53 protein-coding genes and 1 pseudogene (1 of these 54 running past the window's edge) are annotated in these 55565 nt (G+C 71.8%); 25 read left to right on the plus strand and 29 right to left on the minus strand.

Annotation, left to right across the window (positions count from 1 at the left end; genetic code table 11):
• Window positions 1-90 precede the first annotated feature (90 nt).
• Both ACFYZQ_RS31860 and ACFYZQ_RS31865 read right to left on the minus strand, forming a co-directional pair.
• Window positions 91-1503 (minus strand): amino acid permease, encoded by a 1413-nt coding sequence (locus ACFYZQ_RS31860; protein ID WP_389155268.1) that lies wholly within the window; start codon window positions 1501-1503, stop codon window positions 91-93.
• Window positions 1504-1631: 128 nt separating this feature from the next.
• Window positions 1632-2093 (minus strand): universal stress protein, encoded by a 462-nt coding sequence (locus ACFYZQ_RS31865; RefSeq protein WP_389155270.1) that lies wholly within the window; start codon window positions 2091-2093, stop codon window positions 1632-1634.
• 165 nt (window positions 2094-2258) lie between these two features.
• Between ACFYZQ_RS31865 and ACFYZQ_RS31870 the strand changes: the two genes are divergently transcribed.
• Complete coding sequence (locus tag ACFYZQ_RS31870; RefSeq protein ID WP_389155273.1) at window positions 2259-3101, plus strand: polysaccharide deacetylase family protein; 843 nt, start codon at window positions 2259-2261, stop codon at window positions 3099-3101.
• 16 nt (window positions 3102-3117) lie between these two features.
• Here ACFYZQ_RS31870 and ACFYZQ_RS31875 read toward each other — a convergent pair whose 3' ends face one another.
• The gene (locus ACFYZQ_RS31875; protein ID WP_389155275.1) at window positions 3118-3789 is read right to left on the minus strand and encodes a class F sortase; all 672 of its coding nucleotides are present in this window, start codon (window positions 3787-3789) and stop codon (window positions 3118-3120) included.
• A 334-nt stretch (window positions 3790-4123) separates the two neighbouring features.
• On the opposite strand from ACFYZQ_RS31875, the gene ACFYZQ_RS31880 reads away from it, so the two are divergent.
• Window positions 4124-5185, plus strand: coding sequence for a hypothetical protein (locus ACFYZQ_RS31880; RefSeq protein WP_389155278.1), 1062 nt, complete (start codon window positions 4124-4126; stop codon window positions 5183-5185).
• 102 nt (window positions 5186-5287) lie between these two features.
• Here the strand turns inward: ACFYZQ_RS31880 and ACFYZQ_RS31885 are convergent, their stop codons facing one another.
• Both ACFYZQ_RS31885 and ACFYZQ_RS31890 read right to left on the minus strand, forming a co-directional pair.
• Window positions 5288-6052, minus strand: a complete 765-nt coding sequence (locus ACFYZQ_RS31885; protein ID WP_389155281.1) for a DUF4239 domain-containing protein — start codon at window positions 6050-6052, stop codon at window positions 5288-5290.
• Between the two features lie 24 nt (window positions 6053-6076).
• On the minus strand, window positions 6077-6205 hold the full coding sequence (locus ACFYZQ_RS31890; RefSeq protein ID WP_388789458.1) for a hypothetical protein: 129 nt from the start codon (window positions 6203-6205) through the stop codon (window positions 6077-6079).
• 822 nt (window positions 6206-7027) lie between these two features.
• Here ACFYZQ_RS31890 and ACFYZQ_RS31895 point away from each other — a divergent pair.
• The 3 genes from ACFYZQ_RS31895 to ACFYZQ_RS31905 all read left to right on the plus strand — a co-directional run bounded on the left by ACFYZQ_RS31895 (window position 7028) and on the right by ACFYZQ_RS31905 (window position 11216).
• The gene (locus ACFYZQ_RS31895) at window positions 7028-8029 is read left to right on the plus strand and encodes an SCO0930 family lipoprotein (RefSeq protein WP_389155284.1); all 1002 of its coding nucleotides are present in this window, start codon (window positions 7028-7030) and stop codon (window positions 8027-8029) included.
• Window positions 8030-8262: 233 nt separating this feature from the next.
• On the plus strand, window positions 8263-9075 hold the full coding sequence (locus ACFYZQ_RS31900; RefSeq protein WP_389155287.1) for an SAM-dependent methyltransferase: 813 nt from the start codon (window positions 8263-8265) through the stop codon (window positions 9073-9075).
• Complete coding sequence (locus tag ACFYZQ_RS31905) at window positions 9072-11216, plus strand: putative bifunctional diguanylate cyclase/phosphodiesterase (RefSeq protein ID WP_389155289.1); 2145 nt, start codon at window positions 9072-9074, stop codon at window positions 11214-11216. Before ACFYZQ_RS31900 ends, ACFYZQ_RS31905 begins: the two co-directional genes overlap by 4 nt.
• Window positions 11217-11372: 156 nt before the next feature.
• Here the strand turns inward: ACFYZQ_RS31905 and ACFYZQ_RS31910 are convergent, their stop codons facing one another.
• On the minus strand, window positions 11373-12257 hold the full coding sequence (locus ACFYZQ_RS31910; protein ID WP_389155292.1) for a LysR family transcriptional regulator: 885 nt from the start codon (window positions 12255-12257) through the stop codon (window positions 11373-11375).
• A gap of 121 nt (window positions 12258-12378) precedes the next feature.
• Here ACFYZQ_RS31910 and ACFYZQ_RS31915 point away from each other — a divergent pair, with 121 nt between their 5' ends.
• From ACFYZQ_RS31915 to ACFYZQ_RS31935, 5 genes are all read left to right on the plus strand, one after another.
• Window positions 12379-13050 carry a succinate dehydrogenase gene (locus ACFYZQ_RS31915; RefSeq protein WP_389155667.1) on the plus strand — a complete coding sequence of 224 codons (672 nt, stop codon included), beginning with the start codon at window positions 12379-12381 and terminating at the stop codon, window positions 13048-13050.
• Window position 13051: 1 nt separating this feature from the next.
• Entirely contained in the window at window positions 13052-14992 is a 1941-nt protein-coding gene (locus tag ACFYZQ_RS31920; protein ID WP_389155295.1) for a fumarate reductase/succinate dehydrogenase flavoprotein subunit, read from the plus strand.
• Window positions 14989-15738 carry a succinate dehydrogenase/fumarate reductase iron-sulfur subunit gene (locus ACFYZQ_RS31925; protein ID WP_389155298.1) on the plus strand — a complete coding sequence of 250 codons (750 nt, stop codon included), beginning with the start codon at window positions 14989-14991 and terminating at the stop codon, window positions 15736-15738. Before ACFYZQ_RS31920 ends, ACFYZQ_RS31925 begins: the two co-directional genes overlap by 4 nt.
• Window positions 15739-15896: 158 nt before the next feature.
• A complete protein-coding gene (locus ACFYZQ_RS31930; protein ID WP_389155301.1) occupies window positions 15897-16667 on the plus strand; it encodes a GNAT family N-acetyltransferase in 771 nt (256 codons plus the stop codon).
• Window positions 16667-17491 (plus strand): lysophospholipid acyltransferase family protein, encoded by an 825-nt coding sequence (locus ACFYZQ_RS31935; protein ID WP_389155304.1) that lies wholly within the window; start codon window positions 16667-16669, stop codon window positions 17489-17491. The genes ACFYZQ_RS31930 and ACFYZQ_RS31935 overlap by 1 nt, the downstream gene beginning before the upstream one ends.
• A gap of 3 nt (window positions 17492-17494) precedes the next feature.
• On the opposite strand, the gene ACFYZQ_RS31940 is transcribed toward ACFYZQ_RS31935, so the two are convergent.
• Together ACFYZQ_RS31940 and ACFYZQ_RS31945 are read right to left on the minus strand one after the other, a co-directional pair.
• Window positions 17495-19834 (minus strand): ATP-binding cassette domain-containing protein, encoded by a 2340-nt coding sequence (locus tag ACFYZQ_RS31940; protein WP_389155307.1) that lies wholly within the window; start codon window positions 19832-19834, stop codon window positions 17495-17497.
• Window positions 19835-19839: 5 nt separating this feature from the next.
• The gene (locus ACFYZQ_RS31945; protein ID WP_389155310.1) at window positions 19840-20832 is read right to left on the minus strand and encodes an LLM class flavin-dependent oxidoreductase; all 993 of its coding nucleotides are present in this window, start codon (window positions 20830-20832) and stop codon (window positions 19840-19842) included.
• Between the two features lie 344 nt (window positions 20833-21176).
• Here ACFYZQ_RS31945 and ACFYZQ_RS31950 point away from each other — a divergent pair, with 344 nt between their 5' ends.
• Complete coding sequence (locus tag ACFYZQ_RS31950) at window positions 21177-22889, plus strand: hydrogenase maturation protein (RefSeq protein ID WP_389155313.1); 1713 nt, start codon at window positions 21177-21179, stop codon at window positions 22887-22889.
• Entirely contained in the window at window positions 22886-23401 is a 516-nt protein-coding gene (locus ACFYZQ_RS31955; RefSeq protein WP_389155315.1) for a hydrogenase maturation protease, read from the plus strand. Before ACFYZQ_RS31950 ends, ACFYZQ_RS31955 begins: the two co-directional genes overlap by 4 nt.
• Before the next feature lie 8 nt (window positions 23402-23409).
• Here ACFYZQ_RS31955 and ACFYZQ_RS31960 read toward each other — a convergent pair whose 3' ends face one another.
• From ACFYZQ_RS31960 to ACFYZQ_RS32000, 9 genes are all read right to left on the minus strand, one after another.
• Window positions 23410-23568 (minus strand): hypothetical protein, encoded by a 159-nt coding sequence (locus ACFYZQ_RS31960; protein WP_389155318.1) that lies wholly within the window; start codon window positions 23566-23568, stop codon window positions 23410-23412.
• 18 nt (window positions 23569-23586) lie between these two features.
• Window positions 23587-23793, minus strand: coding sequence for a hypothetical protein (locus ACFYZQ_RS31965; protein ID WP_389155320.1), 207 nt, complete (start codon window positions 23791-23793; stop codon window positions 23587-23589).
• 12 nt (window positions 23794-23805) lie between these two features.
• Window positions 23806-24420, minus strand: coding sequence for a DUF5947 family protein (locus tag ACFYZQ_RS31970; protein WP_389155323.1), 615 nt, complete (start codon window positions 24418-24420; stop codon window positions 23806-23808).
• A complete protein-coding gene (locus tag ACFYZQ_RS31975) occupies window positions 24417-24962 on the minus strand; it encodes a NifU family protein (RefSeq protein WP_389155326.1) in 546 nt (181 codons plus the stop codon). Before ACFYZQ_RS31975 ends, ACFYZQ_RS31970 begins: the two co-directional genes overlap by 4 nt.
• Window positions 24955-26751, minus strand: coding sequence for a nickel-dependent hydrogenase large subunit (locus tag ACFYZQ_RS31980; RefSeq protein ID WP_389155329.1), 1797 nt, complete (start codon window positions 26749-26751; stop codon window positions 24955-24957). Before ACFYZQ_RS31980 ends, ACFYZQ_RS31975 begins: the two co-directional genes overlap by 8 nt.
• 70 nt (window positions 26752-26821) lie before the next feature.
• A complete protein-coding gene (locus tag ACFYZQ_RS31985; RefSeq protein ID WP_388789399.1) occupies window positions 26822-27913 on the minus strand; it encodes a hydrogenase expression protein HypE in 1092 nt (363 codons plus the stop codon).
• Window positions 27910-28455 (minus strand): hemerythrin domain-containing protein, encoded by a 546-nt coding sequence (locus ACFYZQ_RS31990; RefSeq protein WP_389155331.1) that lies wholly within the window; start codon window positions 28453-28455, stop codon window positions 27910-27912. The genes ACFYZQ_RS31985 and ACFYZQ_RS31990 overlap by 4 nt, the downstream gene beginning before the upstream one ends.
• Window positions 28442-30022 (minus strand): hypothetical protein, encoded by a 1581-nt coding sequence (locus tag ACFYZQ_RS31995; protein WP_389155334.1) that lies wholly within the window; start codon window positions 30020-30022, stop codon window positions 28442-28444. The genes ACFYZQ_RS31990 and ACFYZQ_RS31995 overlap by 14 nt, the downstream gene beginning before the upstream one ends.
• 166 nt (window positions 30023-30188) lie before the next feature.
• Complete coding sequence (locus tag ACFYZQ_RS32000) at window positions 30189-30602, minus strand: (2Fe-2S) ferredoxin domain-containing protein (protein ID WP_389155337.1); 414 nt, start codon at window positions 30600-30602, stop codon at window positions 30189-30191.
• Between the two features lie 101 nt (window positions 30603-30703).
• Between ACFYZQ_RS32000 and ACFYZQ_RS32005 the strand changes: the two genes are divergently transcribed.
• Window positions 30704-31195, plus strand: coding sequence for a hypothetical protein (locus ACFYZQ_RS32005; RefSeq protein WP_389155340.1), 492 nt, complete (start codon window positions 30704-30706; stop codon window positions 31193-31195).
• Window positions 31196-31257: 62 nt separating this feature from the next.
• Here ACFYZQ_RS32005 and ACFYZQ_RS32010 read toward each other — a convergent pair whose 3' ends face one another.
• From ACFYZQ_RS32010 to egtA, 5 genes are all read right to left on the minus strand, one after another.
• Window positions 31258-31473, minus strand: coding sequence for a dodecin (locus ACFYZQ_RS32010; protein ID WP_389155343.1), 216 nt, complete (start codon window positions 31471-31473; stop codon window positions 31258-31260).
• 108 nt (window positions 31474-31581) lie between these two features.
• Entirely contained in the window at window positions 31582-32544 is a 963-nt protein-coding gene (gene egtD, locus ACFYZQ_RS32015; RefSeq protein WP_389155345.1) for an L-histidine N(alpha)-methyltransferase, read from the minus strand.
• Complete coding sequence (gene egtC / locus ACFYZQ_RS32020; protein WP_389155348.1) at window positions 32541-33320, minus strand: ergothioneine biosynthesis protein EgtC; 780 nt, start codon at window positions 33318-33320, stop codon at window positions 32541-32543. Before egtC ends, egtD begins: the two co-directional genes overlap by 4 nt.
• Complete coding sequence (egtB, locus tag ACFYZQ_RS32025) at window positions 33320-34636, minus strand: ergothioneine biosynthesis protein EgtB (protein ID WP_389155351.1); 1317 nt, start codon at window positions 34634-34636, stop codon at window positions 33320-33322. The genes egtC and egtB overlap by 1 nt, the downstream gene beginning before the upstream one ends.
• Complete coding sequence (gene egtA, locus ACFYZQ_RS32030) at window positions 34633-35958, minus strand: ergothioneine biosynthesis glutamate--cysteine ligase EgtA (RefSeq protein ID WP_389155353.1); 1326 nt, start codon at window positions 35956-35958, stop codon at window positions 34633-34635. The genes egtB and egtA overlap by 4 nt, the downstream gene beginning before the upstream one ends.
• Before the next feature lie 255 nt (window positions 35959-36213).
• Here egtA and ACFYZQ_RS32035 point away from each other — a divergent pair, with 255 nt between their 5' ends.
• Complete coding sequence (locus ACFYZQ_RS32035; RefSeq protein ID WP_389155356.1) at window positions 36214-37038, plus strand: TIGR02452 family protein; 825 nt, start codon at window positions 36214-36216, stop codon at window positions 37036-37038.
• On the opposite strand, the gene ACFYZQ_RS32040 is transcribed toward ACFYZQ_RS32035, so the two are convergent.
• Together ACFYZQ_RS32040 and ACFYZQ_RS32045 are read right to left on the minus strand one after the other, a co-directional pair.
• Window positions 37023-37469 carry a type II toxin-antitoxin system PemK/MazF family toxin gene (locus ACFYZQ_RS32040; protein WP_389155358.1) on the minus strand — a complete coding sequence of 149 codons (447 nt, stop codon included), beginning with the start codon at window positions 37467-37469 and terminating at the stop codon, window positions 37023-37025. The two genes, ACFYZQ_RS32035 and ACFYZQ_RS32040, sit on opposite strands and share 16 nt — an antisense overlap.
• Window positions 37470-37479: 10 nt before the next feature.
• A complete protein-coding gene (locus ACFYZQ_RS32045; protein WP_389155361.1) occupies window positions 37480-38283 on the minus strand; it encodes an alpha/beta fold hydrolase in 804 nt (267 codons plus the stop codon).
• Window positions 38284-38344: 61 nt separating this feature from the next.
• On the opposite strand from ACFYZQ_RS32045, the gene ACFYZQ_RS32050 reads away from it, so the two are divergent.
• A complete protein-coding gene (locus ACFYZQ_RS32050; RefSeq protein WP_389155364.1) occupies window positions 38345-38767 on the plus strand; it encodes a MarR family winged helix-turn-helix transcriptional regulator in 423 nt (140 codons plus the stop codon).
• Between the two features lie 31 nt (window positions 38768-38798).
• Here the strand turns inward: ACFYZQ_RS32050 and ACFYZQ_RS32055 are convergent, their stop codons facing one another.
• From ACFYZQ_RS32055 to ACFYZQ_RS32065, 3 genes are all read right to left on the minus strand, one after another.
• Window positions 38799-40289: a flotillin family protein gene (locus ACFYZQ_RS32055; protein ID WP_389155367.1), complete on the minus strand. Its 1491-nt coding sequence runs from the start codon at window positions 40287-40289 to the stop codon at window positions 38799-38801.
• A 132-nt stretch (window positions 40290-40421) separates the two neighbouring features.
• Window positions 40422-40640: a hypothetical protein gene (locus ACFYZQ_RS32060; protein WP_389155370.1), complete on the minus strand. Its 219-nt coding sequence runs from the start codon at window positions 40638-40640 to the stop codon at window positions 40422-40424.
• Window positions 40641-40669: 29 nt separating this feature from the next.
• Complete coding sequence (locus ACFYZQ_RS32065) at window positions 40670-42094, minus strand: amidase (RefSeq protein WP_389155372.1); 1425 nt, start codon at window positions 42092-42094, stop codon at window positions 40670-40672.
• A gap of 195 nt (window positions 42095-42289) precedes the next feature.
• Here ACFYZQ_RS32065 and ACFYZQ_RS32070 point away from each other — a divergent pair, with 195 nt between their 5' ends.
• The 6 genes and pseudogenes from ACFYZQ_RS32070 to ACFYZQ_RS32095 form a co-directional block, all read left to right on the plus strand.
• Window positions 42290-43681 carry a glycoside hydrolase family 43 protein gene (locus tag ACFYZQ_RS32070; protein ID WP_389155375.1) on the plus strand — a complete coding sequence of 464 codons (1392 nt, stop codon included), beginning with the start codon at window positions 42290-42292 and terminating at the stop codon, window positions 43679-43681.
• A gap of 212 nt (window positions 43682-43893) precedes the next feature.
• A complete protein-coding gene (locus tag ACFYZQ_RS32075) occupies window positions 43894-45735 on the plus strand; it encodes a diguanylate cyclase domain-containing protein (RefSeq protein WP_389155378.1) in 1842 nt (613 codons plus the stop codon).
• A 393-nt stretch (window positions 45736-46128) separates the two neighbouring features.
• A complete protein-coding gene (locus tag ACFYZQ_RS32080; protein WP_389155380.1) occupies window positions 46129-46875 on the plus strand; it encodes an IPT/TIG domain-containing protein in 747 nt (248 codons plus the stop codon).
• Between the two features lie 121 nt (window positions 46876-46996).
• A complete protein-coding gene (locus ACFYZQ_RS32085; RefSeq protein WP_389155383.1) occupies window positions 46997-48271 on the plus strand; it encodes an IPT/TIG domain-containing protein in 1275 nt (424 codons plus the stop codon).
• Window positions 48272-48719: 448 nt separating this feature from the next.
• Complete coding sequence (locus ACFYZQ_RS32090) at window positions 48720-49802, plus strand: right-handed parallel beta-helix repeat-containing protein (protein ID WP_389155386.1); 1083 nt, start codon at window positions 48720-48722, stop codon at window positions 49800-49802.
• 85 nt (window positions 49803-49887) lie between these two features.
• Window positions 49888-50853 (plus strand): annotated as a pseudogene (locus ACFYZQ_RS32095) (YihY/virulence factor BrkB family protein); the annotation flags it as partial.
• Window positions 50854-50973: 120 nt separating this feature from the next.
• Here ACFYZQ_RS32095 and ACFYZQ_RS32100 read toward each other — a convergent pair.
• Complete coding sequence (locus ACFYZQ_RS32100; protein WP_389155389.1) at window positions 50974-52425, minus strand: purine-cytosine permease family protein; 1452 nt, start codon at window positions 52423-52425, stop codon at window positions 50974-50976.
• A 207-nt stretch (window positions 52426-52632) separates the two neighbouring features.
• On the opposite strand from ACFYZQ_RS32100, the gene ACFYZQ_RS32105 reads away from it, so the two are divergent.
• From ACFYZQ_RS32105 to ACFYZQ_RS32120, 4 genes are all read left to right on the plus strand, one after another.
• A complete protein-coding gene (locus tag ACFYZQ_RS32105; protein WP_389155392.1) occupies window positions 52633-53328 on the plus strand; it encodes a hypothetical protein in 696 nt (231 codons plus the stop codon).
• Window positions 53325-53621, plus strand: coding sequence for a BON domain-containing protein (locus tag ACFYZQ_RS32110; RefSeq protein ID WP_388789331.1), 297 nt, complete (start codon window positions 53325-53327; stop codon window positions 53619-53621). Before ACFYZQ_RS32105 ends, ACFYZQ_RS32110 begins: the two co-directional genes overlap by 4 nt.
• Complete coding sequence (locus ACFYZQ_RS32115) at window positions 53618-54361, plus strand: metallophosphoesterase (protein ID WP_389155394.1); 744 nt, start codon at window positions 53618-53620, stop codon at window positions 54359-54361. The genes ACFYZQ_RS32110 and ACFYZQ_RS32115 overlap by 4 nt, the downstream gene beginning before the upstream one ends.
• A 132-nt stretch (window positions 54362-54493) precedes the next feature.
• Window positions 54494-55021 (plus strand): hypothetical protein, encoded by a 528-nt coding sequence (locus ACFYZQ_RS32120; RefSeq protein WP_389155397.1) that lies wholly within the window; start codon window positions 54494-54496, stop codon window positions 55019-55021.
• Between the two features lie 81 nt (window positions 55022-55102).
• On the opposite strand, the gene ACFYZQ_RS32125 is transcribed toward ACFYZQ_RS32120, so the two are convergent.
• Window positions 55103-55565, minus strand: partial view of an MFS transporter gene (locus ACFYZQ_RS32125; protein WP_389155400.1) — the final stretch only. The gene runs 851 nt beyond the window's last position; 463 of the gene's 1314 nt are visible here — the last part of the coding sequence; its start codon lies off the right edge, out of view — the gene reads right to left on this strand; it ends in the stop codon at window positions 55103-55105.

Here is a 55565-nt window from a genome sequence, read left to right on the forward strand (position 1 = left end):
CGCTACGACAAGCAACCCGGCCGCTACCGCGCAGCGATCACCCTGGCCAGCACACTCATCTGGCTCGACACATGATCGGCAAGACGTTCCCTAGCGCCGCGCGAGCTCCGACCGCTTGTACGAGTAGCCGAAGTAGATCACGCAGCCGATCAGGAACCACACGGCGAACCGCACCCATGTCTGCCACTGCAGGAACGTGATGAGCCAGAGGGAGAAGACGACTCCCAGCGCCGGAATGACCGGCATCCACGGTGTGCGGAAGCCCCGCGGCAGGTCCGGCTGCCGGTAGCGCAGCACGATCACCGCGGTGCACACCACGACGAACGCCAGCAGGATGCCGATGTTGGTCAGCTCGGCCGCCTCCGCGATCGGGATGAACCCGGCGATGGCGGCCGAGGCGGCCCCGACGATCCAGGTCACCCGGGTCGGCACGTGCCGTGTCGGGTGCGTCTTGGCGAACCACTCGGGCAGGAGTCCGTCGCGGGACATCGCGAACCAGACCCGGGTGACGCCCAGCATGAACGTGAACATCACGGTCAGGATGCCGATGATCGCGCCCACCGCGATCACGTTCGCGAGCCCGCCCAGCCCGACCGACTTGAACGCCGTGGAGAAGCCGCTCTCCGGGTCGATGTGCTTGTAGTTCTGCATGCCGGTCAGCACCAGACAGGCCGCCACGTACAGGATCATCGAGATCACCAGCGAGTAGATGATCGCCTTCGGCATGTGCTTCTGGGCGTCCTTGGACTCCTCGGCCGCCGTCGACATCGCGTCGTACCCGAAGACGGCGAAGAACACGGTCGCCGCACCGGTGAACGCCCCGCTGACCCCGAACGGGAAGAACGGGTGGTAGTTCGCGGTGTTGATGTGGAACACGCCGACCGCGATCACCAGCAGGACCACCAGGACCTTCAGGGCGACCACGAACGTCTCGAAGCGGGCGGCGCTGCGGATGCCGAGGTTGAGCAGCCAGGCGATCAGCAGGCACAGGATCGCCGCGAACAGGTCGACCCGGTGTCCGCTCCCGGTGCCGGGCGCGCCCAGCATCCAGGCGGGCAGGTTGGCGCCCAACTGCTCGACCAGGAAGCTGAAGTACCCGGAGATGCCGATCGCGACCACCGCCACGATCGCGGTGTACTCCAGCAGCAGGTCCCAGCCGATGAACCATCCCGGGAACTCACCGAGCACCGCGTAGCCGTAGGTGTAGGCCGACCCCGCCTTCGGGATCAGCCCCGCGAACTCGGCGTACGACAGTGCGGCGCACGCGCTGGCCAGCCCGGCGATGAGGAAGGAGACCAGGACCGCGGGCCCCGCCGTGCCGTTGGCGACCGTGCCGGCCAGGGTGAAGATGCCCGCACCGATGATGCCGCCCACGCCGATCGCGGTGAGCTGCCCCAGTCCGAGCGATTTCTCGAGGCGGGGACCCTCGACGTGCTCGGTCTCCTCGATGTGTTCGATGGGTTTGCGGCGGAGAATGCCCTCACCCGTGCGCAGCCTGGCCATGCGCCTCACCTCTTCGCCGATCGTAACGGCTGACCGCGGATCATGCTGCTCAGCGTCCGGGTCCGCCCCTCGTGGCGGACGGCGGGGATCGGCGGTCTCGACATGACGGCTTCCCCCTGCCGCCGGATCTACGGCACCACGGTCACCGGCCACCGTCCCGCCTTCACCAGCCGGATCGCCACCGAGCCGACGATGCGGTGGCCGGCCTGTTCCGAGGCGCCGACGACCACGGCGTCCGCCTTGAGGTCGTCCGCCGCCTTCACCAGGCCGTTGAAGGGGTCGCCGCGGAAGGTGTGGAACTCCCAGCGGATGTCGTACAGACCCTTGAGACGCTCCGCCGCGTCCCGGATCTGGGCGACCAGGCCCTCGGCGATCTCGTCGGTCGTGTCCGCCACCGGGACCCCGAGCGCCGCGCTCGCCGACATCACCGGCTGGACGTACACGACGGCGAGCAGGGCGTGCTGCCGCCGCGCGAGACCACCCGCGTAGGCGGCGGCCCGGAGGGAGGGCTCGGAGCCGTCCACGCCGACGACTATGACCTTCGGCCCGTCGGTGCCCCGTTCGAACTGGTGGGCGTGCTGTTCCGTCACGGCCGTCAGGCTATCGGAGCTCCCGACTCCGCCGACCGCCCGGACCGGACGACCGGATGCCCGGTTCCGCGTACGGCTGTGCGCGGCTACGCCGGGCGGGTGCAATCGTGCCGCCGCACCGGTGTCGTTCTGGTGTGCCAACGCCCGCCGGGCGACTGATGAGTCATGACGAAGGACCAGTTGCTCACGCGCCGCCGGGCCCTGCTCGCCGGTGCCGCCGCCGTGGGGGCCGCCGGGACGGCCGGACTGTTCATGGCCCGGACGGGTGGCGGGGAACCCGTACGCGGTGGTGCCGCGCCCGCCGGCGGCCCGCAGGCGCGCGCCGCGCTCAGACCGTCCGCCTACCGTCTGCAGCCCCTGACCGGATACGGACCCCCGCGCGCCCGCCCCAGACCGCTCGCGGTGCGCAGCGAGCCCATCCTCGAGTTCCCAGTACGCGGCCGGACCATGGTACTGACCTTCGACGACGGACCGGACCCCCGCTACACCCCGGACATCCTGGACACCCTGGCGCGCTACGGCGTCCGCGCGATGTTCTTCCTGTGCGGGGAGATGGCCGTCGACAACAAGGAGTTGCTGGCCAGGATGGCCGACGAGGGGCACCTGGTCGGCAACCACACCTGGACCCACCCGTTGCTCACCCAGCTCGGCCGGGCGGAGATCCGCGACGAGATGGAACGCACCAGCGACGTCATCGAGGACGGCTACGGCGAACGCCCCCAGTGGTTCCGCGCGCCCTACGGGGCCTGGAACCGCGCGGCCTTCCAGCTGGGAGCCGAGATGGGCATGGAGCCGCTCGCCTGGACGGTCGACAGCCTCGACTGGACGACTCCCGGCACCGACACCATCGTCGACCGCATCGAGACCGGCGCCGCCCCCGGAGTCGTCGTCCTCTCGCACGACGCCGGGGGCGACCGCTCACAGAGCGTCAAAGCGCTGCGCAGGTACCTGCCGTACCTCCTCGACTCCGGCTACCACCTCACCGTCCCGCGCCGGCGCACCGGTTGACCTCCACGGAGAACGCTCAGTGGACCTCGACGAGGCGGGCGAAGACGACGACGTTGCCGTCGTAGCCGTTCTGCTTGGAGAAGCCTCCGCCGCAGGTGATGACCCGCAGTTCCGGTGTGCCCTTCGAGGCGTAGACGCGGTCGCCGGGGAAGTCCTTCTTCGCGAAGACCTCCACGCCGTAGATCTCGAACACGGCGATCTTCCCGTCGTGGCGAACGACCTCGACCCTGTTGCCCTTCTTCAGGGCCCCGAGTCCGTAGAACACGGCGGGGCCCTGGTTGTTGTCGACGTGGCCCACGATGACGGCGGTGCCCTTTTCCCCGGGGGAGACCGCACCGGTGAACGAGCCGGCCAGGTTGGGGTTCTCCGGAGGCGGCGCGGCGACCCAGCCGTCCGAGTCCAGGCCGACCGGCACGACCGGGGCGTCGACCTGGATCGCGGGGATCCGGACCCGGTCGACCACGGAGAAGGGCAGCGGCGCGGGGGCGGCCGGGAAGGCGCCGGCGCCGACTCCGCTGTCCGCGGCCGCGGCCGACGCGGGCTGCGGCGGCCCCGTGTCGAACTCTCCCGAGCCGTTGCGGATGAGTGCCAGACCGGTCAGCAGGACGAGCGCTATCACGCCCCAGGGGGCGCGCCTCTTCCGCCGCTCCTCCTCTTCGGCCAGTGCGGCCGGGTCGGACGCAGACATTCGCCATCCCCTTTCGACACGGCCGTCACCACGTCCCTCGCGCATGGGAAAACGCTAAGTCCCCCGCGCACCTGCGGCGACGGGGCGACGGGCGAACGGGTGGCCCGAACGGATCCACCGTGCGCCATCCGAGTTGCCGTTCCCAGGAATTTTCTGATGGCCCATGACCTGCAGAATCATCCGATTGTGCGCTCTTCTCCGGGGGTGTTGTCCCACCCGGACGGACCATTCTCGACATGCGGGCGTGTTCCGGTCGTCCGAGGGTCTACACAGGAGGTGCTTTCTCGCCGATCGTCCGGGGACGGAACCCGGAGCGCCTCCCGCGGAGGATCACATGCGCAACTCTCGTGCCACGGCGGCCGTGTGCACCGCGGTCGCCGTCATCGGGCTCGCCGCCCCCGTGGCCGTCGCGGACGGCATGGGCAACGGGGGCGGACCGAGCAGCACCGACCTGGGTGGAGTGAGTGGTGTCGGTGGAGTAGGTGGAGTAGGCGGAGTAGGTGGTGTGGGAGGGGTGGGCGGCGTGGGGGGCGTGGTCGTCGTCCCAGGCCTGGGCAACAACAACTTCCCAGGGAACAACAACTTCCCAGGCAACAACCACTTCCAGGGCAACAACAACCAGGGGAACAATCACTTCCAGGGCAACAACAACCAGGGGAACAATCACTTTCACGGCAACAACAACCAGGGGAACAATCACTTCCACGGCAACAACAACTTTCCGGGCAACGGGAACTTCCCCGGCGACGGGAACTTCCCCGGCAACGGGAACTTCCCAGGTAACGGGAACTTCCCAGGTAACGGCAACGCTTTTCCGGGTAACGGAAACTTCCCCGGCAACGGCAACAATTTTCCGGGTAACGGGAACTTCCCCGGCAACGGCAACGGCAACGGCAACGGCAACAACTTCCCGGGTAACGGCAACCTTGCCGGCAACGGGAACAACTTCCCGGGCAACGGCATCGGCAACGGGGGTGGCAAGGAGAACGACAACAACAACCTGGGCATGCGCAACATCGTCGCCACGCCCGGCGTCGTCGCCCCGGGCGGCCGGCTCACCGTCACAGTCGAAGGGTGCAACGGCGGCACCGTGTCGTCGCGGGCCTTCGCCACCGCCCCGCTGACCCCGCTCGGCAACGGCCTCTCCAGAGGCATCGTGACGAGCAATCGAAACACCCGGCCCGGCACCTTCGACGTCACCGTCAACTGCAACGGCCGCACCCTGACGCGCCCGGGGGCCTTCACGGTCCTCGGCGGGGTGCTGGGCGGTGTCGGCGGCAGCAGCTCCTCCGGGGCGACACCGGCCGACGTCGCCATCGGCGGCGGACTGCTGGCCGCGGCAGCGATCGGCGGCGGCGCGGTCTGGCTGCGCCGGCGGCGCGAGAAGCGGATCTGACCCGGCGCCCCGGCGCTGTCCGCGCGGGCCGGGAGCCGGCCGGGCTGGCCGGGCTGGCCGGCACCCCGGCTCCTCGGGAGTCAGGGGAGCCGGCCCGCCCGGTCACCGCCCGACGTGCGGGAAGAGGTTCAGGAACGGCTCCGCGGACGCCGCGATGCCCCGGCTGTAGGGCGCGTCGAAGTCCCAGATCAGGAAGAGCAGAAAGGCGATCAGCGCGGAGAACAGCCCGGCCAGGACCAGCTCGCGTGGCGTACGCCTGATCTGCAGCGCGAAGACCATGCAGATGGTGACCACGGCACCGGTCAGCAGCCCGAACCAGACCACGCCCGGCATGGTCGCCCCGGTCGAGTCGGCCCGGGCGTTGCGCGCCTGGTCGGCGGCGGCCACCTGGTCGAGGAGCGGCTGATAGGCCTGTGCCTGGAAGTCCGTCTTCGGCTGGTAGTCCGTGACGTCCTCGCGGACACGCTGCAGCAGCTCGGTGCCGCGCTCGGTGACGCGGCCGTGGTCGGCCATGGTCTTCCACTCGGTGTTGACGACGTGTCCGACATAGGCGTTGACATCCGCTCGAACACGGTCACGGACATCGGGCGGGTAGACCCGGACCCGCTCGGAGATCTCGTGCAGCGCCTGGGCCTCCGCCTGCACATGGTCCTGGGCGGTGCTGCGCGCCTCCCACACTCCCGCGATGGCCAGGCCCAGGACGATGGCGTACACGACGCCGATCCACATCGTCATGTACTCGATGACGTCCGGGGTCTCGCTGGGGTCCTCGTCCTGCGGTGCCCTGCGATGCCGTACGAGGGTGATGACGATCACCACGGTGCAGGCGGCCAGCATCGCGAGGACGAGAACAAGCCATTCCGACAACGGATCCTCCAGGGTCTCGGCGCGTCAGCGCGGGCGCAGCGCGGCGACGGCGACCACCGCGGGCGCGGTGATGAGCAGTACGTAGGTGACGGGGGACGTGCCGCCGTGCGACGGGTGGTGGGGTGGCTGTGGCCGGTACCGCGGATAGCTCACCGGAGCCGGCGAGGGGCGCGGCGTGGGTTTGGGCCGCGGGGCCGGCTTCGGTGCCGGCGGTGGGGCCGGGGGTGGGGGCGGGGGCGGCGGGAGCAGGTGCGCCGGACTGGGCGCGGGCTTCGGTGGGGGCGGCGCCGGGGCGGGAGGCGGCGGCTTCGGCTTCGGAGTGGTCTTCGGCGGGGGAGGGGGCGGGGGCGGCTTGGTCGGTGTGGGTGTCGGAGCGGGCGTCGGTGTGGGAGCGGGCGTCGGTGTGGGAGCGGGCGTCGGTGTGGGAGTGGGCGTCGGTGTGGGAGTGGGAGTGGGCGGCGGGCAGGGCGGGGGAGTGGGCTCCGGGCAGACAGGCGGCGTCGGCCAGGAGTCCCCGGCGACCGCCGCGGCCTGAACGCCGTCCGGGCCCGTCGAGGCGAACGCACAGGCGTCCGCCGCCGCCGTGCCGACCGGACAGCCCACGAGGCCCCAAGTCACCGCCGCCAGAGCCAACGCCTTCGCGGCACGCGTGAGTCGGGTCGGTTCGGGTCCATGCACGACGGAGATCATGAGGCGCCGCGCGGCCCCTTACGCCGGAGAGGGGACGGATTGCCCCGAAGGGAGGAGAAACGCCGCCGGATGGTTTGGCCGCTTCAGGGGGCCGGTGCGGCCGATGCGCACGTGTGTACGGGACCCCACGGGGGAGTTGCGGACAGGAGACGGGCCGGGGACGCCACAGTCTTCCGAAAGAAATTTGTGCGCCCGTTGAACACTTCAGCCCCTCCCCTCCGTACCCAATGTCGTGCGGCGGCGCAGCAGGCGCTGCAATAACCAGGCGATTATGGGGAGTTAGCGATGAAGACCTCCTGGCGGAGCGCCTCACTGGCGGCGACAGCCGTGTCGATGCTGGCGCTGACGACGGCGTGCGGTCAGGGCAATTCCACCACCCCGTCGTCGGCGGCCCAGAACGTCGGCGCCACGGCACCTGCGACGTCGGGTGGCGTCGGTGCGACGAGCGGCGGAACCGGAACCGGCACCGGTACGGGCGCGGGCGCGGGTACCGGGGCGGGCAACGGCTACGGTGCCGACGGCCAGCAGAGCAGCGCCTCTCCGAGCCCGGCGGAGCCCGCGGGCAAGCTGACCGTGGCCAGCAACCCCGACCTCGGCAAGGTGCTGACCGACGGCGCGGGACTCACCCTCTACCGCTTCGACAAGGACACCGCCAACCCGCCGAAGTCCAACTGTGAGGGCGACTGCGCCACCACCTGGCCGCCGGTCCCCGCGGACGACGCCGAGGCCGGCTCCGGCATCGACAAGGCGCTGCTGGGCGAGGTCACCCGCCCCGACGGCACCAAGCAGCTGACCATCGGCGGCTGGCCGGCCTACCGTTACGCCAAGGACGTCAACGCCGGTGACGTCAACGGCCAGGGCGTGGGCGGCAAGTGGTTCGCACTGGCCCCCGACGGCAAGAAGGCCACCCTCTCGAGCCTGCCCGGACTGTCGGTCCGCAAGGACGCCAAGCTCGGCGACATCATCGTCGACAAGAACGGCATGACGGTCTACCGCTTCATCAAGGACAAGGCGTGGCCGAAGCCCGTCTCGAACTGCACCGGGGCCTGCCTGGAGAAGTGGCCGGCCGTTGCCGAGGTCAACGTCAACGACACCAAGGGTGTCGAGAAGAAGGGCCTGATGGGCTTCGCCCGCACCGACAACGGCCAGAAGCAGATGACGGTCGACTGCTGGCCGATCTACACCTTCTCCGGCGACAAGAAGGCCGGGGACACCAACGGTCAGGGCGTGGGCGGCACCTGGTACGCCGTGTCGCCCACCGGCAAGCTGGTCGGCGCGTCCAAGTAGAGGTCACCTCCCCAGGGTTGTCCGACAGACGCACGGCCACCCGTCCGCCCCCTCCGCACCGCACGGAGGGGGCGGACCTGTGTGGCGGGACCGTCACAGCGCGGCACCGCACCAGCACTCTCCGCAGGCTGTGACCGGGAACGGATGGTCAATTTCCGTTTCTGCTCGCTCCATTGGCGGGCGATCAGTAGCCTCAGCTCGAACACCGGATCGTCACATCCTTGGAGAGATAGATGGAACGTCCCGCCTGGGCTCCACGGAGCATCGACATCTCGGTGCCGAGCGTCGCGCGCATCTACGACTACTACCTGGGCGGTTCGTACAACTTCGAGGTCGACCGGGAAGCCGCGCGCAGGGCCCTGGAGTTCATGCCGGGACTCCCCAAGATCATGCAGGCGAACCGGGCGTTCATGCGCCGGGCCGTGCGCTTCGCCGCCGCCGAGGGCATCACCCAGTTCATCGACATCGGCTCCGGCATACCCACCTTCGGCAACGTCCACGAGGTGGCGCAGGAGGCCGTACCGGACGCGCGGGTGGTGTACGTCGACCACGATCCGGTGGCGGTGGCCCACACCGAGGCCGTGCTGGCCGGCAACGACCACGCGGACGTGGTCGCCGCCGACCTCCGCAAGCCCCAGGAGATCCTGGCCAGCCCCCAGGTCGAGTCCCTGATCGACCTGAACCGGCCAGTGGCCCTTCTCCTCGTTGCCATACTGCACTTCGTGGAAGACTCGGACGACCCCTACGATGCGGTGGCCCGGCTGAGCGCGGCGCTCGCGCCCGGCAGCCTGCTCATCCTCACCCATGCCTCGTACGAGGGAATCCCGGTTCCCGCGGAGCGGGCCGAGGGCGCGGTGGACGTGTACAAGGGCATCCGCAATCCGCTGATCATGCGCTCGCGCGAGGAGATCGCGCGGTTCTTCGGGGGGTACGAGATGGTGGAACCCGGACTGGTGCCGATGCCGCTCTGGCGGCCTCAGACACCGCCGGAGGAGGAGGACCCGTACGCCTTCTCCGGATTCGCCGGCGTGGGGCGTACGGCGTGAGCGCGGAACCGGACGGGCCGGAGGACAGACTCCGCCGGTTCGCGACGATCTGGAGCCGGGCGCTCTTCCCGGTGACCTCGACGTCGCTGACCCGGCCGGAGTTCGAGGAACGACTGCTGCCGCTCGCACGCCGGCTGAGCGAGCTGCTGCGGGCCCGCAGCTTCGACGCGGACGAGGCCCGGGCGGTCGGCGCCGCGCTGGTCGGCGCACACTGCACCGATCCCGAGGCGCTCAGCCGCACGCTGGACTGCGTGGACGCCTACCTGGTGCTGTACTGCGGTGCCGACGGTCCGCAGGACGAGCTCAGGATGCGTTCCTCCCGGCTGCAGCACGCGATGGCCGCCGGATTCGCGCGGGCCCTCAAGGAGCGGACCCTGGCCGAGCAGGAGGCCATAGCCCAGGCGGCGCTCAGGGCGCACGGCGTGGTGGCGCAGGCGCTGCACGCCAGCGAGGCCCGCTTCCGCGCGGTCTTCGAGGGCGCCGCCATAGGGATCGGCATCGCCGACCTGGAGGGCAACATCCTGCAGGTCAACGCCGCGCTGCTGCGCATGTTCGGCGGCTCCGAGCAGGCGATGCGGGGCCGCAACGTCCTGGAGTGGACCCACCCGGAGGACGCGCCCCACGTCTGGAGGCTCTACGAGGAGCTCGTGCTCGGAGAGCGCGAGCACTACCACGTGGAGAAGCCGTTCTACCGCCCCGACGGAACCGTCCTGTGGACCAACCTGACGGTCTCCCTGCTGCGCGACCCCGACGGCAACCCCCAGTACCAGCTCGCCCTCATGGAGGACACCACCGAGCGGCGGCTGCTCAACCTCCGCCTGCGCTACGAGGCCACGCACGACGCGCTGACCGGCCTGCCCAACCGCACGCTGTTCTTCGAACGCCTGGAGAAGGCGCTGAACGCAGGTGAGGGACAGCGGTTCGGGCTGTGCTACCTCGACCTGGACGGCTTCAAGACCATCAACGACAGCCTCGGTCACGCCGCCGGGGACCGGCTGCTGGTGGAGGTCGCCGACCGGCTGCAGTCCTGCGCGACCGCGCCCGGCGAGATGGTCGCCCGGCTCGGCGGAGACGAGTTCGTGGCGCTGACCACCGGGCCGGACACCGAGCGGGGCGTCGACGAGCTCGCCGAGCGGATCATGAACGCGCTGGTCACCCCGGTCAGCATCGACGGCCGCGATCTGCTGGTGCGCGGCAGCATCGGCATCGTCGAGGGCCCGGCGGGGGAGCGGACCCCGGCGGAGGTGCTGCGCAGCGCCGACATCACCATGTACCGGGCCAAGTCGGCCGGCGGCAACCGCTCCGAGCTCGCCGACCCGGAGGCCGACGCCCGCGCCATCACCCGGCACGGCCTGACCACGGCCCTGCCGACAGCCCTGGACCGGGGCGAGTTCTTCATCGAGTACCAGCCGCTGGTGCACCTCGGCGACGGCAGCGTGCGCGGCGCGGAGGCGCTGGTGCGCTGGCTGCACCCGCAGCACGGCGTGCTCGGGCCGGACCGCTTCATTCCGCTCGCCGAGCACACCGGGCTGATCGTTCCGCTCGGCCGCTGGGTCCTGGAGGAGTCCGTCCGGCAGGCCCGCGACTGGCGGGAACGCCACGGTGACGGGACGACCGCGGGGCCGCTGCGGATCAACGTCAACCTCTCGCCGTGCCAGCTGACCCACCCCGGCCTGGTGCAGGACACGGTGGACATCCTCGAGCAGGTCGGCATCGCCCCCGACGCGCTCTGCCTGGAGGTCACCGAGTCCGCCCTGATCGGTGCCGACGACGACCTGCTCAAACCGCTGCGCCGGCTGCACGAGATGGGCGTCGACATCGCCCTCGACGACTTCGGCACGGGCTACTCCAACCTCGCCAACCTCCGCCGTCTGCCGGTGAGCATCCTCAAACTGGACCGCTCCTTCACCCAGGGCATGCAGCGGTTCCCGGCCGACCCGGTCGACCTGAAGATCGTCGAGGGGATCGTGTCCCTCGCCCACAGCCTCGACCTCGCGGTCACGGTGGAGGGCGTGGAGACCGGCGCCCAGGCCGAACAACTCCGCATCCTCGGCTGCGACACCGCCCAGGGCTGGTACTACGCCCGCCCGGGCCCCCCGGAACGGCTGCACGAGCTGGCGCTGGTCGACGCGACGGGTTGATGGACGAGGGGCACTGTCCGGTGCCGGGCCGGGGGAGCGCCCCAAAGGGGCGCGGGCTGTGCCGATATGCGGCTCCGCCGCGTGGGCGCGGGAAGCGACCACGACCCGCGCCCCCCAACGGCGCCGACCCGGCAGACGCAACCGGGCAACACGCCCTCACCGCTCCAGCAGCATCCGCTGCAGCTCCCTCGCGGCCCGAGGCGGAGCCACGTCGCTACGGTGCGCCAGCGCGATCGTCCGGGCCAGCCCCGGCCGACCCAACGGAGTGACCCGCAGCCCGTGCCCGGACCTCGTCGCGACCATGCGCGGTACCACGGCGACCCCCAGCCCCGCCCGCACGAACCCCAGGACCGCGTCCATCTCCCCGCCCTCCACCGCGAAGTCCGGCTCGAACCCGGCGGAGCGGCACGCGGCCACGGTCAGCTCCCGCAGGTCGTAGCCGTGCCGGAACATCACCAACCGCTCACCCTCCAGGTCGGCGATGCGCACCTGCCGGCCGCCGCGGCCCGGTGCCGGCGCCTCCGGTGACGACACGACCACCAGGTCCTCGCGCAGCAGCTCCACCGTCGTCAGGGCGGGCGACGGTGTCGGCAGCGGGAGGACGACCAGGGCGAGGTCCAGGGCGCCGCGCGCGAGTTCCCGTACCAGGTCGTGGGAGCCGCCCTCCTCCACCAGCAGCCGGATGCCGGGGTAGCGGTCGTGGAAGGCGCGCAGCACGTCCGGGAGCAGGCCGGTGCACAGACTCGGCGTGGCGCCGAGCCGGACCCGGCCGCCGCGCAACTGCACCAGCTCCTGCACCTCGTGCCGCGCGGTGTCCGCGTCGGCCAGGATCCGCCGGGCCAGCGGCAGCAGCGCCTCGCCCGCGTCCGTCAGCGTGATGTTGCCCCGCGCCCGCTGGAACAGGTCCGCGCCGAGTTCCCGCTCCAGCGCCTTGATCTGCTGCGAGAGCGAGGGCTGTGCCACGTGGACCCGATCGGCGGCACGGGTGAAGTGCCGGGTCTCGGCGACCGCGACGAAGTACTGGAGCTGCTGGAACTGCATACGAGCCAGCATAGGCTCTGCCTATCGAAACGAGCCGGACCATGTCTTGGACCGATGGGGTCCTTCGGCCCTAGCGTCTTGAGCCATGGCTCTGGCAACGCGGACGGACCGACGGCCGTCCATGGCGCGCACCGTGTGGGACTCGACCGTCGGCAAGAAGACGGTGATGGCCGTCAGCGGCGTGATCATGCTGCTGTACCTGGTGGCCCATGTGATCGGCAACCTGAAGATCTTCTTCGGACCCGAGGAGTTCAACCACTACGCGCACTGGCTGCGCACCGTCGGCGAGCCCTTCATGCACTACGAGTGGACGCTGTGGCTGATCCGCGTCGTGCTGATCGCCGCCGTCGTCGCCCACGCCGTCTGCGCGTACCAGCTCAGCCGCCGCGACATCAGGGCGCGCCCCAGCAAGTACGTGCACGCGAGGCCCCGGGCGAGCTACGCGACGCGCACCATGCGCTGGGGCGGGATCATCCTCGGGCTGTTCATCGTCTGGCACATCCTGGACCTGACCACCGGCACCGTGCACTCCGGCGGCTTCCAGGCCGGCCACCCGTACCAGAACGTGGTGGACACCTTCTCCACCTGGTACGGCAACGTCATCTACATCGTCGCGATGCTCGCGCTCGGCCTGCACATCCGGCACGGCTTCTGGAGCGCCGCCCAGACCCTCGGCGTCGGCAGCCGCACCCGCGACCGGGCCCTGAAGACCGTCGCCGACGTCCTCGCGCTGCTGCTCACGGCCGGCTTCATCGCCGTACCCGTGGGCGTCATGACCGGAGTGGTGAGCTGACATGACCTACACCGACTACGTCACCGGCGAACCCGTCGTCGACACCAAGGCGCCGTCCGGACCGGTCGGCGAGCGCTGGGACAAGCGCCGTTTCGAGGCCAGGCTGGTCAACCCCGCGAACCGCCGCAAGCACACGGTGATCGTCGTCGGCACCGGCCTCGCGGGCGGCTCCGCCGGTGCCACGCTCGCCGAACAGGGCTACCACGTCGTCCAGTTCTGCTACCAGGACTCCCCGCGCCGTGCCCACTCGATCGCCGCGCAAGGCGGTATCAACGCGGCGAAGAACTACCGCAACGACGGCGACTCGATCCACCGCCTGTTCTACGACACCGTCAAGGGCGGCGACTTCCGGGCGCGCGAGTCCAACGTCCACCGCCTCGCGCAGATCTCGGTGGAGATCATCGACCAGTGCGTGGCACAGGGCGTGCCCTTCGCCCGCGAGTACGGCGGTCTGCTCGACACCCGCTCCTTCGGCGGCGTCCAGGTCTCACGCACCTTCTACGCCCGCGGCCAGACGGGCCAGCAGCTGCTGCTCGGCGCCTACCAGGCGCTGTCCAGGCAGATCGCCGCGGGCAACGTCGAGATGCACCCGCGCACCGAGATGCTGGACCTGATCGTCGTCGACGGGCGGGCCCGGGGCATCGTGGCCCGTGACCTGGTCATCGGAAAGATCTCCACGTACTTCGCGGACGCCGTCGTCCTCGCTACCGGCGGCTACGGCAACGTCTTCTACCTGTCGACGAACGCCATGAACTCCAACGCCACCGCGATCTGGCGGGCCCACCGGCGCGGCGCGTACTTCGCCAACCCGTGCTTCACGCAGATCCACCCCTCCTGCATCCCACGCACCGGTGACCACCAGTCCAAACTCACCCTGATGAGCGAGTCGCTGCGCAACGACGGCCGGATCTGGGTGCCCAGGGCCAAGGGCGACAACCGGCCGCCGGGCGAGATCCCCGAGGACGAGCGCGACTACTACCTGGAGCGCCTCTACCCGTCCTTCGGCAACCTGGTCCCGCGCGACATCGCCTCCCGCGCCGCGAAGAACGTCTGCGACGAGGGCAGGGGAGTGGGCCCCGGCGGACAGGGCGTCTACCTCGACTTCGCCGACGCCATCGAGCGCATGGGCCGAAAGGCGGTCGAGGCCAAGTACGGCAACCTCTTCGACATGTACCAGCGGATCACCGACGAGGATCCGTACGAGGTGCCGATGCGGATCTACCCCGCCGTGCACTACACGATGGGCGGCCTGTGGGTCGACTACGACCTGCAGACCACGATCCCCGGCCTGTTCGCGATCGGCGAGGCCAACTTCTCCGACCACGGCGCCAACCGGCTCGGCGCGTCCGCGCTGATGCAGGGTCTCGCCGACGGCTACTTCGTGCTCCCGGCGACGATCAACGACTACCTGGCCCGCAACCCGCGCCAGGAGACGGTGACCGCCGGACACCCCGTCGTGCAGGAGGCGCTGGCCGAGACCGAGGACCGCCTGCGCCTGCTCCTCGCCGTGGACGGCGACCGCACCCCCGACTCCTTCCACCGCGAACTCGGCGAACTGATGTGGGAGTTCTGCGGCATGGCCCGCACCGACGCCGGACTGCGAAAGGCCCTGGAGCGGATCCCGCAGATCCGCGAGGAGTTCTGGCGCCGGATCAAGGTGCCCGGCACCGGAGAGGAGTTCAACCAGTCGCTGGAGAAGGCCAACCGGATCGTCGACTACCTGGAGCTCGCCGAGCTGATGTGTCTCGACGCCCTGCACCGCACCGAGTCCTGCGGCGGCCACTTCCGCGAGGAGTCCCAGACCCCCGACGGCGAGGCCGCCCGCAAGGACGACGAGTTCTCCTACGCGGCCGCCTGGGAGTTCACGGGCGAAGCCCCGATCCTGCACCGAGAAGACCTGGTCTTCGAGTACGTCCACCCCACCCAGCGGAGCTACGCATGAAGCTCACCCTGCGCGTCTGGCGGCAGCGCGACGCCGACGCCGAAGGCGCCATGTCCACGTACGAGGTGGACGGCATCTCCTCCGACATGTCCTTCCTGGAGATGCTCGACACCCTCAACGAGGAGCTCATCCTCAAGGGCGAGGACCCCGTCGCCTTCGACCACGACTGCCGCGAGGGCATCTGCGGCGCCTGCTCCCTCGTCATCAACGGCGAGGCGCACGGCCCCGAACGCACCACCACCTGCCAACTGCACATGCGGTCCTTCCAGGACGGCGACACGATCGACATCGAACCGTGGCGGGCCGCGGCCTTCCCGGTGATCAAGGATCTGGTGGTGGACCGGTCGGCGTTCGACCGGATCATCCAGGCCGGCGGTTACGTCACCGCACCGACCGGTGCCGCGCCGGAGGCGCACGCCACGCCGGTGCCCAAGCCGGACGCCGACTTCGCGTTCGAACACGCGGAGTGCATCGGCTGCGGGGCGTGTGTGGCCGCGTGCCCGAACGGGGCGGCGATGCTGTTCACCTCCGCCAAGATCAACCACCTGAACGTCCTGCCGCAGGGCGCGCCCGAGCGGGAGACGCGGGTGCTCGACATGGTGGCGCAGATGGACGAGGAGGGCTTCGGCGGCTGCACCCTGGCGGGAGAGTGCGCCACCGCGTGCCCCAAGGGCATTCCCCTGATGTCCATCACCGGCATGAACAAGGAATGGCTGCGGGCCACCCGGAAGGCGGCGAAGCGGTAGCGCCGGTTCACGACGTGCGGCGTTCAACAGCCGCACATCCGCTCTCCCGGCCGCGGTCACGCGGGCGCCACCGGTGTCGGAAGAACTTGAGGAGCGGGCCGCGTCCCAGCGGTCCGCCCGCCGTCCTCGCCGACCCGGCCCGTCACCAGGAGACAGCCATGACCGGCGCCATCACGCTCGATCGCGCTCCGCAGTCCGCCGCACCCGTCCGCTACACCGTGACCCTGGCCCGTGACGAGGCCGACGTGCGTGCCGCGCAGCGGCTGCGGCATGACGTCTTCGCCGGGGAGATGGGCGCCCTGCTGGCCGGCCCTCAGCCCGGTCACGACATCGACGCCTTCGACGCCTACTGCGACCACCTGCTCGTGCACGAGACCCTGACCGGGCAGGTCGTCGGCACCTACCGGCTGCTGCCGCCGGAGCGGGCGGCCGTCGCCGGCCGGCTGTACTCCGACGGGGAGTTCGACCTCGCCCCGCTGGACGCCATCCGGCCCGGCCTGGTCGAGGTCGGCCGGTCCTGCGTGCACCCCGACCACCGCGACGGCGCGGTGATCGGCCTGATCTGGGCCGGCATCGCCCGCTACATGGTCGACCGGGGCCACGAGTGGCTGGCCGGCTGCTGCTCGATCCCGCTGACCGACGGCGGTACCCTCGCCTCCGCCACCTGGGACCGGGTGCGTGCCAAGCACATGGCTCCGGAGGAGTTCCGGGTACGGCCGCTGCTGCCGTGGGTGCCGAGCGATCAGGCCCCGGCCTCCCGCCTCGAACTCCCGGCCCTGCTGCGCGGCTACCTCCGCCTCGGCGCCTGGGTGTGCGGGGAGCCCGCGCACGACCCGGGCTTCGGGGTCGCCGATCTGTACGTGCTGCTGTCGATGCGCCGGGTCAACCCGCGCTACCTGCGGCACTTCCTCTCCCTCGTCCCCGCCTGATGAGCGTCTGGCTGCCCGGCGCGCCCTGCACCCCGGGGGCGTGCGTGGAGCGGGCGGGGTCCGCGGCGGCCGTACCGCGTGCCGTGCTGCGGCTGGCGGGGGTCACCGCCCTGCTGCTGGCCGGGATCGCGCTGGTCCCACTCGGCGGGAGGATCCCCGCCGAGTGGGTCAGGCGGTGGTGCCGGGCGGTCGTCCGGGCCGCCGGAGTGCGGCTGCGGGTCACCGGTGCCGTGGCGCCCACGGGCGGGGTGCTGCTCGTCGCCAACCACATCTCCTGGCTGGACATCCCGCTGCTGGCCGCCGTGCGCCCGGCGCGCATGCTCGCCAAGACGGAGATACGGCGCTGGCCGGTGGCGGGCCCGCTGGTGGCCCGGGCCGGCGCCCTGTTCATCGAGCGGGACCGGCTGCGCGCCCTGCCGGACACGGTCGCCCGCATCGCCCGGGCACTCCAGGCCGGGGTGGCCGTCGTGGCCTTCCCCGAGGGCAGCACCTGGTGCGGGCGCGCCCAGGGCCGCTTCCACCGGGCCGTGTTCCAGGCGGCCATCGACGCGGGCGCACCGGTCCAGCCGGTTCGCATCGGCTACCGTCTCGCCGGCGGACCGGCCACCACCACCCCGGCCTTCGTCGGCGAGGACACTCTGCTCGCCTCGGTGTGGCGGGTGGTGTCGGCACGCGGTCTGGTCGCCGAGGTGGAGGTGCGCCCGGTGATCGAACCGGGCAGCCATCCCGACCGCCGCTCACTGGCCCGTGCCGCCCAGCCACTGGCCGCCGAGCCCGCCTGGACCCACGCGGCCCTGGTACGCGGGATTGCCGAAGCCGCCTGAGAGTCAGCGGGTACGCGTCAGCTCGCGGGCCAGATACGGTGCCGTCGCGCTGCCCGCCGCCCGTGCCACCTCCGCCGGGGTGCCCGCCGCCACGATCCGCCCGCCCGCCTCGCCGCCGCCCGGACCCAGGTCGATCACCCGGTCGGCGTCCGCGACCACGCTCATGTCGTGCTCGACGACCACCACGGTGTGCCCGGCGTCGACCAGTCCGTGCAACTGGCGCATCAGCACCTCGACATCGGCCGGATGCAGCCCGGTGGTCGGCTCGTCCAGCAGGTACAGGGTGTGGCCGCGGCGGCCGCGCTGCAGTTCCCCGGCGAGCTTGATGCGCTGGGCCTCCCCGCCGGACAGCTCCGTCGCGGGCTGCCCCAGACGCAGGTAGCCGAGGCCCACGTCGAGCAGGGTACGCAGGCTGCGGTCCGCCGCCGGGACGTCCGCGAAGAACTCCGCCGCGCCCTCCACCGTCAGGTCGAGCACCTGGGCGATGTTCCGTCCCCGGTACGTGACCTGAAGCGTCTCGGGGTTGTAGCGCGCCCCGCCGCAGTCCGGGCACGGCGCGTACGTGCTCGGCAGGAAGAGCAGTTCGACGCTCACGAAGCCCTCGCCCTGGCAGGTCTCGCAGCGCCCTTCCGGCACGTTGAAGGAGAACCGGCCGACGCCGTAGCGCCGCTTCCGGGCCTCGTCGGTGGCGGCGAAGACCTTGCGCACCACGTCGAACAGACCGGTGTAGGTGGCCAGGTTGGAGCGCGGGGTGCGGCCGATCGGCTTCTGGTCGACGGAGACGAGCCGTCCGACGCCGGGGAGTTCCTCGGTGATCGCGCCGATCAGGGTGGACTTCCCGGAGCCGGACACACCGGTGACGGCGGTGAACGCGCCGAGCGGGAACTCGGCGGTCACACCGCGCAGGTTGTGCCGGGTCACCGGGCCGACCTTCAACCACCCGCGCGCGGTGCGTGCCCGGCGCTCGGGTGCGGGGGCCCGACGGAAGAGGAAACGGGCGGTCGCCGACTCCGCGACCGCGGCCAGGTCCGCGACCGGGCCGCTGTGCAGCACCCGTCCGCCGTGCTCGCCCGCGCGCGGGCCGACGTCCACCAGCCAGTCGGCACCGCGCACCACGTCGAGATGGTGCTCCACGACGAACACCGAGTTGCCGGCCCGCTTCAGCCGGGCCAGTACCGTCAGCAGGGCCTCGGTGTCCGCCGGGTGCAGCCCCGCCGACGGCTCGTCCAGGACGTACACCACCCCGAACAGCCCGGAGCGCAGCTGGGTGGCGAGCCGCAGCCGCTGCAGCTCACCCGCCGACAGGGTGGGCGTGGACCGGTCCAGGCTCAGATAGCCGAGGCCCAGCTCGACGACCGGGGCGATCCGCGATTTCAGGTCCTCGGTGAGGACCCGCGCGGTCTCGGAGGCACCGGTGAGCAGGCCGGCCAGCTCCGTCAGCGGCAGCGCGGCGAGCTCGGCGATCGTACGGCCCGCGAAGGTCACCGCCAGCGCCTCGGGCCGCAGCCTGCTGCCGCCGCAGACCGGGCAGGGCGCGCTGGTCAGGAAACGTTCCGCCTTGGCCCGCAGGGCCGGGCTCTTCGAGTCGGAGAAGGTCTTCATCACATACCGGCGGGCGCTCATGTACGTGCCCTGGTAGGGCCGCTGGATGCGGTCCGCGTCCCGCACCGGATGCACGGTCACCACCGGCTGCTCGTCCGTGAACAGGATCCACTCCCGCTGGTCGGCGGGCAGTTCACGCCAGGGCCGGTCCACGTCGTACCCGAGCGCGTCGAGGATGTCCCGCAGGTTCTTGCCCTGCCAGGCGCCCGGCCAGGCGGCGATCGCGCCCTCCCGGATCGACAGCCCCGGATCGGGGACCAGCAGTTCCTCGCGGGTCCGGTGCACCCGGCCCAGCCCATGGCACTCCGGGCAGGCGCCGGCCGCCGTGTTGGGGGAGAAGGCGTCCGAGTCGAGCCGCTCGGCGTCCGGCGGATAGCTGCCGGCGCGGGAGAACAGCATGCGCAGGGAGTTGGAGAGGTTCGTCACCGTGCCGACGGAGGAGCGGGAGGTCGGCGCCGCGCGACGCTGCTGGAGCGAGACCGCGGGCGGCAGCCCGGTGACCTCCCCGACCTTCGGCGCCCCGACCTGGTGGATCAGCCTGCGGGCGTAGGGGGCCACCGACTCGAAGTAGCGCCGCTGGGCCTCGGCGTAGATAGTGCCGAAGGCCAGCGAGGACTTCCCCGAGCCCGACACACCCGTGAACACGGCCACCACGTCCCGGGGAACGTCGACGTCCACGCTCTTCAGGTTGTGCTCACGGGCACCACGGACACGGACGTACGGATCATGAGGGCTGTGCATCCGGGCTACCTTACGACCCGGGCGAGCCGCCGGAAGGAGTCGAGCAGGGCCGCGCGGTCATAGGTGCTGGTGGTGACCAGGACCTCCTGCGCGCCGGTCTCCTTCACCAGGGTCTCCAGCTCGTCGGCGACCCGTTCCTCGGTCCCCGCGATGTGCCCGCCGAGCCCGGCCTCGTAGAAGCCGCGTTCCTTCGCGGTCATCGCGCGGGCCTCGACGTCCTCGGCCGGGACGAGGGGCGGGAAGGTGCCGTGCGTGCGGGAGTACGCCATCGACCAGGCCTCCGGGACCAGCAGCCGCCGGGCCTCCTCGGGCGTGGCGGCCACCACGACCGTGCCGGATACCACCACGTACGGTTCGTCCGCCCAGCCGGAGGGCCGGAAGCGGGCCCGGTAGTGGTCGACGCCGCGCAGCATCTTCTCGCGGTTCCTGAGGTCGCCGATCACCATGGGCAGCCCGGCACGCGCTGCGACCTCGGCGCCTTCGCCCATGGCGAGCACGAACGGCGGCACCCGCAGCCCTTCCGCCGGGCGGGCGTGCACCCCGGTCGGGGAGGTCCCCGCGAACCAGCCCAGCAGCTCGTCGAGCTGCGCCGCGAAGTCCTCGGCGTCGCCCCTGTCCCGGCCGAGCGCCCGGCGCACCCCGTCGGTGAAGCCCACCGAGCGGCCCAGCCCCATGTCGATCCGCCCCGGGAACAGCGCCTCCAGCACCCCGAACTGCTCGGCGACGACCAGGGGCCGGTGGTTGGGCAGCATCACGCCGCCCGTGCCGACCCGGATCGTGCGCGTCGCGGCGGCCACCGCGGCGGCCAGCACCGTCGGCGCGGACCCGGCGACGCCGGGCACCCCGTGGTGCTCGGAGACCCAGAACCGGTGGTAGCCGAGCGCCTCCACCTCCCGGGCCAGCGCGACGGTGTCACGCAGCGCCTCGGCGGGCCGGTGTCCCTCGCGGGTACGGGAGCGGTCGAGGACGGAGAAACGCACGCTACGTGGAAGGGACACGTAGTGCTGACGCCATGGGCGGGGCCGTTATTCCACGCGGCGGTCCGCACGGCGAGCCACGGCCGCACACACCACGGCACCCGCAACCACGGTGACGCGAAGCCGGCGACGGCCCGGTACCCGGACACCTGCAACCGGTGGCGGCCGCGCGCTCCGGCTCCGGGACCGGTGCGGCCGTTCCGCCGTGTCCGGCGGGAGGGTGCCGCTCATGGGACGGTGATCCGGACCGCGAACCCGCCCGTTTCCCCCGGAGGAGCCCGACCCGCATCCGTCCGGAGGAACTTGCCCGACCGTGCCGCCCCGGTCCTTCCCGGGCCGGGGCCCGGGGACGATGCTGGGGCCGTATGGACATCCTCCTCGTCGCCAGCGCCTTCAACAGCCTGTGCCAGCGCGTCCACGCCGAGCTCACCGACCGCGGGCACCGCGCGGAGGTGGTGCTCGCCTCGCACGGCGACGACGCGGTCCGCGCCGCCGTCCGGGACACCGCACCCGAGCTGATCATCGCGCCGATGCTCCGGACGGCCCTGCCCGAGGACGTGTGGCGCGAGCACACCTGCCTGATCGTGCACCCCGGACCGCCCGGCGACCGGGGCCCGTCGTCGCTGGACTGGGCGGTGGCCGAGGGTGCCGAGCGGTGGGCGGTGACCGTGCTCCAGGCCGAGGCCGGCATGGACGCCGGGGATATCTGGGCGTCGGTGCCGTTCACCGTGGAGCCCGTCGGCAAGAGCGACCTGTACCGGGGGGAGGTCTCCGACGCCGCGCTGACCGCCGTCCTGCTGGCGGTGGAACGCTACGCCGGCGGCTCCTACAAGCCCCGCCCGCAGAGCGACCCCGGGATCTCCGTCACCTGGCGGGACTTCTTCCGGCAGGAGCGGCGGCACGTCGACTGGCGGTACGACGACACCGCCACCGTGCTGCGCAAGCTGCGCGGCGCCGACTCCCAGCCGGGTGTCCTCGACGAACTCCTCGGCCAGGAGGTCTTCCTGCACGGCGGCCACCCCGAGGACGAGTTGCGCGGCCGCCCCGGCGAGCTGCTCGCCACGCGCGACGGCGCGGTGTGCCGGGCCACCCGGGACGGCGCGGTCTGGATCCCGGAACTCCGCCCGCGCCGCGGCTCCGGCGATCCCGCGCCCTTCCGGCGCCCGGCGGCCGACGTCCTCGGCGACCGGCTGCCCGACGTACCGGAGGCGCCCGCACCCCTGGAGCCGCCCCCGGGCCGGCGCACCTGGAGCGCCATCCGCTACCGCCGGCAGGGCGACGTCGGCCTCCTGGCCTTCTCGTTCCCGGGCGGCGCGATGAGCACCTCCCAGTGCCGGCGTCTGCTCACCGCCTACCGGCACGCCCTGACCCGGCCCACCTCCGTCCTCGTCCTCGGCGGCGTGCGCGACTTCTTCTGCAACGGCATCCACCTGGGCGTCATCGAGGCCGCCGCCGACCCGGCGGAGGAGTCCTGGGTCAACCTGAACGCCATGAACGACCTGGTCGAGGCGGTGCTGCGGACCACGGACCGGCTGGTGGTCGCCGCGCTCGGCGGCAACGCCGCGGCGGGCGGCGTGATGCTGGCGCTGGCGGCCGACGAGGTCTGGTGCCGCTCCGGCGCCGTCCTCAACCCGCACTACCGGCGGATGGGCCTGTACGGCTCGGAGTACTGGACGTACAGCCTGCCCCGGCGCGTCGGCGAGGCGACGGCCGAGCGGCTGACCCGCGAGGCGCTGCCGGTGAGCGCCGCCACGGCCGTCCGGCTGGGCCTGGCCGACCGGCTGGTGGCCGCCGCCCCGGGCGCGTTCCCCGACGAGGTGGCCCGGCTCGCCGCCCGCCTCGCCGGATCACCCGGTGTGCGGGAGCGGATCGCGGCCAAGGCGGAAGCACGCTCCCGCGACGAGGAACGGCGCCCCCTCGCCGCCCACCGGCAGGAGGAACTCGCCCGTATGCACCGCGTCTTCTTCGACCCCGGGGCGCCGTACCACGCGCTGCGCTCGGCGTTCGTCCGTAAGGTGCCGGGCGGCTCACCCCGGCCGCTGGCGCCGGCCCCGGACCCGCTGACGGAGGCCCGATGACAGCGCCGCGCCTGCTGGTCGCCGGGATCGGCAACATCTTCCTCGGCGACGACGCCTTCGGCCCGGAGGTGATCAAGGCACTGGCCGGGCGGCCCCTGCCCGCGGAAGTCCGGGTGCGGGACTTCGGGATCCGGGGGATGGACCTCGCCTACCGCCTCACCGACGGCTGCGACGCCGCCGTCTTCGTCGACGCGGCGCCGCGCGGTCTGGCGCCCGGCACCCTGTCGCTGATCGAGCCCGAGCTCCCGGACCCCGCCCGGCACGCCCCCGAGGCGCACGGCATGGACCCCGTGAAGGTACTGGCCCTCGCCGCGCACCTCGGCCAGGGCCCGCTGCCCCGCGTCGTCGTCCTCGCCTGCGAGCCCCAGGTGGTGCCGGACGTGGACGATCCGGATGTCACCGTCGGTCTGAGCGCGCCGGTGCGCGACGCCGTCGAACGGGCCGTGCCGCTGCTCCACACGGTGGTGGGGCAACTGCTGGCCGACGCCGGCGCCGCGCTCGCGGCCGGGTGATCCTGCGGTCAGCGGCGGTGCCGGATTCCGGAGGAGGAACCAGCCATGCGCCAGATCTTCATCTCGCGGACCAGGCCGGGCAGCTCCCAGACCAGCAGGCCCAGCACCGCGCTCCCGAGGAGCACCGCCTCAGCCGTCAGTACGCGTTTGGCCGTCACAGTTGCCATGTTCGCTCCCTACGCCGCTCAGCCCGGCGAGATGTTCGGCATGATCTTCATGATCGTGTCGTGTTTCTTCCAGTGGATGCCGGTCGACCGGCGCGCGTCGGAGGTGCCGTCCTCGTGATGCCCGGTCTGGTGCTGGTACGGCCCCTTGTTGCCCTGGTGTAGGCCGGTGACGTGGGTGGGCGTGTCGGGCTTCGCCTGTGGTCTTCCGACCCGGATGCTCCCCATGGGGTGTCCTCCTCACGGTCGTGCGGCCGGTGTCCCCGGCTGCGTGGCGGCCAGCTCTGCGAAGAACCGCTCCAGTGCCGCCCAAATCGTCTCTCCACCGGACATACCCCGCCATTCCTGGCGTACCACCCCGACGATGCGGAAGCAGTCGTCGACCGGCACGATCCAGTGGTGGTCGAGGCCCCGGGCGGTGTTCACCAGCAGTGCCTCCACCTCGGGCGCCAGGGTCGCCAGCTCCGGACAGCCGGCGACGACCTTCCGCCAGGCCTCCGCGTCCACCTCCCAGCGGGTGGCGCCCGCCGGGCTCGGGTAGTGCGCGAGGACCGTGCCGTCCGCCCGGGGGACGAAGAAGGCCAGTCCCACGGGCACGCCCAGCGACCCGGTGTCCACCGGGGGCAGCCGGAGACGGCGCAGCGGGATCAGCCGGTAGCGCCCGTCGCTCTCGTCGCCCTCGGTGAACAGCAGCGCGCAGGGCCGACAGGCGCACAGCACCTCCTCCCGCGCGCCGTCGTGGAGGTGGCGGTGGTCGTCCGGCACCGGAGCCGCGCACAGGTCGCACAGCTCCTCGGCGGCCGTCCGCCGCTCGGCGGCCGAGCGGATGACCCGGGCCAGCGCACCGCCGGTCACGGTGCCCCCTGCGGCTGCCGGACACGGTGGGTGAGCGTGTCCAGCGGTACGAACGCGGGGGCGGGGGCGTCCTGCACCTGCTCCACCGCCTGCAGTTCGGGCGCCACCCCGAGCACCGCCTCACGGACCGCCTCCAGGACCCCGGCGGACGACGAGCCACAGCCCTTGACCGCCAGACGGACCCGGACCACCGCCTCCTCGATGCCGGCCAGTTCCAGGTCGCCGCCCCGTTCGCGCAGTTCCCCGGCGATCCGCTCCACGGCCCGGGTCACCCGGGTCTCCACCGGCTCCGGGTGAACGCCGTGCAGCACCATCAGATGCCCCAGGAGCTCGTCCTCGGCCAGCGCCCCGGCCAGGGCGGCGTCCGCGCGGTCCAGGATCCTGGCCAGTGCCTCGCCGTAGACCTCGGTGAGCGCCCGTACCGCCTCGACGGCCTCCCGGGCGGTCGGGCCCGGGGTGCCCTCCAGACGCTCCAGCAGACCGTCCAGGCGGGCCAGCCGAGCGGTCAGGGACGCCTCGTCGAGGCGGGTGCCGTCAGCCATGGGCGGCGGCTCCGTACGTCGGCGAGTGCAGCGTGGTCAGGGTCTTCCCCTTGCCCACGTACATGTGCACACCGCACGGCAGGCAGGGGTCGAAGCTGCGCACGGTGCGCATGATGTCGACGCCCTTGAAGTCGTCCGGGCCGTTCTCCTCGAAGATCGGCTGGCCCTGCACGGCGTCCTCGTACGGGCCGGGCGTGCCGTAGATGTCCCGCGGGCTGGCGTTCCACGGGGTCGGGGGGTACGGGTGGTAGTTGGCGATCTTCTTGTCCTTGATCACCAGGTGGTGGGAGAGGACACCGCGCACCGCCTCGTGGAAGCCGCAGCCGATCGCCTCGTCCGGCACCTCGAAGTTCTCGAAGACCTTGGTGTCGCCGGCCCGGATCAGCCCCATGGCCTCCTCCACGAACTGCAGGGCCATGGCGGCGGCGTAGGCGATGAAGTACGGCCGGGCGCGGTCCCGTTCGATGGTGTTGCTCCACTTGGGGATGTGCCACTCGAGCGTCGTCTCCGGCAGGCTCTCGCCCTTGGGAAGCGAGATCCGCACACTGTGGCCGGTGGCCTTGATGTACGGGGTGTCCACCAGACCGCTCAGCGCGGTCGACCACAGCCGGGCGAGCGGACCGCCGCCGGTGTCCAGGGCGAGGTGGTCGCCGGTCCTCTTGTCGAACCAGCGCGGGCTCATCACCCAGCTGTACTTGTCGTTGAAGTCGCGCTTCTGCGGCACCGGCACCGTGGTCTGGTTCCACGGGTGGCGCATGTCGACCGGGTTGCCCAGCGGGTCGCGGGTGACGAACGGCTGCTCGTTGACCCAGTCCTCGTAGTAGGAGCTGCCCAGCATGATGCGGATGCCGAGGTTGATGTCGATGAGGTTGTTGGTGACCAGCTTCCCGTCGACGATGACGCCCGGGGTGACGTACATCGCCTTGCCCCACTCGTTCATCGTCTCGTAGCGGTAGTCGACGACGTCCGGGTCCTGCCAGGCGCCCCAGCAGCCCAGCAGGATGCGCCGCTTGCCGACCTCCTCGTAGCCGGGCAGCGCCTCGTAGAAGAAGTCGAAGACGTCGTCGTTCATGGCGACGGCCTTCTTCACGAAGTCGATGACGTGCATCAGCCGGCTGAGGTAGTCGGTGAAGGTGGTCGGTTGCGGCATCGTGCCGACACCACCGGGGTACAGCGTCGACGGGTGGACGTGCCGCCCCTCCATCAGGCAGAACATCTCCCGGGTCACCCGGCTGACCTTCAGCGCCTCCTTGTAGACCTCGCCCTCGAAGGGGTTGAAGGCCTTCATGATGTCGGCGATGGTCCGGTAGCCGTGGATCTCGCCGCGGGGCGCGTCGGTGCGCTCGGCGCGGGCCAGCAGGCCGGGGTTGGTGGACTTGACCATGGCCTCGCAGAAGTCCACGAACACCAGGTTGTCCTGGAAGATCGTGTGGTCGAACATGTATTCCGCTGCTTCACCGAGGTTGGTGATGTAGTCGGCCAGTCGCGGCGGTTTCACGCCGTACGCCATCTGCTGGGCGTAGTTCGAACAGGTGGTGTGGTTGTCGCCGCAGATCCCGCAGATGCGCGAGGTGATGAAACCGGCGTCGCGCGGGTCCTTGCCCTTCATGAACACCGAGTAGCCGCGGAACAGCGACGAGGTGCTGTGGCATTCGACGACTTCCCGGTTGGCGAAGTCGATCTTCGTGTAGATGCCCAGGTTGCCGATGATCCGGGTGATCGGATCCCAGGACATGTCCACGAGCTGGGCGGGCTTGCGCCCCGTGGACCGGGCCTCGGTTGTCGTCATCTGACTTGCTGCCCCTTGCTGTTCGGTTTCCGGTGAGTGGTGGTCCCCCCTCCCCCCCCGGGGTGCCGCGTCAGGCGCGCCAATGCGGGTCGTAACCGCTGGTCAGCTTGCGCTTGTTGTGACGCCACTTGGGCTCTTGGTTCACGATGTCGTTGGTCAGACCGCGCAGCCGGCGCACGACCGCCCCGTACGGCTTGATGACCAGCGACGACAGGGTTCCGCCGGGCGGCTCGTCCATGAACGGCATGAACGCGTCGGGGAAGCCGGGCATCGTGCAGCCGATGCAGATGCCGCCGACGTTGGGGCAGCCGCCGATGCCGGCCATCCAGCCCCGCTTGGGCACGTTGCAGTTGACGACCGGGCCCCAGCAGCCGGTCTTCACCAGGCACTTGGGGGAGTTGTAGTCGCGGGCGAAGCTGGCCTGCTCGTAGTACGAGCCCCGGTCGCAGCCCTCGTGCACGGTCTTCCCGAACAGCCACTGCGGACGCAGCATGTGGTCCAGCGGGGGCGGGGGAGCGGAGCCGGCCGCGTGGTAGAGCACCCAGACCAGGGTCTCCATGAAGTTCTCCGGCTGGATCGGGCAGCCCGGCACGTTGACCACCGGCAGGCCGCCCTGCGACTTGAAGTCCCAGCCGAGGTAGTCGGCGAGGCCCATGCTGCCGGTGGGGTTGCCCGCCATCGCGTGGATGCCGCCGTAGGTGGCGCAGGTGCCGACGGCCACCACGGCCCAGGCCTTCTGGGCGAGTTGGTCGATCCACCAGTTCAGGGTCAGCGGCTCGCCGGTCTCCAGGTCGTTGCCGAACGACGTCCAGTAGCCGTCGCCCTTGATGATGTTCTGGTTGGGGATCGACCCCTCGATGACGAGGATGAACGGAGTGCCCAGCTCGCCGCTCGCCGCCGCCCGGTAGGGCGCGAGGAAGTCCTCGCCGCCCAGGCTCGGGGAGAGCACCTTGTTGACCAGGTTCACCTTCGGCAGGCCGGGGATCAGGCCCAGTACCACGTCCTCGATGGAGGGCTGGCCGGCGGCCGTCATCGAGACGGTGTCGCCGTCGCAGCTCATGCCCTCGGAGATCCACAGGATGGTGATCTCGTCGAAGCCCTCGCGTGCTTCGGACCGGCTGGTGTCCTGGCTGACTTCGGTGGTGCCGCTTTGGGTGGTCATGTCCTGGGCCTCCGCTGCAATCGGTCCCTGAGTCGGTCGTACGCCGCGGCCACGGGCCCGGCGAAGGTGAGCGCGGGTGGTCGGTCCGGCGCGTGGGGGTGGGGGCGGGTCGGCACGCCCTGTGCGGCCTTCGTCAACAGCCGCCCGAGATCGTCGAGTTCCTGCTGGGAGACGGCCGCGCGCAGCCGGGGCATGAGCACGTCCTCCTCCTCGCGTACGTGCTCCTCGATCTCGCGCCGCAGCCCGGCGACGAGTTCGTCGGTGCGCTCGTCCCCTTCGTCGAGCCGGTCAAGGGCGAGCAGCGTCTCCTTGACCGCCATGTGCTCGCCGAGGTGCTCGGCGATCTCGCGTGCGCCGTCGGGGAGGACCTTCTTCGCCAGGGGGTAGACGTACATCTCCTCCAGGGCGGCGTGCCGGGACAGTTCCCGCACGAGCAGTTCGACGACGCTCCGGCGCTGCCGGTCGGAGGCGGCGGAGCGGTAGTCGCGGAACAGTTGCTCCACCCTGCGGTGGTCGTGGACGAGCAGCTCAAGGGCGTCCATGCGGCGCTCCCTCGTGCGCGGCGGTGGTCAGCGGCTCCAGCTCGTGGGGGCGGAAGTAGAGGTACCGGCCGTACCAGGCGTTGAGCTCCGCCGCCGGGTCGTCGTCGAGGGTGACGGCCAGGTGCAGACTGCCGTCCACGTCATGGAAGACCGCCGCCACACGCGCCGTCCGGCCGGCCAGGAACATGTCCTGCGCGTCGGCCCCCCGCCCGGCCGGCCGCAGCCGTACGGCACTGCCGGCCGCCACGGGCACCCCGTCCACCAGGGCACTGTCGGTCGTCGGCGACAGGCCCTCGTCACCGCCCTCCTGCCACCAGGGGGCCGGTCCGCGGAGGGCGGTGGCCGGTGGGGTCGGGCCGGGCGCGTTCGGGTCCACCGCGGTTGCGGTCGGGTCGGTGGGTGCCGTGCCCGACGGGTCGGTGGCAGGTGCGGCGAAGCCGTGCGGAGTGGACGAGTTCGCCGTGGCGCCGGTCACCGGCTCCAGGGAGCGGATCGCGCCGTGCAGGCGGGCGAACATCTCCGGTGGCATGGACTCGACCCGGTCCAGGATGTCCGCGGCCCGCTGGTCGGTGGCCCGCGCCTCGCGCTTCTCCTCGTCCGTCAGCAGCAGTGTGCGCAGACTGAGGATCTCGTCGATCTCGGCGGCGTCGTGCAGGTCGCCCGGGCTCTCCGGCGCCACCTGGGGGTGGTCCGGCAGAATGATCGGCGCCGACAGGACCACGTCGCCACGGCCCGGTTCACCGCCCAGGACGGGGAACGTGTGCACGTTCCGGCACTCGCGTGCGTACCGTTCGTCGGCCTCGGGCGGGTCGATCAGGGACCGGAACTCCACACCGTCGCCGCCGATCAGCGTGTGGGTGGCCATGAGAGCGTGCCGCAGGGCCTGGGCGCGCGGCACCGTGGCGTCGGGCATGGACCCCGTGTTCTCGGTGCGCACCCGCAGCCGGTAGAGCGCGGTGCCGTCGTCGCCGTCGTCCCCGAGCCGTTCGGCCCGGACCGTCGTCACCGCGTGCACGGGGTCACGGCGGCGGACCACCCTGCCCGCCCCGCCGGTGAGCCGTTCCGTTCCCGCACCGCCGGGCGACCCCACCGTCGTACGGTGGGCGCCCTGCAGGAGCCGGGCCAGCGGTACGTCGATCTCCGCCTCGCGGGGCACCGCCTCGTCGAAGGTCAGATGGACGTCCGCGCCCACCTGGAGTTCCTCCACCGGCCGGTGACCGCCGTCACCGGTGGACCGCTCCACCTGCTTGCGCTGCAGTTGCAGGTAACGCACCGTCACCCGCAGCCGGGCGTCGCCGGACGCTCGCAGCAGGCACTCGGTCTGCTGGTACCAGGAGTCCACCGAGCCGGAGACACCCGGCGCGACCGCCCCGTCCCGCTCGGCCCACTCCCGCGGGGTGAGGACGCCGAACTGCCAGCGCACCCGGTTCTTGGGGGACGACCGGCGATACGGATAGAGGAGGTAGCCCTCGTAGAGCACGGCGTCGGCGACCGTGCGCAGCCGCTGGAGCGCCTCGTCACGTGATGCGAGCGCAGCGCATCCGCTGCGAGCGGTACCGTCCACCATCCTGTCTCCTGTCACGCCGGTCATCCCTTCCACCAGCGTCACATCGCTCACACCGCTCGGCCTCCCGTGAGCCACCGGGATTGGGCCACTCGGGCGAGCGAGGCCGCGCGGACGCGCGTTCGGCGGGGATGGGCGTATCCGGCGCCCGGTACGCACCTTCCTGGACTCACCGCCGCACCCGGCCCCCGCGTGGCGCCCGGACGAACTGCAACTCCAGCGCGAGGGGCGGCTCGGCGACTCCGGGGCCGCCGGCAGCAGCCCAATCCGCGACCTCCGCGGTGCAGTCGTCGTCCATCGCGAACCCGACCCACGCCGGGCGGCCACCGGCCCGCCGTCCCTCGGCCGACGGTCGCACGACCAGCACGTTGGCCTGGTCGCACGGCCCGAGACATTCGGTCGTACGCACCGCGAACCCCCCCTCGGCCGCCGCGTCCCGCAGCCGCCGCAGCTGGCCGGCGTGGTCGGTACCGGGGTGTTTGCCCGGGTTGCCGCAGCAGCAGCCGCGGCAGACGACGACGGTGCAGGGCAGGCCCGGGACGGAGCCGGGGGCGGGCCGGGGCGCGGGAGAAGAAGACGGCATGGGAGAAGAAGACGGCATGGGAGAAGCATGATCCTCCGTCCGGTGCCGATCGCCGGCCGCCCCCGGGGGGCGTCGGGTGCCGGGGCGCCTACGGTGGGTGTGTGACGAAGAGCAGCAAGCGTCCCCTCGCCGTGTTCGACCTCGACAACACCCTTGCCGACACCACGCACCGGCAGCGGTTCCTGGAGGCGAAGCCGCGGGACTGGGACGCCTTCTTCGCCGCCGCGCCCGCGGACCCGCCGCTGTCCGAGGGCGTGGCGCTGGCCCGGGCGAGCGCCGAGGAATGCGAGATCGTCTATCTCACCGGGCGGCCCGAGCGCTGCTGGCGCGACACGCTGGACTGGCTCGCCGCGCAGGGCCTGCCGGACGGGCGGGTCTTCATGCGGCGCGACGCCGACCGCAGGCCCGCCCGGCACACCAAGCTGGAGATCCTGCGCCGTCTGGCCCGTGACCGCGAGGTGCGGGTCCTCGTGGACGACGACGAGTTGGTGTGCGCGGACGCCGAGCGGGCCGGGTTCCGCGTCGTACGGGCCCGCTGGGCCGAGCGGTCGGCGGCGCTGGCGGACGCCCAGGAGCGGGAGGGCCGGACCTGAGGAGAGCCGGACCTGAGGAGACCCGGGCCCGAGGAGGGCCGGACCTGAGGGGACCGGGCCGGTCAGTCCTCGTCCTCGAGGCGGAAGCCGACCTTCAGGCCGACCTGCCAGTGCTCGATCTCGCCGTCCGCGATCGCGCCCCTGACCTGTGTCACCTCGAACCAGTCCAGGTTGCGCAGGGTCCGGCCGGCACGCGCGATGCCGTTGCGGATGGCCTGGTCGACGCCCTCGGGGGAGCTGCCGACGATCTCGGTGACCCGGTAGACGTGGTCAGACATGGGATGCTCCTCTCCACCGTGACGGGTGTGTCACGCGTCACTCCACCGTGCCGTATGCGGAGACGGAACGCGAGGCGTCGAGGGGGCCCGCGCGCGGGCCCCCTCCGCTCACCGGACCGTGCTCAGCGACAGCGCGAAGCGTTCCCGGGAGTCCGTCCACCACTGGGTCAGCTCAAGTCCGGCGGAAGCCAGTTCGGCGGTGATCCCGTCCCGCCGGAACTTCGCCGACACCTCGGTGCGCAGCTCCTCGCCCGCCGCGAAGTCGACCGCGAGGTCCAGCGCGGGAATCTTCACGGTCTGCGCCGCGCGGGAGCGCAGCCGCATCTCGATCCACTCGTTCCCCGCGTCCCACAGCGCCACGTGCTCGAAGGCACCGGGATCGAAGTCGGCGCCCAGTTCACGGTTGACGACGGACAGCACGTTCTTGTTGAACTCGGCCGTCACCCCGGCCGCGTCGTCGTACGCCCGGACGAGCACCCCCTCGTCCTTGACCAGGTCGGTGCCCAGCAGCAGGGCGTCGCCCGGCGAGAGCAGTGCCCGCACCGAGGCGAGGAACGCGGCGCGTTCGGCGGGCAGCAGATTGCCCAGGGTGCCCCCCAGGAAGGCCACCAGCCGGGGACCGGGTGTGTCCGGGAGGGCGAGCGCGGCGGTGAAGTCCGCGATCAGGGCGTGCACTTCGAGCTCCGGCCGCTCCTCGGCGAGGGCCTGGCCGGCCTGGGTCAGCGCGCTCTCGCTGACGTCGACCGGGACGTAGACACGCAGCTCCGTGAGCGCGTCGATCAGGTACCGCGTCTTCTCCGAGGAACCGGAGCCCAGCTCCACCAGGGTGCGTGCCCCGGTCGCGGCGGCCATCTCGCCGGAGCGGCCGGTCAGGATCTCCCGTTCGGCACGGGTCGGGTAGTACTCGGGCAGTTCGGTGATCCGCTCGAACAGCTCGCTGCCCCGGGCGTCGTAGAACCACTTCGGCGGCAGCGTCTTGGGGTCGGTGGTGAGGCCGTGCCGGACGTCGGCGCGCAGCGCGGCGTCCGTCGCGTCCTCGGGGAGGGTGCGGGTGACGTGCAGGGGACTCACGTGCAGTGCTCCTTCGGAGGTGCTACGGGGACCAGGTCCTTCAGTGGGGTCAGCCCCACGCCGGCGCGGTCGGCCGAGAGCAGGGTGCGGTCGGGGACCTCGTGCCAGCGCGGGTCGTCGTCGTAGGGCTCGGAGGCCACCACGGCGCGGCCGGGCTCCGCGAGGTACCAGAGGGTGTCGCCCCAGGCGGTGGCGGTGACGGTCTCGCCGTCGGTGAGCAGCAGGTTGAGCCGGGAGGCCGGGTCCGCCTCCGCGACCTGGAGAACCGTTTCACCCATGGCTCGGCCCGGATCCTCGCCGGAGTGCAAACGGTGCAGGACCAGCGCCCAGACGAACGCCGAGTCGGTGCGCGCCTCCAGGGACAGCAGATCGACCGGGGGCAGCGCGGCGGCGAGGGGCGCCACGGAGTGCGGCCAGCCCTTCAGCGCGCCGTTGTGGCTGAACAGCCAGCGGCCGGCCGCGAACGGTGCCGCCGCGGCCTCCGCGTCCGCGCCCGCCAGGGTGGCGTCGCGCACCGCCGCGAGCAGCGCGTTCGTCCGGACCACCCGGGCCAGATCGGCGAAGGACTGGTCCGCCCAGATCGGCCCGGCCCGCCGGTAGCGGGCCGGCACCGGGTCGTCCGGGGCGTACCAGCCGACGCCGAAACCGTCGGCGTTGACCGTGCCGTACCGCTGGCGCCGCGGCGCCCACGACTGGCGGTACAGCCCGTGCGGAGGCTCCGTGATCAGCCGGCCCAGCGACTCGGGCGGACCCACGTACGCCAGATGGCGGCACATCAGACGTCCTCCGAGCGGGCGGTGCGGAAGCCGGAGAAGATCTGCCGCCGGATCGGGTAGTCCCAGTTGCGGAACGTGCCCCGGCAGGCCACCGGGTCCACGGCGAACGAGCCGCCGCGCAGCACCTTGTACTCCGGTCCGAAGAACACCTGCGAGTACTCCTTGTACGGGAACGCGGTGAAGCCCGGGTACGGCAGGAAGTCGCTCGCCGTCCACTCCCACACGTCGCCGATCAACTGCCGTACGCCGAGCGGCGACTCGCCCGCCGGGTAGCTGCCCGCCGGGGCGGGGCGCAGATGGCGCTGGCCCAGGTTGGCGTGCTCGGGCCCCGGGTCGGCGTCGCCCCACGGGTAGCGCCGGGAGCGCCCGGTCGCGGGGTCGTACCGGGCCGCCTTCTCCCACTCGGCCTCGGTGGGCAGCCGGCGCCCGGCCCAGCGGGCGTAGGCGTCGGCCTCGTACCAGCACACGTGCAGCACCGGCTCGTCGGGCGGGACCACCTCGGTGACCCCGAACCGGCGCCTGAGCCACTGGCCGCCGTCGCGGCGCCAGAACTGCGGTGCCCCGATGCGGTTGGCCTGTATGTGCGCCCAGCCCTCCGGTGTCCACCAGCGCTCGGTTTCGTAGCCGCCGTCCTCGATGAACGCCTGGTACGCGGCGTTCGTCACCGGCGTGGTGTCGATACGGAAGGGAGCCACCTCGGCCTGGTGCGCGGGACGTTCGTTGTCCAGCGCCCAGGGCTCGGTGGAGGTGCCCATGGTGAACGGGCCACCGGGCACGAGGACTTCGGCCGGTCCGGTGAACAGGGGGGCCGGGTCCGGGTCGGGTGCGGTCAGGGCCTGCGGGCCCTTGCGGAGCTGATGGGTGATCAGCATCGTCTCGTCGTGCTGCTGTTCGTGCTGGGCGATCATGCCGAAGGCGAAGCCCGCCTCGGTCAGGCGGGTGCCGTGCAGCGCGGTGCTCTCCAGCAGGTCGAGGGCGCGTCCGCGCACCTCCGCCACGTAGCTACGGGCCTCGGTGGGCGGCAGCAGCGGCAGCGAGGGCCGTTCGGCGCGCGGGTGCTCGAAGGCGTCGTACAGGCCGTCGATCTCGGGCCGCATCGGCTCCCGGCCGCCGACCGTCCGCAGCAGCCACAGCTCCTCCTGGTTGCCGATGTGGGCGAGGTCCCACACCAGCGGCGACATCAGCGGCGAGTGCTGGGTGGTGAGGTCGGGCTCGTCGACGCAGCCGGTCAGCAGGGCGGTCCGGTCGCGTGCCGTGGTCAGGGAGGCCAGCGCGCGTTCGCGGACGGCCTCGAGGTCGAGGTCGGGGGCGGTCATGGGCGGATGTCCTTCCCGTGGGTGCGGGCGGCCGTGCCGCGCAGGCTGTCCAGCAGGTCGTCGGCGGGGCAGCGGCCCCGGGCGACATAGCGGTCTTGGTACGCCGCGACGGCGTCCGTGACCGCGGTGGTGGCGCCGAGCCGGGGGAGCGCCTCCAGCGCCGCCGTGAAGCAGGCGACGGCCGCCTCCCGAAGCTCAGGGTCGGCCGGACCGTACCGGGCCGCGTCGGTCCACAGCGGGTTGTGCGGGGCGGGCAGCGCGAGGGCCCGCTCGGCCAGGGGTTTCACGGCCCGGTACGCGCTCTCCGCGGCCTCGGGGTCGTCGAAGAGCGCGGCCGTCACCGCGAGCGGCACGATCCACCCGTCGTCGCCGGGCTGCGCGTCGATCATGCGCAGCTCCAGGTGCCCGCGCGGTCTGACCGGCGGGAACAGGGTGGTGAGGTGGTACTCGAGGTCCGCCCGGGTCGGCGGCCGGGGCTCCCCCTTGCGGATCCAGTCCCGGAAGGTGAGCCCGTCGGGCACCTCCCAGGGGGCGCCGTCGAGCCGTACGCACATCACCGGGGCGTCCAGCACGTGCCGGGCCCAGGCGGTACGGGGCTCCCCGTCGGGCGGGGGCGCGCCGGCGCGGCCCGCACCGATCTCCATCCACATCAGCTGGCGCGTGGACAGCCAGCCCGTCGGCTGCCCGGCGGCCAGCGGGGAGTTGGCGAACGCGGCCACCAGGACCGCGCCCAGCTGGTGCGCCAGCCACCAGCGCCGCTCGTGGCCCAGCGGGCCGGGCTCCTCGTGCCCGGCGTCGACGCACACCTGGACGGAGGCCGAGGCGCACATCATGTGCCGGCCCGCCGCACCCGTGCGGTCCAGGCAGGCCTCCATGGCGTCGTAGCGGGGCTGGCGCAGGAACCTGCGGGGCTCGTGCCAGGGGTCGTGGCCGACGCCGACGAGGCCGAGGCCGTCCTGGGCCAGGACGGCGCGGACGGCGTCCAGGTCGGCGGACACGGTGCCTATGCACTCCATGAGGGAGGCGGCGGGCGGCGAGCTCAGTTCCAGCTGGCCGCCGGGCTCCACGGTGAGCGCCGACCCCAGAGGGACGGTGCGCAGTGCGGCGTATGCCGCTTCGAGTCGTGCGGGTGTCACCGGGCGCTGCGGCGTCCGCAGCTCGTGCACGAGCCATTCCACTTCGACCCCGAGCGTGCGGGGCGGTCCGGTCTTGAAGCAGATGCCCCTGACCAGGGCCTCCACCTCGGGTTCGGTGACGGCGGTGCGGTGCTCCGTACAGTCGCCGCAGTCGCCGGCCGAACCGGTTCCAGATGTATCGGACATGTCGGGATCCTCCTGAGATTCCACCATGCCGCCGACCTGGCCCGGGTCGGCCGGGTCGGCATCGTCCGTTCCACCCAAGACCTTCTCGCCGATTCGCACAAGGGTGCAAATCGGGGCAACGGTGTACCGCAACCTCTCTTTCCACGGCTGGGAAACTCTGTTGCACCGCAGGACCAGCATCGCTCACGATGCGTTCATGAGCACGACGGGGGAGGCCGCGCGGGCCGTGGTCATGGCGCCGACGGGGGTGGCGCCATGAGCGCGCGCCTGCGCGGCATCGCGCGGGAGACCGAGGAGATCGTGGCGGCGGGGGCCTACCGCGCGCCCGGCGGGCACGAGGTGCCGCTGGCAGCGGCGATCGAGGCCGCGCGGGCCGGAACGCGGATGTACGGCCCCGGCCCGGTGCCGGTGCCGGCGGCCCCCGGGGCCGACACGGTCTTCGAGGTCACCGGCGAGAGCAGCCTGGAGGCCGCCCGCCGGCTCGTGGGACCGGCCGCCGTCCTGAACTTCGCCTCGGCCCGAAATCCGGGCGGCGGGTACCTGAACGGCGCCCAGGCCCAGGAGGAGGCCCTGTGCCGCGCCTCCGCCCTGTACACGTGCCTGCTGAGGGCCCCGGAGTACTACGACCACCATCGCGCCCACCGCGACCCGTTCTACACGGACCGTGTCATCCACTCACCGGCCGTGCCCGTCTTCCGCGACGACCGCGGCCGTCTGCTGGACGAGCCGTACGCGGCGGGGTTCCTGACCTCGCCGGCCCCGAACGCGGGAGTCGTCCGGCGTACGGCCCCGGAGCGTGCCTCCGAGCTGCCGTCCGCCCTGTCGGCGCGCGCCGAGCGGGTGCTGGAGACCGCCGCGGCGCACCGGTACCGGCGGCTGGTGCTGGGCGCCTGGGGCTGCGGGGTCTTCCGATGCGACCCCGCGCAGGTCGCGGCCGCCTTCCGCGCACTGCTCGGCCCGGGCGGGCGGTTCGCGGGGACCTTCGAGCACGTCGTGTTCGGAATCCTGGACCGCACACCGGGGACCGTGGTGCGCGAGGCCTTCGAGCGGGCCTTCCCGGAGCGTCAGCTCCAGCCGTAGCGCTCGTGCAGCCGGTTCCTGACCAGGTTGAACCGGCCGCGGTCCAGCGCGCACGCCTCCCGGCGCATGCCCTCCTCGTGGAGCCGCAGGACGCGGTCCACGTCGACCCAGGAGTCGCGCCCCGAGCGGTCCCAGGGGCCGCTGCCGATCGCCACCCACTCGCGGTCTCCGTCGTGCCGCTTGCTGGAGAGCTGCACGGCGAGGAACGTGCCCGCCGCCTCGCGGGCGACCACGAGCACCGGGCGGTCCTTGCCCCGCCCGTCGTTCTCCTCGAAGGGCACCCAGATCCACACGATCTCCCCGGGGTCCGGGTCGCCGTCGTGCGCGGGGGAGTACTCGGTGCGCACCGGGCCCACCTCGCGGGGGTCGGCCTCGGTGGTGGCGCGGGGGCCGTGGCGGCCGGGGACGTTCTCTTCGGCGAAGGCTGTCACGCGGGGCACCTTACGGGGTGTCGTACGAGGCCTGTTCACCGGTCCGGCGCAGATGGTCCTCGATCAGGGCGAAGGTGGCGTCCGGCCGTTCGAGCTGGGGGAGATGGCCGGCCTCGGGAACGAGTTCGAACCGCCCCCGCGCGAAGGCGGAGGCATAGGCCGCCCCGTACGCGGGGGTGGCGATGCGGTCGCTCTCGCCCCACAGCAGCAGGGCGGGCTGGTGCACGCGAGCGAGGCGGCGCAGGAGCTTGGGGTCGTGCATGTACGGGTCCCCGGCGAGGACCCGCATGGTGGCCATGTTGCCCTGGCGGCGGGCGAGTTCCTCGGCGGGGATGTCGGCGGGGTCGACGTGGAAGCGGTCGGGGTCGTGCCAGGAGTGCTCAGCGGCGGCGCGGGCGTCGAGCGCGAAGAAGTCCGTGACCGGTTCCGAAGGGACGTGCACACCGACCGCGTTGACGAGGACCAGGCCGGTGATCAGGCCCGCCGTGTCGCGCACGGCCATCTCGGCGGCGATCCAGCCGCCGAGCGAGGACCCGACGACCAGGACGTCCTCCAGGCCCCGGTCGTGCAGCAGGTGCAGATAGGCGAGGGCCAGGTCGTCGACGCCGGTCAGCCAGTCGGGGCGGTGGGTGCCGTCCCAGCCGGGGTGTACGGGCGTGAGGACGTGTGCGGTCGCGGACAGCCGGTCGGCGAGCCCGGCGACCGTGGCCCGGCCGCCGCCGCCGTGCAGGACGAGCACCGGCCGGCCCGTGCCGGCTTCAAAGAGGGTGAGGGGCAGGTCGGCGTACACATGAGTGATCTGATCGGTCATCATGCGGTGAGTCTAACTAAAGATCTTTATATAAGCTAGCTTAGTCATGCGTTAGGCTCGGTTCATGCGTGATGACCTGCAAGTTCTCGGCCGGGCGGTGAAACAGGCCCAGTACCGGCAGCACCGGGCCCTCGACAGCGCCCTCTCCGCCGTCGGTACCACCCTCGCCCAGTGGGACGCGCTGCGCGCGATCGGCCGCTCGCCCGGCGCGTCCGCGCGCGAGCTGGCGGCGGCCACCTTCCAGACCGAGCAGGCGTTCGGAGCGCTCATGACCCGGCTGGCCGCCCAGGGTCTCGTCGAGCGCCGGCCGGGCCACGGCCGGCGCATCGAGCACCACCTCACACCCACGGGCGAACAGGTCCTGGCGGCGGGCCACCGCGTCGCCGACGAGGTGCTCGCCGAGTGCTTCTCCGCCCTGCCGGAGGCGGACCGGGCCACTTTGCTGACCTTGCTCAGGCGCCTGAACGACGAGGGCGGCGCACGCTGACCGCGTGCGCCGCCCCGCATCGCCCCCGGGACTACCTCCCGTCGTCCTCCACCGGCACCGTCTGCGCCGGAGGCGGCGTCACCACCCCGTTCAGAGGCGAAGTGCCGACCGGACCCTGCCCGTTGTGGTTCATCGAGGTGAGCAGCTGGCGGGCCAGACCGAGGCCCGTGCCGCCCATGGTGAGCGCCTTCGCGAACAACTCGGCCATCCCGTCGGCACCGTTGAGCAGCACCATGTTGTCGACGTTGCCGAAGGCCGACGCGCCGGCCTGGACGATCTCCGGCCAGTTCTCGGCGAGTTGCTGGGCGACGACCGCCTCCTGGTTCTCGGCGAGGGCGGCGGCGCGGGCCTTGATCGCCTCCGCCTCCGCCAGACCCTTGGCCTTGGCCGCCTCGGCCTCGGCCAGACCCCTGGCCTGAGCGGCGGCCGCCTCGGCCTCACCGGTGGCCCGGGTCGCCGCCGCGGTGGCCGCACCCCGGGACTTCGTCGCCTCGGCCTCGGCGCCCGCGGCCGTCTTGACCCGGGTCGCCTCGGCCGCCGCCGCCAGCTCCGTCTCCTTCGCCTTGGCCTGCGCCGCCGAGATACGGGCGTCGCGCTCCGCCTCGGCCAGCGTGCGCTTCTCGTAGGCCTTGGCGTCTGCGGGCTTGCGGACATCGGCCTGGAGCTGCTGCTCGCGCCGGTGCGCCTCGAGTTCGGCGACCCGCGTCTCCTGGACGACGACCTCCTGCCGGGCGGCCGCGTCCTCGAGCGGACCGGCCTGCCGGGACCTGGCCGCCGCCTTGTCCCGCTCGGCCTGGTAGCCGGCCTGGAGGATCTCGCTGTCCCGGGTGGCCTCCGCCATCCGGGCGAACGACTGCTGCTCCGCCTCGGTGGCGAGACGGTTCGCCTCCGCCTGGGCGATGCGCGCGTCCCGCTGGACGGCCGCCGCGTGCGGCATCGCCAGGTTCTGGATGTACCCGGTCGGGTCCTCGATCTCGTGGATCTGCAGAGAGTCGACGATCAGGCCCAGCTTCTCCATCTCCGTACCGCAGGCCGCCCGGGTCTGCCCGGTCAGCTTCTCCCGGTCACGGATCATGTCCTCCACCGTCAACCCGCCCACGATGGAGCGCAGATGACCGGCGAAGACGTTGTGCACCCGCTCCGACATCAGCTTCTGCTGGTCCAGGAAACGCCGGGCGGCATTGGCGATCGACACGAAGTCGTCGCCCACCTTGAAGATGACCACGCCCCGCACCTTCAGCGGGATGCCCTGGTGGGTCACGCAGTCCACCTGCAGCTCGGTCTCGTTCAGATCGAGGGAGAGCTTGCGCACCGCCTGTACACCGGGCAGCACCAGCGTGCCGCGCCCGGTGACGATGCGGAACCCCATGCCCTCCTCGAGGCCCTCGGTACGGTGTTTGGAACCGGAGATGATGAGCGCCTCGTTCGGCTCGGCGACCCGCCACATCATCTTGAACAGACCGATCAACACGAGAACGGCGACGACCGCCGCCCCCGCAACGACGCCGACAACCATCGGCATACGCCCCCTTTGCATGGTGCCCTCTCGGCACCGAACGAAGGGAGTGTGCTCCTCGGCAGGTCACGGGAGAAGACGCAGGCACATCCTTGTTGCAATCTTGACGCGAACCGCCTCACCTGCGGTGAAGCATGCTCAACTGTCGTACGCCGGAGCCACGTACACCGTTCTCGGCGGCAGGTGCTCGACCACCATCACCACCGTGCCCGGCTCGATCCGGCTGCGGCCGTCGGCCGCGTAGGCGAGGAAGTGCTCCGCGCCGCCCCGCACCCGGACGATCACCTCGCCGACCAGCCCGGGCCCGATCGTCCCGGTGACCCGCCCCATCAGCCCGACCATCGACGCATCGTCCATGGCCACAGGGTAGGTCCTCGACGGCTGCCTCACGCCGCCTCGACGGCGGCCGTGCTCGGCTCCGGCGGCCACAGGTCGTACCACCGCAGTTCCGCCTCCAGTTGGGCTGCGAGGGAGAGCAGCAGCGGCTCGCTGTTCGCCGGGCCGAGGAGCTGGGCGCCCACCGGCAGGCCGCCGTCGACGAAGCCGGCGGGGACGTTGACGCCGGGCCAGCCAAGGACGTTCCACGGCCAGGCGTAGGGGCAGGCGGCGATCATTGCGCGGTCGGTGGCCAGACCGCCGAGGTCGAGGAACGCGCCGATCAGGGGCGGGGGAGCGGCGGTCGTCGGCGCGAGGACGACGTCGTAGGACCGGAAGAACGCGCCGATCCTGCGGTGCATGACCGCCTCGGCGCGCCGGGCCGCCCGCAGCGGGGCCCCGCCGAGCAGCCGGCCCAGACGGGCGGCGCCGTGGGTGCGCCGGTCGAGCAGTGCGGGTTCGGGGGCCTCGCGGACCCGCTCGGCGATGCCGGCCGTGGCACGCGGCACGAAGGTCAGCCCGATCCGCCCGTACGGCGGGTCGGCCTCTTCGACAGAGTGCCCCAACGCGGCCAGTTTACCGGCGAGTTCCACGACCCGGTCTCGTACCTCCGGCCGCAGGCGGGCGGGCACGGCGGTGAAGGGCGGCTTGAGGGCGAGGGCGACGCGCAGCCGGCCGGGGTCGCGTCCGACCGCCCGGGCGGCCTCGACGGCGGGCGGGCGGTGCGGGTCGAGGGGGTGGTTGCCGCTCGCCGCGTCCAGCAGCAGCGCCGCGTCGGCGACCGTACGGGCCAGCGTGCCGTTGACCGTGATGCCCTGGAAGGACTCGCCGCGCGGCCAGGTGGAGATGCGGCCGCGCTGCGGCTTGACGCCGATCAGGTGCGTCCAGGAAGCCGGGATACGGACCGACCCCGCGCCGTCGGAGCCGAGCGCGGCCGGGACCAGCCCGGCGGCGACGGCGGCGGCCGAACCTCCGGAGGAGCCGCCCGGTGTGTGCCGTGTGTTCCACGGGTTGCGGGTCTCGCCGAAGGCCGGCCCCTCGGTGAACGGCCACTGCCCGAACTCGCAGGTGTTGGTCTTGCCGACGATCACCGCCCCCGCCGCGCGCAGCCGCCGTACCGCCTCGCCGTCCTCGGGCACCGGCGGGAACGTGCCGCAGCAGCCGAACGCGGTGGGTTCCCCGGCCACGTCCATGTCGTCCTTCACCGCGACGGGCACCCCGAGCAGCGGACGCCGGGTCCCGGTGGCCAGTTCCCGGTCCGCGGCGTCCGCCTCGGCGAGCGCGGCCTCGGCCCGGACGATCCGGAAGGCGTTGAGCGATCCCTGGGTGGCCTCGATCCGCGCCAAGGCCGCCTCGACGAGGACGCGGGAGGTCACCTCCCCGTCGGCCAGCGCGCGAGCGGACTCCGCCAGGCCTGCGGCACGGTCGAGCGTCATTGCGGGACACCTCCGGGAACACGTCGTCTACCGAACGGTAACGTCCGCGGGCCGCAACAGACAGCTTTTCCACAGGTGGCACCCGGCCACGTCGGAATCATTGACGTGCACCTGTCGCACCCCTACCTTCTGATCGACTTCTCGAACTTTGTTCGCCAAGTCGAACGTTGCTCAAGTTCCCAGGGAGAGCCGCCCGTGACCACCAGTCGTCCCGCCCCGTCCCGCCGCACCCTCCTGCGCACGCTGGCCGCCCTGCCGGCGTCCGCGGTCGTGCTCGGCGAGCTGCCCGGCCTGCTCGGCGCCGCCGCCGCCGCACCCGCGGGGGGATCCGCCACGCGCTACACGATCGTGCCGTTCCTCGACAGCGACGACGGCACGGTCGACGTGTACCAGTCGGACGACGCCACCGACTTCCGGCTCGTGCGGGCCGCCGCCTACACGCCGCCGGCGAACCGCATCCGGGACGCGAGCGTCTTCAGGCACACGGACGGCTACTACTACCTCACCTACACCACCCACACCTGGCAGGACGTCAGCACCACGATCGGCTTCGCGCGCAGCTCCGACCGGCTCGCCTGGACGTTCCTGTACGACTACACGGTCCCGGTCGCGAACCTGTCCCGCGCGTGGGCGCCGGAGTGGTTCGTGGACGCCGACGGCAGCGTCCACGTCATCGTGTCCTGCTCGACCACCGACGACGAGTGGATCTTCATGCCGTACCTGCTGAAGGCCACGAACACGTCGCTCACGGCGTGGAGTCCCCCCGTCGCCCTCTCCGGCATCGGCGGCAACCACATCGACACGTTCGTCGTGCGGACCGGCTCGACGTACCACGCCTTCACCAAGAACGAGACGACGAAGTACATCGAGTACGCCACCGCCGCCCGGCTCGCCGGACCGTACACGATCTCCCGGACCGGCGACTGGGCCGGCTGGGGCAGCTACCGCGAGGGCCCGTCCGTGATCCAGCTCGACAACGGCGCCTGGCGGATCTTCTTCGACGGCTACGGTGACGGCACCTACTACTACAGCGACAGCCACGACGGCTTCGCCACCTGGAGCACGCCCAAGGCCCTCCCCTCGGTCTCGGGCACGGCACGCCACTTCACCGTCGTCAAGGAGACCGTGTCCGGCGGCCCGTCCCTCGCCAAGGGCGTCACCCGCTCCTTCCGGTCCGCCAACCACCCCACCCGCTACTGGCAGGAGCAGCCCTCGACGGCACTGCTCGACCTGCCGGTGGTCACCGGCGCCGCCACCTCCGCAGAGAAGCAGGCCTCGAGCTTCACGGTCGTGGCGGGTCTCGCCGACGCGAACGCCTTCTCCTTCCGCGATGCCTCGGGCAAGTACCTGCGGCACTACGGCTTCCGCGGCCGCTTCGACGCGAACGACGGCACGACCACGTTCGCGAAGGACGCCACCTTCATCGCCCGCACGGGCGCGGTCGGCGGCTCGGTCCGCCTCGAGTCGTACAACTATCCCGGCCACTACCTGCGCCACTACGGCTACCAGCTGCGCGTCGACGTGTGCGACGGCACGGATCTGTTCCGGCAGGACAGCTCCTTCCTGCCGGTGACCGCCTGGGCCTGACGGCCCCGCCACTCGCCCGCGTGTGGCGGTTGTCGTTATTTCAGGTGAACCACTCCCTGGTCCAGGCCAGTTGACCGGAATGTCGGCCTACCCTTTTTTCCTCCGAGTTGTCGCAGGCATTTTCCGGCCTGCCGCTCGACGGTCTTGTCTGGGGGGTGGCGTTGATGCGGCGGTGGGTGCGGCGAGGCGGGTCCGTTCCGGGTGCGGGCGCCGTGCTCGCCGCCGCCCTGGCGGCCGGGGTCGTGGCAGGCGTGTCCCTGCCGGTCGGCGTGGGGGTGCCCGCCGCCTACGCGCTGGCCGCCCTCTCGCTCTTCGTGCGGGCGCGCACCACTTCGGGCAGGGTGCGGCTGCGCCTGTTGCTGTTCGTCGCCGCGGTGGCGGCCGGCGGTCTTCACCACCTTCTCGCGCACCGGCTCCCTGCGTCCGGTCTGCCGTCCGCCGGGTTGCTCCAGGCCGTGGTCCAGCTTCTCGCGGCCGCCGGGATCGTCGGCTGTCTGGGGCTGAGCGTCGCCGGCCTGCTGGTGGCCGCCGCGGACAGCGGCACGGTCACGACATGGGTCCGGCGCGTTCTGGACGGATGGATGATCGCGGGCTCGCTGATCACGCTGGGCTGGGTGCTCCTGCAGCACCGCTCGGCCGAAGGCGGGGGTGTGCCCCGGTCCGTACCGTGGCTCGCGCGCGTGGTGACGGACATCGTCGTACTGGGTCTCCTGGTGGCTCTGCGGTACTGCCAGCACCCCCGGGAGCGGACGGCCGGCACCCTGTCCGCCCTGGCCCTCGTCCTCCTCTTCCTGAGCGACGCCGCGCGCGTCCTGCCGGCCCCCGCCGAGGCGACCTGGTGCGGTGTTCCGCTCGTGGGCAGCTGCGCGATGACCGGTCTGTTCCTCGTCGCCGCCGTGCCCTGGCTGCCGGGTGGCGCCGACGTGATGAGCGTCGACCAGCGGATGATGCCCGTCGTCGGGGTGGTGGCCTCCTTCGTCCCGGTGGCCGTCTGCGCGCTGGCCCTCGCGGCCCACACACTGAGCGGTGGCCGCGTCGACCCCGGCATGATGGTGCTGGCCGGTTCCGTGCTCGTCGCGCTCGGTGTCCGGCAGGCCGTCGTGCACGCCGACCACCTGCGGGTCACCTCCGACGCCGCGGCCCAGGGGGAGCGTTACCGGACGCTGGTCGACGGCTCGCGCGACGTGATCACCATCGCGGATCTGGACTGCCGTGTCCGCTATGCCAGTCCGGCCGCGCTCACCGTCTTCGGCTACCGGCCCGGGGACCTGGTGGGGGCCCCGCTGCCCCTGTACTGCCACCCCCAGGACCTGCCCCCGCTGCGGCAGGCCATCGAGAACCTGCTGCGGGAAGCCCGCTCCGGCATCCGCGGGCCGGTCCGCTATGTCTCCTGCCGGGTGCTGGCCGCGGACGGGCAGTGGCGTCACGTCGAGTCGACGATCGGCCACCACCCCGAGGGCATGATCTTCAGCAGCCGTGACGTGACCGAGCGGACCAGACACCAGGAGCAGCTCGAACGTCTCGCCTACCATGACACGTTGACCGGCCTGGCCAACCGCGGGCTGTTCGCCGACCGGGTCGCGCACGCCTTGCGGAAGCGAAGCGTCGGCACGCGTCCGCCGGCGGTGCTGTTCCTCGACCTGGACGGCTTCAAGTCGGTGAACGACTCCCTGGGACACGCCGCGGGCGACGCCCTACTCGTCCACGCCGCCCGGCGGTTGCGGACCTCGGTGCGGGACTCGGACACCGTAGCGCGTCTCGGCGGCGACGAGTTCGCCGTTCTGCTGGAGGCGGAGGCGGGCACATGCCCTCCGCCGGCCATGGAGGTGGCCGAGCGTATTCTGTCCGCCCTCACCGTGCCCTACCGCATCGGCGGCACGAGTGCGGCGGTCTCGGCCTCCATCGGCATCGCGGTGGCCACCGCGGGGATGACGCCCGAGGAACTCCTGGACCATGCCGACCAGGCCATGTACGCGGCGAAAGCCGCAGGGAAGTGCGGTATTCGCGTCCATCTGGCTTTGCAGGAACAAAGCCAGGAAGTCGGACTTCCGTAACCTCGCAGGGGCGTGGCCGTACGGTTGCCAACTACTCCGTTCGGGTGATGCGATGGTGGACCCCTTGTCGCTCGAATGGAGCTGTGCGTCACTGTGAGTGTGAACCGGCGGGCTGCCCATCCCCGTGCCGGGGGAACGTCGAGACGGGCAGCGCTTGCCGGTTTTCTCTGTGCCCAGGGGGAGGCGACGCGGGCTGCTGTGACTTCCGCCGTGTGAGCGGGAGACGTCCCTTCGGTCGCCCTGGGTCCGGCACCACCGACAGCGCCCGTGGGGATCGGGACAAGGGCGAGGCATGCCATTGACGGCGGCTCGATCCCAGGCGGCGCGACCTCGGTGACCGGGTGTCCCTCGCCGGTTCCTCGCATGTCCCCATCAAGCAGCGAGGAGCGCGTCATGCCTATCACCCCCAACCAGGGTTCCACCGGCGGTGGGACGCTCGTGACCATCACGGGCACGAACCTGGCCAACACCAGCTCGGTGAAGTTCGGCACCAAGTCGGCCACCAACGTCACCCAGGTGTCGCCGACCCAGGTCACCGCCGTGTCGCCGTCGGGAACCGGCACGGTCGGCGTCACGGTCACCACCCCGGGCGGTACCAGCAACCCGGTGCCGTTCTTCTACGTCGGCGCCCCGTTCAAGTCGTCCCTGGGATCGACCTCCGGGCCGCTGGCCGGAGGCAACACCATCAGCCTCAGCGGCACCGGCCTGTCCACGGCCACCAGCGTCTCCTTCGGCGGGGTGACCGCCACCCCGACCGTGGTCAACGACAACCAGCTCACCGTCACCGTGCCGGCCGGTGCGGCGGCCGGACCGGTCGGCGTCAGCGTGACCACCGCGGGCGGCACGAACAACGGTCTGACCTACACCTACGTGGACGTCCCGACCATCACGACCGTCGTCCCCGCCTCCGGTCCGACCTCTGGGGGGACCGCGGTGACGATCACCGGCACCCACCTCGACACCACCGAATCAGTCACCTTCGGCGGCACCCCGGCACCGTTCTCGGTGATCAACACCACCACGCTGTCGGCGGTCACCCCGCCCGGCGCGGCGGGCGTGACCGACGTGACGGTGACCAACCCGGCCGGGTCCGACACGGCGACCGGCGCGTTCACCTACGTCGCCGGGCCCGGCATCTGATCCAGCCGGCGGCCTTCGCACAGCGGAGGCGACGAAACCCCCGTCCGGGCGGCGGCCCCCCACCGCCCGGACGGGCCCGACCCGCGTACACGGACGTGTCCGTACTGAAGGAGTTACAGCGATGGCTGCCCCTGTGGTCTCTTCGGTCAGTCCCAATCAGGGGCCGGCCTCCGGCGGTACCACCGTCACCGTGACCGGTAGCGGCTTCACCGGCGCCACAGCCGTCCGGTTCGGCGCCGCGTCCGCGACCTCGTTCACCGTCGTCAGCAGCACCCAGATCACGGCGGTCAGCCCACCCGGCAACGGACCGGTGAACGTCACCGTGACCACCAGCCAGGGCACCAGCAGTCAGTCGGTCCCCTTCACCTACGTGACCGTATCGGCTCCCACACTGACGAGCCTGGCACCGACTCAGGGCCCCGTCGGTACGTCGGTGACGTTGACGGGTACGAACCTGACCGGTGCCACGGCGGTGCGTTTCGACGGGGTGGCCGTGTCGTCGTTCACGGTGGACTCGGCGACGCAGATCACCGCGGTGGCCCCCGCCCACGCGGCCGGGGCCTCCGCGGTGACCGTCACCACGGCCGGTGGCACCAGCAATGCCCTGACCTTCACGTATCTCGCGGCGCCCGCCATCACCGGTGTGTCACCCACCCAGGGGCCGACCTCGGGGGGTACGTCGGTGACGTTGACGGGGACGAACCTGACCGGTGCCACGGCGGTGCGTTTCGACGGGGTGGCCGCGTTGTCGTTCACGGTGGACTCGGCGACGCAGATCACCGCGGTGGCCCCCGCCCACGCGGCCGGTGCCGCGGCGGTGACCGTCACGACCCCGGGCGGCACCAGCAACCCCGACAACCCCCAGGCCTACTTCTTCTACGCCGCCGCGCCGTCGCTGACCGCCGTCACACCACCCTCCGGGACCACGGCGGGCGGCACCACAGTGACCCTGGCCGGCACCGGCCTGCTCGGCGCGACGGCGGTGCGCTTCGACACGCTGGCGGCGACGTCGTTCACCGTCAACTCGGCCACCCAGATCACCGCGGTGGCTCCCGCTCATGCTGCGGGCACCGCGGCGGTGACCGTCACGACCCCGGGCGGCACCAGCAACCCCGTCGCCTACGTGTATCTCGCGGCACCCGCGCTGGCCTCGCTCGTCCCCGACAAGGGGCCCGCCCAGGCCGGCACCGTCGTGACCGTGACCGGCACCAATCTCACCGACACCACGGGCGTCCAGTTCGGCTCGACCCCGGTGCCGTTCACGGTGGTGTCACCCACCCAGCTCACCGCCGCCGCCCCCGCGGGAACGGCCGGGCCGGTCACCGTCACGGTCACCACCCCGGCCGGCACCAGCAACAGCCTCACCTACACCCGGATCGCGGCCCCGGGCATCTGAGGGAAGTGGTGAAACCGCGACAGCCGGTGCCGCGAACGGCACCGGCTGCACGGATCCAACTTCCCACCAGGAGTGCCCATCGCGGTATGCCGGCACGATCACACGTGCTCTTCCGGAAAAGCAGCGAGTGGTCCGACTGCCGCATCCCCCGGCGAGAATGGGCGGCCCACCGGTTGGATCGATTCCAGTAATCCATTCCGGCGAAGACCCCGGCAAGTGCCTCGTGACTATGTCACACGAACGGCCCAGCGCACTGTTCACGCCCTCCTTTCCTCGCAAGAACCATTTCCAAAAGAAAACGCCCCGTGGTGTCGCCCCCTCACCCATCCGGATCCCACTGGATGCAGACCACCCACGGTCACGATCAAGTTGGACTGTCGAGGCGGCAGTTCCCCCACTCGGTCGGTTCTGGAGACCGCCGTCCAGCAGACGAACAGAGGGAGTACCGGTGCTGACCGTGAAGAAGACCCGCGCCCTGACCCTGGCCGCACTGCTGAGCACGTCCGGTGTGGGCATCGCCGCGTCGGCCGCCGCCGAGAACCTGGCGACCCCCCGGACGGTGGTGCCGTGCGGCGACGTCGACGAGCTGATCAGACAGATCAACAACGCCAACACCATCGGCGTCGGGTCCATCACGCTCTCGGCCGGCTGTTCTTACAAGATCACCAGTCCGGCGGTGGCCGGTGGCCCCTACGGAGCCGACGGACTTCCCGTCATCACCGCGAACGTGACCATCAGCGCCGACTCCGCCACCATCACCCGTACGGCGACCACCGCCTTCCGCATCGCCGAGGTGGCCCCCCAGGGCTCCCTCACCCTCAACGGGATCACCGTGTCGGGCGGCAGCGCCACAGCCGATCCCGGCACCGTCGGCGGCGGCATCCTGGCCCGGGGACGTCTCACCCTGAGCAACAGCCGGGTCACCGGCAACACCGCCGCGGGCACGGGCGGCGGCATCGAGGTGGCCCCCGGCGGCAGCGCGGACCTGTCCGGCGGCGTCGTCACGCTGAACACCGCCTCCGACGGCGGGGGCGTCCACGTCGACAACTCCGGCCGGCTGACCGTCAGCAGCGCGTCCGTCAACGGCAACACCGCGACCTTCACCGGCGGAGGAGTGGCCACCAACGGGACCACGGTCCTCAACAACACGACCGTCCACGGCAACCGGACCGACACCTTCGAGGGCGGCGGCATCTACACCGCGACCGGGCCCCTGACCGTCAACGGCGGGACGGTCGACGGGAACACGGCCGCCTCCTACGGGGGAGGCATCGCCAACTTCGGCAGCACCGTGCTCCTCCAGGGCGCGTCGCTGTACCGCAACACCGCCGCACTCGACGGCGGCGGCCTGTACAACCAGGTCGGCAGCGCTCAGCTGATCGCCGGTGAGGTCACCGGGAACGGGGCCGGCGGCCATGGCGGCGGAATCTTCCGGGCCGGCGGCTCGGTCGCCGTCACGGGCACCACCGTCACCGGCAACACGCCCGGCAACTGCGCCCCGGCCGGCAGCATCCCCGGCTGCCCCCAGTGACACACGACTCGCTTTGCCACCAAGGCAGTTGACTGTTCGCGAACGCGAAAAGATTTGACAGTGCCGGACGGGTTACCTGGGGGACATGGAGCGGACAAGGGAATCCGATCAGCCGGACGAACCCACGCAGCTGTCGAAACGGTCGTGGTGGGCGGCGTTGAAAGGCACGGTGAAGGAGTTCCAGGACGACGATCTCACCGACCGCGCCGCGGCACTCACCTACTACGGCGTGCTGTCGATGTTCCCGGCCCTGCTGGTGCTGGTCTCCCTGCTGGGCGTCGCCGGTGAGTCGGCGACCCAGGAGGTGCTGGACAACATCCAGCGACTGGCCCCGGGTTCGGCGCGGGACATCATCGGCAACGCGGTGCAGGAGTTGCGCGGCCGGGGCGGCGTCGGCTCGGTCATGGCCGTCGCGGGCATCCTGCTGGCGGTGTGGGCGGCCTCCGGCTACATCGCGGCGTTCATCCGCTCCGCCAACGCGGTGTACGACATCCCCGAGGGCCGGCCCGTGTGGAAGATCCTGCCCGTCCGGGTGGGTGTGACGGTGCTGCTGCTGGTGCTGGCGGTGATCAGCGCGCTGATCGTGGTCTTCACCGGCGGGGTGGCCCGTCAGGCCGGTGCGGCCCTCGGGTTCGGCGACGTGGCCCTGACGGTGTGGTCGATCGTGAAGTGGCCCGTGCTGGTCGTCCTGGTCACGATGATGATCGCGCTGCTGTACTGGGCGACACCCAACGTCAAGGGCCGCGGTTTCCGGTGGGTCACGCCGGGCAGCGTGCTGGCGCTGGTGATCTGGCTGGCCTCCTCGGCGGGTTTCGCCTTCTACGTGTCGAACTTCGCCTCGTACAACAAGACCTACGGCACGCTCGCCGGCGTGATCGTCTTCCTGGTGTGGTTGTGGATCAGCAACATCGCCATCCTGCTCGGCTTGGAGTTCGACGCGGAACTGGCCCGTCGCCGCGCTGTCGCCGGTGGCCTCCCGGAGGACGCGGAACCCTATCTGCCGCCCCGTGACACCCAGGCCTGGAGCGAGGAGGAGCAGCGCCGCGTGGAGCAGGAGACGGCGCGGGCGACCGAGACGGAGAACGAGACGGAAAACGAGATGGAAAGCGGGACGGGCAGCGAGACGGAAGAGGAGGTGCGGCACCGCTCCCGATGACGGGGCGGGAACCGTTCACGGTTCGCGGTGTTCGTGCGCCGCGCGCTCCAGCGTCTCGGCCTCGGCCTCGGCGAGCCGGGTCTCCGCCGCCACGTCGATCGACCGGGTCAGCAGCCAGTAGAGCACCGCGGACACCGGCAGGCCGACGAAGAGGGAGATGTCGCCACCGTCGAGCGCCTTGGCGACCGGGCCGACGTACAGGGTGCCCACGGAGAAGAACGGCACCATCGCGGCGAACCCCACCAGATAGGCGATGATGCCGTGCCAGCCCCAGCGCCCGTAGATGCCGTGCGGGTTGAAGATCTCGGCGACCGCGTAGTGCCCGCGGCGCACGACGTAGTAGTCCATCAGGTTCACCGCGGTCCACGGGATGAACAGGTAGAGGACCAGCAGCAGGAAGTTCTCGAAGTTGCTCAGGAAGTTGGACGTCGCGGCCAGCGCGCCGATCACGGACAGGGCCGCGGTGAGCCCGATGGTCACCAGCCGGACGGTCAGGGTCGGTGTCACCCGCCGGAAGGAGTCGATGGCGCTGATGAGCGTGAGCGACCCGCCGTACATGTTCAGCGCGGTGACGGACACCAGACCGAGCGTGGCGAAGAGCAGCACGATCGCACCGAACCCGTCGAACACCTTGTCGCCGGCCGCGTTGATCGAGGCGATCGTGTCGAAGCCCTTGCCGGCCCAGGCGGCCAGCAGTGCCCCGAGGACCATCAGCCAGATACCGCCGAGCGCGGAGCCGAAGTACGTCCAGTAGAAGGTCTTGCGGACGGTGACGTCCGGCGGGAGGTAGCGCGAGTAGTCCGAGACGTAGATCGCCCAGCTGATCTGGTAGCCGGCGACCACGCCGAACTGGGCGAGGAACGGCGTCCACGCGAAATGGCCGAGGTCGAACGACCCCGGCGGGTAGTGCAGGGTGACCAGGACGCCCACCGTGAAGACGCCGAACACCACGAGGAAGGTGTACGTCAGGACGCGTTCGGCCTTGTGGATGATGTCGTAGCCCACCAGCGCGATGACGAAGGCGATGGCGGTCACGACGATCACCCACAGCTTGACGCCCCCGTGCAGCGTGCTGTGCAGGGACTCTCCGGCGAGGATGGTGTTGAAGACGTTGAACCCCGCGTACTGCACATAGGCGAAGATCCAGACCAGCAGGGCACCGACGTAGCCGAACTGGGGCCGCGACTGGATCATCTGGGGGAGCCCGAGCTGTGGCCCCTGGGCCGAGTGGAAGGCCATGAAGAAGGTGCCGATGACGGTGCCGGCCACGATCGCGATGAGCGACCAGATCAGGTTGCCGCCCGCGGTGATGCTGACCAGTCCCACCGCCAGCGTCGCGATCTGCGCGTTGGACATGAACCACAGGGGGCCCAGGTGCCACAGCTTGCCGTGCCGCTCGTCCAGTGGGACGTAGTCGATCGACCGGATCTCCAGGCCCGTCACCCCGGGGGCGGATGTGGTGGTCATGGTGCCTCCCGAGTACTCGTCCGCCCCTGTGGCCATGGTCTTCCCCCGTCCGTGGAAGTGCCAGCCAGCGGATGGTCAAGTCGTCGCCCCGGAGCCGGTGCGTTCCGCGTGTCGACCCCGAGGGGTCGGGTACTAGGAGAGCCCGGCCGACGCCCGGGGCCGAACGGGGACGTCCGGGGCAGGGCCGGAGCGGAGATGGGAGTGGTCATGACGCAGAACGGGGAGGACGTGACGCTCGCCCGACGACGGGCGGAACTCCACTTGGCGGCGGACGACCCCGGGGGGACACCGGTGGCCGGCGAGCCCGTACCGCACCCGGAGGCGCGGGAACTGCCCCAGGACCGCAGCCAGGCGATCCTCGAGGCGGCCAAGCGGGTGGGTGCGGTCCTCAAGCGCGCCGGACACGCCTTCGCGCTTGCCGGGAGCGTGGCCGTGTACGCGCACGGCGGCAGCCGGCATCTGCAGCACGACGCCGACTTCTGCATCCTGCCCGAGGACGCCGAGGCGGTCGCGCAGACACTGCGCGAGGCCGGGCTGGGCGTCCGGATGCCGCCCGAGGACTGGCTGCTGAAGGCGACCTGCTTCGAGCAGGACGTCGACGTCATCTTCGAGTTGGCGCACCGGCCCGTCACCCCGGACCTGCTGGAACGGGCGCAGTACCTGTCGGTCGACTCCGTGCACATGCCCGTCCTGGCGCCGACCGACCTCATGCGCAGCCTCGTCACCGCCTTTTCCGAGCACCACTGCGACTTCGGGTCCGTGCTGCCCGTCGCCCGGGCGCTGCGCGAGAAGGTCGACTGGGAGGAGGTACGGAAGTCCTGCGGGGACGAGCCGATGCCCGCGGCCTTCCTCTTCCTCCTCGAACGCCTGCACGTCATCGAACCGCAAGAGGAGCAGCCATGACCGACCAAGGCGCCGTCCACGCGCCTGGTGCTCCGGTGGCCGAACACGCCGAACATCTGGACTACCGCGTCGCCCACCTCGCCGAACGCCTGGCCGCGGGGCCACTCGGCGAGCTGGGGGTGCGTGCCGAGATCCGGGGCGAGGCCGTCCTGCTGACCGGCACGGTGCCGTCCGCGCAGTGCCGCGACGACATCCTCCGCCAGGCCCGTGAGGCACTTCAGGGACATCCGGTCCACTCGGACATCTGTGTCGCGGGGACCTCCTCGCCCGGTGAGGCGGAGGAACTCGCATGATCCGGGTCGCGGCCGTGGGAGACATCCACATGGGGCCCGAGAGCCAGGGAGTGCTCAGGCCCTCGTTCGAGACACTGCCCGAGTGCGCCGACGTACTGCTGCTGGCCGGGGATCTCACCCGGCACGGCACGCCCGAGGAGGCCCAGGTCGTGGCCCGGGAGATCAAGGACCTCGGGGTCCCGGTGGTCGCCGTGCTGGGCAACCACGATCACCACGACGACCGACCCGACGAGGTCACCGCCATCCTCCGGGACGCGGGCGCGCACGTGCTCGAAGGGCAGGCGGTCGTCGTGACCGGCGACGACGGGCCCCGGATCGGCGTGGCCGGCACCAAGGGGTTCGGCGGCGGGTTCGTCGGGCGCTGCGCCGGGGAGTTCGGTGAGCCGATCATGAAGGAGTTCGTCCGGTACTCCCGGCGCTGCGCCGACGCGCTGCGTGACTCCTTGCGGGAGCTGGACGAGTGGGGGTGTGACGTACGGGTCGCCCTGACGCACTTCTCACCCGTGCCGGACACCCTCGCCGGGGAACCGCTGGAGATCTATCCCTTCCTCGGCAGCTACCTGCTGGCCGAGGCCATCGACACGGCGGGCGCCGACCTCGCGGTGCACGGGCACGCACACGCGGGCACCGAGCACGGGATGACCGGTGCGGGCGTCAAGGTGCGCAACGTGGCCCAGCCGGTCATCGGACGAGCCTTCCACGTCTACCACCTGCCGGAACGAGGAGCGTCGCCGGACTGACGCCCCGATTCGTACCGGAGTGTGGCCGACGACACGTCATCAGTCGGGGCCCGGCCGGGCTACCGTTTTACCGAGTTCTCCTCCTCGTCTTCCTCCCTCGGAAGACCCGGTACCAGCTCGGACGGCCCCGTAGTGCTCACAGACCTCTCCCCGCTCATAGCGGCGACCGCCCAATGGCTGACGCGCGCCTACCCGCCCAGCGGCGGGGCGCTGGCCCGCGCCCTGTGCGAGGTGCAGGCGCGGCAGGCCGTCACCGTCGCCGCCTGGCTGCGGTACCCGACCGCGATGGACGCCGCCCTGGTCGGCATGGCGGGCCCCGGTGGCTCCGCCGCGCTGGACTGGATCAGCGGCGCCACCGTCCACGAGGACGACGAGTCGGAGACATGGGCCTGGCGGACCTGGGTGGACGAGGTCGTCGCCAGCTGGGCGGCCGGACTGCTCACCGACCCGCAGCTGGCCGCCCTGGCGGTGGCCGCGCTCGCCGAGGGCGAGCACACCACCGGTACGCCGGTCGAGTTCCGGCGTCTGACCGACCCCGACGAGGCGGACCGCCGGGCCGCGGCCCTGCTGCGCCACCCCGACCTCCTGGCGCCCGTCGCCGAACTCCACCACGCCCAGCTCCTGGACCGTCTCGACCCGGGCCGGGCACTGGCGGCCTGAGCGCCCCGAACAGCCCGCAGTCCCCTGGTCCCGTGGTCCGGCCCCGCCCGGGAACGCCGTCCGCCCGCCCGGGGCCGCCTCTCAGGCCGCCGTGTCCAGTGCCGCCTGCCCCGCGACGTCGCCTTCCCGGGCCGGCAGGGCGACCGGGGACGGGGTGCGGCGGACGCGCAGGAGGAGGGCGGTGGCGACGGGGGCCGCGATGAGCAGGCCGCCCGTGACAAGGGCGCCCCGGGCACCGGCGTACTCCATGAGGAGGCCCAGGGCCGGCGGACCGCCGAGACTCCACACCGTGCCGATGCTGCTCCACACGCCGAGGACGCGGCCCCGCAGATGGGCCGGCGGGTCGGTCTGCAGGACGGCCGTGCCCGCGGTGTCGGAGACGGACTCGACCACGGCCATGGGGAGGACCAGCACCAGCAGCACGGCCAGTGACGGGGACAGCCCGGCCGCCACCTGCAGCAGGGCACCCGAGGCGGCCAGTGTCCCCACCAGCCGGACGGAGGGCCGGCGCATCCGCGCCCCGAGGACCGCGCCGAGGATGCCG

This window comes from Streptomyces sp. NPDC001843 (genome assembly GCF_042891955.1).
GTDB lineage: Bacteria > Actinomycetota > Actinomycetes > Streptomycetales > Streptomycetaceae > Streptomyces.

What these genes read in the sequence shown, in the direction of transcription:
- ACFYZQ_RS31860 (WP_389155268.1), bottom strand. Translation starts at nt 1,503, where the DNA reads ATGGCCAGGCTGCGCACGGGTGAGGGCATTCTCCGCCGCAAACCCATC.
- ACFYZQ_RS31870 (WP_389155273.1), top strand. Translation starts at nt 2,259, where the DNA reads ATGACGAAGGACCAGTTGCTCACGCGCCGCCGGGCCCTGCTCGCCGGT.
- ACFYZQ_RS31875 (WP_389155275.1), bottom strand. Translation starts at nt 3,789, where the DNA reads ATGTCTGCGTCCGACCCGGCCGCACTGGCCGAAGAGGAGGAGCGGCGG.
- ACFYZQ_RS31880 (WP_389155278.1), top strand. Translation starts at nt 4,124, where the DNA reads ATGCGCAACTCTCGTGCCACGGCGGCCGTGTGCACCGCGGTCGCCGTC.
- ACFYZQ_RS31895 (WP_389155284.1), top strand. Translation starts at nt 7,028, where the DNA reads ATGAAGACCTCCTGGCGGAGCGCCTCACTGGCGGCGACAGCCGTGTCG.
- ACFYZQ_RS31900 (WP_389155287.1), top strand. Translation starts at nt 8,263, where the DNA reads ATGGAACGTCCCGCCTGGGCTCCACGGAGCATCGACATCTCGGTGCCG.
- ACFYZQ_RS31910 (WP_389155292.1), bottom strand. Translation starts at nt 12,257, where the DNA reads ATGCAGTTCCAGCAGCTCCAGTACTTCGTCGCGGTCGCCGAGACCCGG.
- ACFYZQ_RS31915 (WP_389155667.1), top strand. Translation starts at nt 12,379, where the DNA reads ATGGCGCGCACCGTGTGGGACTCGACCGTCGGCAAGAAGACGGTGATG.
- ACFYZQ_RS31920 (WP_389155295.1), top strand. Translation starts at nt 13,052, where the DNA reads ATGACCTACACCGACTACGTCACCGGCGAACCCGTCGTCGACACCAAG.
- ACFYZQ_RS31925 (WP_389155298.1), top strand. Translation starts at nt 14,989, where the DNA reads ATGAAGCTCACCCTGCGCGTCTGGCGGCAGCGCGACGCCGACGCCGAA.
- ACFYZQ_RS31930 (WP_389155301.1), top strand. Translation starts at nt 15,897, where the DNA reads ATGACCGGCGCCATCACGCTCGATCGCGCTCCGCAGTCCGCCGCACCC.
- ACFYZQ_RS31935 (WP_389155304.1), top strand. Translation starts at nt 16,667, where the DNA reads ATGAGCGTCTGGCTGCCCGGCGCGCCCTGCACCCCGGGGGCGTGCGTG.
- ACFYZQ_RS31940 (WP_389155307.1), bottom strand. Translation starts at nt 19,834, where the DNA reads ATGCACAGCCCTCATGATCCGTACGTCCGTGTCCGTGGTGCCCGTGAG.
- ACFYZQ_RS31950 (WP_389155313.1), top strand. Translation starts at nt 21,177, where the DNA reads ATGGACATCCTCCTCGTCGCCAGCGCCTTCAACAGCCTGTGCCAGCGC.
- ACFYZQ_RS31955 (WP_389155315.1), top strand. Translation starts at nt 22,886, where the DNA reads ATGACAGCGCCGCGCCTGCTGGTCGCCGGGATCGGCAACATCTTCCTC.
- ACFYZQ_RS31960 (WP_389155318.1), bottom strand. Translation starts at nt 23,568, where the DNA reads ATGGCAACTGTGACGGCCAAACGCGTACTGACGGCTGAGGCGGTGCTC.
- ACFYZQ_RS31965 (WP_389155320.1), bottom strand. Translation starts at nt 23,793, where the DNA reads ATGGGGAGCATCCGGGTCGGAAGACCACAGGCGAAGCCCGACACGCCC.
- ACFYZQ_RS31975 (WP_389155326.1), bottom strand. Translation starts at nt 24,962, where the DNA reads ATGGCTGACGGCACCCGCCTCGACGAGGCGTCCCTGACCGCTCGGCTG.
- ACFYZQ_RS31980 (WP_389155329.1), bottom strand. Translation starts at nt 26,751, where the DNA reads ATGACGACAACCGAGGCCCGGTCCACGGGGCGCAAGCCCGCCCAGCTC.
- ACFYZQ_RS31985 (WP_388789399.1), bottom strand. Translation starts at nt 27,913, where the DNA reads ATGACCACCCAAAGCGGCACCACCGAAGTCAGCCAGGACACCAGCCGG.
- ACFYZQ_RS31990 (WP_389155331.1), bottom strand. Translation starts at nt 28,455, where the DNA reads ATGGACGCCCTTGAGCTGCTCGTCCACGACCACCGCAGGGTGGAGCAA.
- ACFYZQ_RS31995 (WP_389155334.1), bottom strand. Translation starts at nt 30,022, where the DNA reads ATGGTGGACGGTACCGCTCGCAGCGGATGCGCTGCGCTCGCATCACGT.
- ACFYZQ_RS32000 (WP_389155337.1), bottom strand. Translation starts at nt 30,602, where the DNA reads ATGCCGTCTTCTTCTCCCGCGCCCCGGCCCGCCCCCGGCTCCGTCCCG.
- ACFYZQ_RS32010 (WP_389155343.1), bottom strand. Translation starts at nt 31,473, where the DNA reads ATGTCTGACCACGTCTACCGGGTCACCGAGATCGTCGGCAGCTCCCCC.
- egtC (WP_389155348.1), bottom strand. Translation starts at nt 33,320, where the DNA reads ATGTGCCGCCATCTGGCGTACGTGGGTCCGCCCGAGTCGCTGGGCCGG.
- egtB (WP_389155351.1), bottom strand. Translation starts at nt 34,636, where the DNA reads ATGACCGCCCCCGACCTCGACCTCGAGGCCGTCCGCGAACGCGCGCTG.
- egtA (WP_389155353.1), bottom strand. Translation starts at nt 35,958, where the DNA reads ATGTCCGATACATCTGGAACCGGTTCGGCCGGCGACTGCGGCGACTGT.
- ACFYZQ_RS32035 (WP_389155356.1), top strand. Translation starts at nt 36,214, where the DNA reads ATGAGCGCGCGCCTGCGCGGCATCGCGCGGGAGACCGAGGAGATCGTG.
- ACFYZQ_RS32045 (WP_389155361.1), bottom strand. Translation starts at nt 38,283, where the DNA reads ATGATGACCGATCAGATCACTCATGTGTACGCCGACCTGCCCCTCACC.
- ACFYZQ_RS32050 (WP_389155364.1), top strand. Translation starts at nt 38,345, where the DNA reads ATGCGTGATGACCTGCAAGTTCTCGGCCGGGCGGTGAAACAGGCCCAG.
- ACFYZQ_RS32055 (WP_389155367.1), bottom strand. Translation starts at nt 40,289, where the DNA reads ATGCCGATGGTTGTCGGCGTCGTTGCGGGGGCGGCGGTCGTCGCCGTT.
- ACFYZQ_RS32060 (WP_389155370.1), bottom strand. Translation starts at nt 40,640, where the DNA reads ATGGACGATGCGTCGATGGTCGGGCTGATGGGGCGGGTCACCGGGACG.
- ACFYZQ_RS32065 (WP_389155372.1), bottom strand. Translation starts at nt 42,094, where the DNA reads ATGACGCTCGACCGTGCCGCAGGCCTGGCGGAGTCCGCTCGCGCGCTG.
- ACFYZQ_RS32080 (WP_389155380.1), top strand. Translation starts at nt 46,129, where the DNA reads ATGCCTATCACCCCCAACCAGGGTTCCACCGGCGGTGGGACGCTCGTG.
- ACFYZQ_RS32085 (WP_389155383.1), top strand. Translation starts at nt 46,997, where the DNA reads ATGGCTGCCCCTGTGGTCTCTTCGGTCAGTCCCAATCAGGGGCCGGCC.
- ACFYZQ_RS32100 (WP_389155389.1), bottom strand. Translation starts at nt 52,425, where the DNA reads ATGACCACCACATCCGCCCCCGGGGTGACGGGCCTGGAGATCCGGTCG.
- ACFYZQ_RS32105 (WP_389155392.1), top strand. Translation starts at nt 52,633, where the DNA reads ATGACGCAGAACGGGGAGGACGTGACGCTCGCCCGACGACGGGCGGAA.
- ACFYZQ_RS32110 (WP_388789331.1), top strand. Translation starts at nt 53,325, where the DNA reads ATGACCGACCAAGGCGCCGTCCACGCGCCTGGTGCTCCGGTGGCCGAA.
- ACFYZQ_RS32115 (WP_389155394.1), top strand. Translation starts at nt 53,618, where the DNA reads ATGATCCGGGTCGCGGCCGTGGGAGACATCCACATGGGGCCCGAGAGC.